Origin of the sequence: Stenotrophomonas sp. CCNWLW57 (genome assembly GCF_037203925.1) — a bacterium.
Lineage (GTDB): Bacteria > Pseudomonadota > Gammaproteobacteria > Xanthomonadales > Xanthomonadaceae > Stenotrophomonas > Stenotrophomonas rhizophila_A.
This window is the reverse complement of record NZ_JBBCBJ010000002.1, coordinates 1-55,323: the sequence shown is the minus strand read 5'-3', so window position 1 is coordinate 55,323 and position 55,323 is coordinate 1. Positions and strand designations below refer to the sequence as shown.

At 67.0% G+C, this 55,323-nt stretch carries 53 protein-coding genes and 3 tRNA genes (1 of these 56 only partly in view); 35 read left to right on the top strand and 21 right to left on the bottom strand.

Annotation, left to right across the window (positions count from 1 at the left end; all coding sequences use genetic code 11):
• Both V9K91_RS04845 and V9K91_RS04840 read left to right on the top strand, forming a co-directional pair.
• Positions 1-455, top strand: partial view of an NAD(P)/FAD-dependent oxidoreductase gene (locus V9K91_RS04845; RefSeq protein WP_249834025.1) — the end only. It extends 916 nt beyond the left edge of the window; only the last 455 of its 1,371 coding nucleotides appear in the window; its start codon lies beyond the left edge, outside the window; it ends in the stop codon at positions 453-455.
• Positions 452-1,213: a hypothetical protein gene (locus V9K91_RS04840; protein WP_249834024.1), complete on the top strand. Its 762-nt coding sequence runs from the start codon at positions 452-454 to the stop codon at positions 1,211-1,213. The genes V9K91_RS04845 and V9K91_RS04840 overlap by 4 nt, the downstream gene beginning before the upstream one ends.
• A 62-nt stretch (positions 1,214-1,275) precedes the next feature.
• Here V9K91_RS04840 and V9K91_RS04835 read toward each other — a convergent pair whose 3' ends face one another.
• Positions 1,276-2,379: a polyamine ABC transporter substrate-binding protein gene (locus V9K91_RS04835; RefSeq protein ID WP_249834023.1), complete on the bottom strand. Its 1,104-nt coding sequence runs from the start codon at positions 2,377-2,379 to the stop codon at positions 1,276-1,278.
• Between the two features lie 133 nt (positions 2,380-2,512).
• A complete protein-coding gene (locus V9K91_RS04830; protein WP_068850634.1) occupies positions 2,513-3,964 on the bottom strand; it encodes a glutamine synthetase family protein in 1,452 nt (483 codons plus the stop codon).
• Between the two features lie 145 nt (positions 3,965-4,109).
• Between V9K91_RS04830 and V9K91_RS04825 the strand changes: the two genes are divergently transcribed.
• Positions 4,110-5,411 (top strand): FAD-binding oxidoreductase, encoded by a 1,302-nt coding sequence (locus V9K91_RS04825; RefSeq protein ID WP_237334329.1) that lies wholly within the window; start codon positions 4,110-4,112, stop codon positions 5,409-5,411.
• Between the two features lie 105 nt (positions 5,412-5,516).
• On the opposite strand, the gene V9K91_RS04820 is transcribed toward V9K91_RS04825, so the two are convergent.
• Complete coding sequence (locus V9K91_RS04820; RefSeq protein ID WP_184124202.1) at positions 5,517-6,179, bottom strand: DUF6338 family protein; 663 nt, start codon at positions 6,177-6,179, stop codon at positions 5,517-5,519.
• 292 nt (positions 6,180-6,471) lie between these two features.
• Here V9K91_RS04820 and V9K91_RS04815 point away from each other — a divergent pair, with 292 nt between their 5' ends.
• Both V9K91_RS04815 and V9K91_RS04810 read left to right on the top strand, forming a co-directional pair.
• On the top strand, positions 6,472-7,812 hold the full coding sequence (locus V9K91_RS04815; protein ID WP_184124209.1) for a diguanylate cyclase: 1,341 nt from the start codon (positions 6,472-6,474) through the stop codon (positions 7,810-7,812).
• A gap of 69 nt (positions 7,813-7,881) precedes the next feature.
• The gene (locus V9K91_RS04810; protein WP_068850625.1) at positions 7,882-8,343 is read left to right on the top strand and encodes a bacteriohemerythrin; all 462 of its coding nucleotides are present in this window, start codon (positions 7,882-7,884) and stop codon (positions 8,341-8,343) included.
• On the opposite strand, the gene V9K91_RS04805 is transcribed toward V9K91_RS04810, so the two are convergent.
• Positions 8,324-9,619: an MFS transporter gene (locus V9K91_RS04805; RefSeq protein ID WP_068850622.1), complete on the bottom strand. Its 1,296-nt coding sequence runs from the start codon at positions 9,617-9,619 to the stop codon at positions 8,324-8,326. The two genes, V9K91_RS04810 and V9K91_RS04805, sit on opposite strands and share 20 nt — an antisense overlap.
• A 233-nt stretch (positions 9,620-9,852) precedes the next feature.
• Here V9K91_RS04805 and V9K91_RS04800 point away from each other — a divergent pair, with 233 nt between their 5' ends.
• From V9K91_RS04800 to V9K91_RS04785, 4 genes are all read left to right on the top strand, one after another.
• A complete protein-coding gene (locus V9K91_RS04800; RefSeq protein WP_336443700.1) occupies positions 9,853-11,205 on the top strand; it encodes an aspartate aminotransferase family protein in 1,353 nt (450 codons plus the stop codon).
• Between the two features lie 52 nt (positions 11,206-11,257).
• Positions 11,258-12,136 carry a plasmid replication/partition related protein gene (locus V9K91_RS04795; protein ID WP_095364000.1) on the top strand — a complete coding sequence of 293 codons (879 nt, stop codon included), beginning with the start codon at positions 11,258-11,260 and terminating at the stop codon, positions 12,134-12,136.
• Positions 12,137-12,266: 130 nt separating this feature from the next.
• Complete coding sequence (locus V9K91_RS04790) at positions 12,267-13,559, top strand: DUF445 family protein (RefSeq protein ID WP_336443699.1); 1,293 nt, start codon at positions 12,267-12,269, stop codon at positions 13,557-13,559.
• Positions 13,560-13,701: 142 nt separating this feature from the next.
• Positions 13,702-14,100, top strand: coding sequence for a hypothetical protein (locus V9K91_RS04785; RefSeq protein WP_336443698.1), 399 nt, complete (start codon positions 13,702-13,704; stop codon positions 14,098-14,100).
• A 24-nt stretch (positions 14,101-14,124) separates the two neighbouring features.
• Here the strand turns inward: V9K91_RS04785 and V9K91_RS04780 are convergent, their stop codons facing one another.
• A complete protein-coding gene (locus V9K91_RS04780) occupies positions 14,125-15,354 on the bottom strand; it encodes an aminotransferase class V-fold PLP-dependent enzyme (protein ID WP_336443697.1) in 1,230 nt (409 codons plus the stop codon).
• Entirely contained in the window at positions 15,351-15,560 is a 210-nt protein-coding gene (locus tag V9K91_RS04775) for a hypothetical protein (RefSeq protein ID WP_157771705.1), read from the bottom strand. The genes V9K91_RS04780 and V9K91_RS04775 overlap by 4 nt, the downstream gene beginning before the upstream one ends.
• 121 nt (positions 15,561-15,681) lie before the next feature.
• On the opposite strand from V9K91_RS04775, the gene V9K91_RS04770 reads away from it, so the two are divergent.
• The 3 genes from V9K91_RS04770 to V9K91_RS04760 are packed head-to-tail and all read left to right on the top strand — an operon-like array spanning position 15,682 to position 17,914.
• Positions 15,682-15,957, top strand: coding sequence for a DUF3649 domain-containing protein (locus V9K91_RS04770; RefSeq protein ID WP_099047442.1), 276 nt, complete (start codon positions 15,682-15,684; stop codon positions 15,955-15,957).
• The gene (locus V9K91_RS04765; RefSeq protein WP_336443696.1) at positions 15,954-17,588 is read left to right on the top strand and encodes a PepSY-associated TM helix domain-containing protein; all 1,635 of its coding nucleotides are present in this window, start codon (positions 15,954-15,956) and stop codon (positions 17,586-17,588) included. The genes V9K91_RS04770 and V9K91_RS04765 overlap by 4 nt, the downstream gene beginning before the upstream one ends.
• Positions 17,585-17,914, top strand: coding sequence for a DUF3325 domain-containing protein (locus V9K91_RS04760; protein WP_068850608.1), 330 nt, complete (start codon positions 17,585-17,587; stop codon positions 17,912-17,914). Before V9K91_RS04765 ends, V9K91_RS04760 begins: the two co-directional genes overlap by 4 nt.
• 75 nt (positions 17,915-17,989) lie before the next feature.
• Here V9K91_RS04760 and rlmKL read toward each other — a convergent pair whose 3' ends face one another.
• A complete protein-coding gene (gene rlmKL / locus V9K91_RS04755; RefSeq protein ID WP_068854612.1) occupies positions 17,990-20,134 on the bottom strand; it encodes a bifunctional 23S rRNA (guanine(2069)-N(7))-methyltransferase RlmK/23S rRNA (guanine(2445)-N(2))-methyltransferase RlmL in 2,145 nt (714 codons plus the stop codon).
• Between the two features lie 178 nt (positions 20,135-20,312).
• On the bottom strand, positions 20,313-20,840 hold the full coding sequence (locus tag V9K91_RS04750) for a hypothetical protein (RefSeq protein WP_093533903.1): 528 nt from the start codon (positions 20,838-20,840) through the stop codon (positions 20,313-20,315).
• Between the two features lie 57 nt (positions 20,841-20,897).
• Between V9K91_RS04750 and V9K91_RS04745 the strand changes: the two genes are divergently transcribed.
• Positions 20,898-21,467: an N-acetylmuramoyl-L-alanine amidase gene (locus V9K91_RS04745; RefSeq protein ID WP_336443695.1), complete on the top strand. Its 570-nt coding sequence runs from the start codon at positions 20,898-20,900 to the stop codon at positions 21,465-21,467.
• Between the two features lie 113 nt (positions 21,468-21,580).
• Here the strand turns inward: V9K91_RS04745 and V9K91_RS04740 are convergent, their stop codons facing one another.
• The 3 genes from V9K91_RS04740 to V9K91_RS04730 form a co-directional block, all read right to left on the bottom strand.
• On the bottom strand, positions 21,581-22,486 hold the full coding sequence (locus V9K91_RS04740) for a sulfurtransferase (protein WP_336443694.1): 906 nt from the start codon (positions 22,484-22,486) through the stop codon (positions 21,581-21,583).
• Complete coding sequence (locus V9K91_RS04735; protein ID WP_093533909.1) at positions 22,486-23,268, bottom strand: CoA pyrophosphatase; 783 nt, start codon at positions 23,266-23,268, stop codon at positions 22,486-22,488. The genes V9K91_RS04740 and V9K91_RS04735 overlap by 1 nt, the downstream gene beginning before the upstream one ends.
• A 161-nt stretch (positions 23,269-23,429) precedes the next feature.
• Entirely contained in the window at positions 23,430-24,131 is a 702-nt protein-coding gene (locus V9K91_RS04730; protein ID WP_068850599.1) for an FKBP-type peptidyl-prolyl cis-trans isomerase N-terminal domain-containing protein, read from the bottom strand.
• 236 nt (positions 24,132-24,367) lie between these two features.
• On the opposite strand from V9K91_RS04730, the gene V9K91_RS04725 reads away from it, so the two are divergent.
• From V9K91_RS04725 to V9K91_RS04715, 3 genes are all read left to right on the top strand, one after another.
• Positions 24,368-24,739, top strand: coding sequence for a hypothetical protein (locus V9K91_RS04725; RefSeq protein ID WP_320459204.1), 372 nt, complete (start codon positions 24,368-24,370; stop codon positions 24,737-24,739).
• A gap of 38 nt (positions 24,740-24,777) precedes the next feature.
• Positions 24,778-25,413, top strand: coding sequence for an endonuclease III (gene nth / locus V9K91_RS04720; protein WP_217537375.1), 636 nt, complete (start codon positions 24,778-24,780; stop codon positions 25,411-25,413).
• Between the two features lie 181 nt (positions 25,414-25,594).
• Positions 25,595-26,806 carry an OprO/OprP family phosphate-selective porin gene (locus tag V9K91_RS04715; RefSeq protein ID WP_176472668.1) on the top strand — a complete coding sequence of 404 codons (1,212 nt, stop codon included), beginning with the start codon at positions 25,595-25,597 and terminating at the stop codon, positions 26,804-26,806.
• 120 nt (positions 26,807-26,926) lie between these two features.
• Here V9K91_RS04715 and V9K91_RS04710 read toward each other — a convergent pair whose 3' ends face one another.
• The 3 genes from V9K91_RS04710 to V9K91_RS04700 are packed head-to-tail and all read right to left on the bottom strand — an operon-like array spanning position 26,927 to position 28,643.
• On the bottom strand, positions 26,927-27,835 hold the full coding sequence (locus tag V9K91_RS04710) for a DMT family transporter (RefSeq protein WP_336443693.1): 909 nt from the start codon (positions 27,833-27,835) through the stop codon (positions 26,927-26,929).
• Positions 27,832-28,503: a hypothetical protein gene (locus tag V9K91_RS04705; protein ID WP_336443692.1), complete on the bottom strand. Its 672-nt coding sequence runs from the start codon at positions 28,501-28,503 to the stop codon at positions 27,832-27,834. Before V9K91_RS04705 ends, V9K91_RS04710 begins: the two co-directional genes overlap by 4 nt.
• Before the next feature lie 41 nt (positions 28,504-28,544).
• The gene (locus V9K91_RS04700) at positions 28,545-28,643 is read right to left on the bottom strand and encodes a pantocin A family RiPP (RefSeq protein ID WP_095363989.1); all 99 of its coding nucleotides are present in this window, start codon (positions 28,641-28,643) and stop codon (positions 28,545-28,547) included.
• A 381-nt stretch (positions 28,644-29,024) separates the two neighbouring features.
• Between V9K91_RS04700 and pstS (V9K91_RS04695) the strand changes: the two genes are divergently transcribed.
• From pstS (V9K91_RS04695) to rnt, 13 genes are all read left to right on the top strand, one after another.
• The gene (gene pstS / locus V9K91_RS04695; protein ID WP_068850591.1) at positions 29,025-30,044 is read left to right on the top strand and encodes a phosphate ABC transporter substrate-binding protein PstS; all 1,020 of its coding nucleotides are present in this window, start codon (positions 29,025-29,027) and stop codon (positions 30,042-30,044) included.
• Positions 30,045-30,596: 552 nt separating this feature from the next.
• Entirely contained in the window at positions 30,597-31,688 is a 1,092-nt protein-coding gene (gene pstS, locus V9K91_RS04690; RefSeq protein ID WP_095363774.1) for a phosphate ABC transporter substrate-binding protein PstS, read from the top strand.
• A gap of 62 nt (positions 31,689-31,750) precedes the next feature.
• On the top strand, positions 31,751-32,719 hold the full coding sequence (pstC, locus tag V9K91_RS04685; RefSeq protein WP_095363775.1) for a phosphate ABC transporter permease subunit PstC: 969 nt from the start codon (positions 31,751-31,753) through the stop codon (positions 32,717-32,719).
• A complete protein-coding gene (gene pstA, locus V9K91_RS04680) occupies positions 32,719-33,594 on the top strand; it encodes a phosphate ABC transporter permease PstA (RefSeq protein WP_095363776.1) in 876 nt (291 codons plus the stop codon). Before pstC ends, pstA begins: the two co-directional genes overlap by 1 nt.
• Before the next feature lie 19 nt (positions 33,595-33,613).
• Positions 33,614-34,444 (top strand): phosphate ABC transporter ATP-binding protein PstB, encoded by an 831-nt coding sequence (gene pstB, locus V9K91_RS04675; RefSeq protein ID WP_068854606.1) that lies wholly within the window; start codon positions 33,614-33,616, stop codon positions 34,442-34,444.
• Between the two features lie 52 nt (positions 34,445-34,496).
• Positions 34,497-35,201 carry a phosphate signaling complex protein PhoU gene (phoU, locus tag V9K91_RS04670; protein WP_068854604.1) on the top strand — a complete coding sequence of 235 codons (705 nt, stop codon included), beginning with the start codon at positions 34,497-34,499 and terminating at the stop codon, positions 35,199-35,201.
• Positions 35,202-35,330: 129 nt separating this feature from the next.
• Positions 35,331-35,672: an RcnB family protein gene (locus tag V9K91_RS04665; RefSeq protein ID WP_093533917.1), complete on the top strand. Its 342-nt coding sequence runs from the start codon at positions 35,331-35,333 to the stop codon at positions 35,670-35,672.
• 222 nt (positions 35,673-35,894) lie between these two features.
• Positions 35,895-36,404 carry a sigma-70 family RNA polymerase sigma factor gene (locus V9K91_RS04660; protein WP_336443691.1) on the top strand — a complete coding sequence of 170 codons (510 nt, stop codon included), beginning with the start codon at positions 35,895-35,897 and terminating at the stop codon, positions 36,402-36,404.
• An 81-nt stretch (positions 36,405-36,485) separates the two neighbouring features.
• Positions 36,486-36,836, top strand: coding sequence for a hypothetical protein (locus V9K91_RS04655; RefSeq protein WP_249834014.1), 351 nt, complete (start codon positions 36,486-36,488; stop codon positions 36,834-36,836).
• Positions 36,837-36,894: 58 nt separating this feature from the next.
• Positions 36,895-37,686, top strand: a complete 792-nt coding sequence (locus tag V9K91_RS04650) for a DUF692 domain-containing protein (RefSeq protein ID WP_249834343.1) — start codon at positions 36,895-36,897, stop codon at positions 37,684-37,686.
• A complete protein-coding gene (locus V9K91_RS04645) occupies positions 37,683-38,438 on the top strand; it encodes a putative DNA-binding domain-containing protein (protein ID WP_095363778.1) in 756 nt (251 codons plus the stop codon). The genes V9K91_RS04650 and V9K91_RS04645 overlap by 4 nt, the downstream gene beginning before the upstream one ends.
• Before the next feature lie 76 nt (positions 38,439-38,514).
• Entirely contained in the window at positions 38,515-39,174 is a 660-nt protein-coding gene (locus V9K91_RS04640; protein WP_095363779.1) for a DoxX family protein, read from the top strand.
• 84 nt (positions 39,175-39,258) lie between these two features.
• Positions 39,259-39,846, top strand: coding sequence for a ribonuclease T (rnt, locus tag V9K91_RS04635; RefSeq protein WP_068854601.1), 588 nt, complete (start codon positions 39,259-39,261; stop codon positions 39,844-39,846).
• On the opposite strand, the gene V9K91_RS04630 is transcribed toward rnt, so the two are convergent.
• The 3 genes from V9K91_RS04630 to V9K91_RS04620 form a co-directional block, all read right to left on the bottom strand.
• Positions 39,847-42,873 carry a ligand-binding sensor domain-containing diguanylate cyclase gene (locus tag V9K91_RS04630; RefSeq protein WP_095363780.1) on the bottom strand — a complete coding sequence of 1,009 codons (3,027 nt, stop codon included), beginning with the start codon at positions 42,871-42,873 and terminating at the stop codon, positions 39,847-39,849. It abuts the gene before it with no gap.
• Between the two features lie 151 nt (positions 42,874-43,024).
• Positions 43,025-44,434, bottom strand: coding sequence for an ATP-binding protein (locus V9K91_RS04625; RefSeq protein ID WP_095363781.1), 1,410 nt, complete (start codon positions 44,432-44,434; stop codon positions 43,025-43,027).
• Positions 44,431-45,141 carry a response regulator transcription factor gene (locus tag V9K91_RS04620; protein ID WP_095363782.1) on the bottom strand — a complete coding sequence of 237 codons (711 nt, stop codon included), beginning with the start codon at positions 45,139-45,141 and terminating at the stop codon, positions 44,431-44,433. Before V9K91_RS04620 ends, V9K91_RS04625 begins: the two co-directional genes overlap by 4 nt.
• A 218-nt stretch (positions 45,142-45,359) precedes the next feature.
• Between V9K91_RS04620 and V9K91_RS04615 the strand changes: the two genes are divergently transcribed.
• From V9K91_RS04615 to V9K91_RS04605, 3 genes are read left to right on the top strand one after another with little or no spacing between them, the layout of a single operon-like run.
• The gene (locus V9K91_RS04615) at positions 45,360-46,598 is read left to right on the top strand and encodes an efflux RND transporter periplasmic adaptor subunit (protein ID WP_249834010.1); all 1,239 of its coding nucleotides are present in this window, start codon (positions 45,360-45,362) and stop codon (positions 46,596-46,598) included.
• On the top strand, positions 46,595-48,565 hold the full coding sequence (locus V9K91_RS04610; protein ID WP_336443690.1) for a MacB family efflux pump subunit: 1,971 nt from the start codon (positions 46,595-46,597) through the stop codon (positions 48,563-48,565). Before V9K91_RS04615 ends, V9K91_RS04610 begins: the two co-directional genes overlap by 4 nt.
• The gene (locus V9K91_RS04605) at positions 48,562-49,968 is read left to right on the top strand and encodes a TolC family protein (protein ID WP_336443689.1); all 1,407 of its coding nucleotides are present in this window, start codon (positions 48,562-48,564) and stop codon (positions 49,966-49,968) included. Before V9K91_RS04610 ends, V9K91_RS04605 begins: the two co-directional genes overlap by 4 nt.
• A gap of 9 nt (positions 49,969-49,977) precedes the next feature.
• Here the strand turns inward: V9K91_RS04605 and rlmB are convergent, their stop codons facing one another.
• The 3 genes from rlmB to rnr form a co-directional block, all read right to left on the bottom strand.
• Positions 49,978-50,721 carry a 23S rRNA (guanosine(2251)-2'-O)-methyltransferase RlmB gene (rlmB, locus tag V9K91_RS04600; protein WP_068850558.1) on the bottom strand — a complete coding sequence of 248 codons (744 nt, stop codon included), beginning with the start codon at positions 50,719-50,721 and terminating at the stop codon, positions 49,978-49,980.
• Between the two features lie 85 nt (positions 50,722-50,806).
• Positions 50,807-51,277, bottom strand: a complete 471-nt coding sequence (locus V9K91_RS04595; RefSeq protein WP_095363786.1) for a GFA family protein — start codon at positions 51,275-51,277, stop codon at positions 50,807-50,809.
• 13 nt (positions 51,278-51,290) lie between these two features.
• Positions 51,291-53,753: a ribonuclease R gene (rnr, locus tag V9K91_RS04590; protein WP_095363787.1), complete on the bottom strand. Its 2,463-nt coding sequence runs from the start codon at positions 53,751-53,753 to the stop codon at positions 51,291-51,293.
• A gap of 128 nt (positions 53,754-53,881) precedes the next feature.
• Here rnr and V9K91_RS04585 point away from each other — a divergent pair.
• Positions 53,882-53,968, top strand: a tRNA-Leu gene (locus tag V9K91_RS04585).
• Between the two features lie 44 nt (positions 53,969-54,012).
• On the opposite strand, the gene V9K91_RS04580 is transcribed toward V9K91_RS04585, so the two are convergent.
• The gene (locus V9K91_RS04580) at positions 54,013-54,696 is read right to left on the bottom strand and encodes a glutathione S-transferase family protein (RefSeq protein WP_336443688.1); all 684 of its coding nucleotides are present in this window, start codon (positions 54,694-54,696) and stop codon (positions 54,013-54,015) included.
• Positions 54,697-54,795: 99 nt separating this feature from the next.
• Between V9K91_RS04580 and V9K91_RS04575 the strand changes: the two genes are divergently transcribed.
• Positions 54,796-54,882, top strand: a tRNA-Leu gene (locus V9K91_RS04575).
• Between the two features lie 129 nt (positions 54,883-55,011).
• Positions 55,012-55,098, top strand: a tRNA-Leu gene (locus V9K91_RS04570).
• Positions 55,099-55,323 lie beyond the last annotated feature (225 nt).

Below are 55,323 nucleotides of genomic sequence, written 5' to 3'. Positions count from 1 at the left end.
CCGAGTACAGGCACCTCAACGACATGGCCGATGCGCACTATGCATCCATCGCAGAGTCACCGACCGACGACGCCCGCTATCTGCCCGAAGAGGTCTACCTGGACTGGGAGCCGGACGCCTCACCACGTTGCATCCGGCTGGACGCCGCCGGCATTGGCTCGATTGTGTCAGCCACCGGCTTCGACGCGCAGTGGCCATGGCTCGAAGTACCGGGCGTACTCGACCCGAACGGCTACCCACTGGGCGATTACGGCGTCTCCCCGCAGCCGGGCCTGTTCTTCATCGGCATGTACAACCTGCAGCGACCGAGCTCGAACTTCCTGTGCAATGGTGGGCGGGATGCGCGCGAACTACTCCAGAGCATCCTGACGCACCTGGACGCCAGCGCCTCACCTCCATGCAATAAAGTGGGTCTGAACTTGTCATTTCGCCCCGCGGAACCAACCACCCGATGAGTAAACCCCACATCGTCGCCGCCTCACTATTGTTGGCACTTTCAATCTGCCCGGCACATGCCAGTGTTGAGGCGACGCTGGACCTCCTTCCCACGGGGAGCAGTGAGATTGCAGTAGCGATCAAGTACACCAACAACGGCGCCCATCCAGCCTCCATTCGTGCGGCCGACATCCCACAGACAATGCCGGACGGCCGCCTTTGGAACAACGCGTTCCACGTGGTCTCTTCGACCGGCGAAGTAGCCAGATACACAGGCGTTATCGTCAACCTGACCATGGAAGCTCGAAGCGAAGTACTGACGTTGCAACCTGGGCAGGTGGAGATCGTCCAGGTAAATATTTCTTCCAACTATCTGCTTGAACCCGATACAGACTATGAGCTGACACCTCGCGGCTTCGAACAGAGACCTCTTCCCGATCCCAGCGCGGGGCAGTCGGCCGGGTCGCCCACCGCCCCACCCGTATTCACTTCATCACCCACGCTACGGGTGAGAACGGGTCCGCGCACCATGGGAATCGATAACTCCGCAGGATTGAAGAACCGATCTCCGGAAGCAGCGTGCTCACCGGACAAAATACTGGCAGTCGCCGCAGCCATGAGTGCATCCGCGAAACTCGCACGAGACGCGAGAGACTACGTCGAAGGGCTATACGGCTTGGATCTCTCGCCGGATCTCGCGAGAACCGCAAGAGACGTGGCGTCCGATCACGCCTACGGCTACGAGTACTTCGCGGACAATCTCGATTCCCAGAACTGATGAAAAAAGGGCCGCCGGTGCGAACCGGCGGCCCTACGGTCTTTCGACGGAAAAGTCTCGCCTCAGCGACCCGTCTTCACCTCTGTCCACAACCGGGTGTACAGCTTGTCCACATCCGGCGGATTGATCGAGTAGGTGAACATCTTCGCGGCCACGTCGGCCGGCGGGTAGATGGTCGGGTCGTTGCGGATCGCTTCGTCCACCAGCGGCGTGGCCGCGCTCACCGGGTTGGCGTAGTGGATGAAGTTGGTGTTGGCCGCGGCGACCTTCGGGTCCAGCAGGTAGTTGATGAAGGCGTAGGCCGCTTCCGGGTGCTTGGCATCCTTCGGAATGGCGAGCATGTCGAACCACTGCGGCGCGCCTTCCTTCGGGATCGAATAGGCCACGGTCACGCCGTTGGCCGCTTCGGCCGCGCGGTCGCGGGCCTGGATGATGTCACCCGACCAGCCCACCACCAGGCAGGTGCCACCGTTGGCCAGCGAACCCACGTACTGCGAGGAGTGGAAGTTCTGCACATACGGGCGGATGGTCTTGAGCAGCTCGGCCGCCTTCTGGATCACCGCCGGGTCATGACTGTGCGGGTCTTCGCCCAGGTAATGCAGCGCGATCGGAATCATGTCGGCCGGGGTATCGAGGATCGTGATCCCGCAGTCCTTCATCTTTGCGATGTTTTCCGGCTTGAAGATCAGGTCCCAGCTGTTGGCGATTTCGGTGCTGCCGCCGAAACGCTCCTTGAGCATCTCAACGTTGTAGCCGATGCCGGTGGTGCCGATCATGTACGGCACACCGTACTTGTTGTCCGGATCCTGCTGCGCGATGCGCTTCATCATCTCCGGGTCGAGATTGGCCAGGTTCGGGATCTTGCTCTTGTCCAGCGGCAGGAACACGCCGGCCTGGATCTGGCGGCCGAAGAAGTTCAGCGTCGGCACCACCACGTCATAGCCGCTGCCACCGGCGAGCAGCTTGGTCTCGACCATCTCGTCGCTGTCGAACACGTCGTAGGTCACCTTGGTGCCGGTGGCTTTTTCGAAGTTCGGGATGGTGTCTTCGGCGATGTAATCGCTGTAGTTGTAGACGTTCAGCACCTTGCTGTCTTCCTGCTTGGCGCCGCCACAGGCGCTGAGCATCGAAACGGCAATGCCGAGGGTGAGGATTCGCAGCTTCATCGGACTCTCCACAGGTCAGGTGCAAGGCGGGGGAACCGGCCGGACCGGCATGACGGTGCCAGCCTAACGGGCAGCCGGGTATTTTCCCAGCACATGGCGCTCACGGCCATGCCTGATCGGGCGGCTGGGCCGCTTACACATTCAGCAGCAGGAACTCCCGCTCCCAGGAGCTGATCACCCGGAAGAAGGTCTCGTACTCCTTGCGCTTGACCGACACATACGCCCGGCAGAACCGCTCGCCGAGCATCTCGCGCAGCTCGGGGCAGCGCTCCAGGCCGTCCAGCGCCTCGCCCAGCGAGCGCGGCAGGTCGTAGCCCAGCTCCTTGGCGCTGCCACTGATCGGCGCGGTCGGCGAGCCCTGCTCGCGGATGCCCAGCAGGCCGGCGGCCAGGGTGGCGGCGATCGCCAGGTAGGGATTGGCATCGGAGCCGGCAAAACGGCTTTCCACGCGCATGTTTTCGGGGGTGTCCATCGGCACCCGCAGCCCGCAGGTGCGGTTGTCGAAGCCCCAGTGCACGTTGCTGGGGGAGACCTCGCCGAATACCAGCCGCCGGTAGGAATTCACGTTCGGGGCAAAGAAGGCCATCGCTGCCGGCACGTACTTCTGCAGGCCGGCCAGGTAGTGGCCGAACAGCGGGCTGAACTCCTCCCCGCCGTTGTCCCCACTGAACACGTTGTGGCCGTCGCTGACCCGCACCAGGCTCTGGTGGATGTGCATGGCACTGCCCGGCTCGGTTTCCATCGGCTTGGCCAGGAAGGTGGCATACACCCCATGGCGCATGGCTGATTCGCGCATGGTGCGCTTGAACAGGAACACCTGGTCGGCCAGGTCCATCGCGTTGGCGTGGGTGAAGTTGACCTCCAGCTGCGCTGCGCCGGATTCGTGGATGAGCGTGTCCACGTCCAGCTTCATCGCGTCGCAGTAGTCGTACATCAGGTCGAGGATCGGATCGAATTCATTCACGGCATCGATCGAGTACGACTGCCGCGCCGTTTCCGGGCGGCCCGAGCGGCCGGCGGGCGGCAGCAGCGGAAAGTCCGGGTCGGTGTTCTTCTGCACCAGAAAGAACTCCAGCTCCGGCGCCACCACCGGGCGCAGGCCCAGTTCGGCATAGGCATCGAGCACCCGGCGCAGCACGTTGCGTGGCGCCAGCTCATGCGGCTCGCCGTGCTTGGTGTAGCAGTCGTGGATGACCTGCGCGGTGGGGTCGGTGGCCCACGGCACCATGCGCACGGTATCAGGGTCCGGGCGCAGGATCATGTCCGAGTCCGACGGCGAAGTCAGTTCGTAGTAATCGTCCGGAAACTCGCCGGTGACGGTGGTGGCGAAGATGCCCTCGGGCAGCCGGGTGCCGTAGTCATGGGAGAACTTGTCGGCCGGGATGATCTTGCCGCGCGCGTTGCCGGTGATGTCCGGCACCAGGCATTCCACTTCGGTGATGTGGCGATCCTTGAGCCAGCGCAGCAGCACACTCTCTTCGGCAGCCGGTTTGGCCGTGGCCTTGCGCGCGGGGGCCTTCCGCGACGGAGCGGCGGCCTTGCGCGATGGAGACGGGGCTTTGCGCGAACGCGTTCGGGTGGTCATGACCGGTCTGCTGTGCTGGAGTAACGACGACAAGCTTCGCCGAAGGGCTGGAACGTATTGTGATAGTGCCACTGTACCCCCGTCGGCAACCGCCGTCACAGCGGGCGCACCTGCCCTCGACACGGGTTGCTGGCATGCTGGGCGCATGAGCGAGCCCCCGATGAGCCTGGCCGGACAGGCGCACGCACCCAGCTGGTATGCCGACAGCGTGCCCGACGCGCCACTGCGCGCGCCGCTGCGGGGCGACCATGCCACCGACGTGTGCGTACTGGGCGCGGGCTATACCGGCCTGTCGGCCGCGCTCTCGTTGGCCGAACGCGGCTACCGGGTGACCGTGCTCGAGGCGCACCGGGTCGGCTGGGGCGCCTCGGGCCGTAATGGCGGCCAGGCCATTGTCGGCTACGGCTGCGAGGTGGATACGCTGGAACGGCTGGTCGGAAATGCCGATGCGCGACGCCTGTTCGACTTCTCCCGCGAGGGCATGGCCCTGCTCCGCAATCGCCTGAGCCACTACGCGATCCAGTGCGACTGGCGCGATGGCCACGCCAGCGTGCCAATCAACGCGCGCCAGGAGCGTGCGCTGCGCGCAGGCATGGACACGCTGGTGGAGCGCTACGACTACCCGCTGCAGTGGTGGGACCGGCAGCAGCTGCGCAGCCAGCTCGACAGCCCGCGCTATCGCAGCGCGATGTTCGATGCGGCCAGCGGCCACCTGCATCCGCTCGCCTATGCGCTGGGGCTCGCCCGCGCGGCCGAGGGCTTGGGCGTGGTGATCCATGAGGCCAGCCCTGTCCTGGAACTGGTGCGCGGGGACCGCCCGCAGCTGCGTACCGCCCACGGCACCGTCACCGCCAACCAGGTGGTCATCGCCGGCAACGCGTGGCTGCAGGGCATCGCACCGGAGCTGGAGAGCCGGATCATGCCGGTGGGTACCTATATCGGCGCCAGCGCCCCGCTGGGCGAGGAACGGGCCCGGGCGCTGATCCGCAATGACATGGCCGTGGCCGACGTCAGCTGGGCGCTGGATTACTTCAAGCTGAGTACTGACCACCGGTTACTGTTCGGCGGCCGCGCCAGCTATTCCGCATTGCCGCCACCGAACCTGCGCGGGGTAATGACCAGACGCATGCACCAGGTGTTCCCGCAGCTGGCCGACGTGGGCATGGAGCAGGTCTGGGGCGGCTACGTGGACATCACCCGCAACCGTGCCCCGCATTGGGGCCGGCTCACACCCAACGTGTACTTCGCGCAGGGTTTCTCCGGCCATGGCGTCGCCGCGACGGGATTGGCCGGCGCAGTGATTGCCGCGGCCATTGCCGGACAGAACGAACGATTGGATGTGTTCGAGCGCATTCCGCATGCACGCTTCCCCGGTGGGAAGCTCCTGCGCACGCCGCTGCTGGTGGCCGCCATGTCCTGGTACAAGCTGCGGGATGTGTTGGGGTAAAGGGTGCGTAGTCGAGCGCAGCGCTCCCCTCAGGGGCGCTTGGGTGCAGGCGGCGGATTCGGCGGAAGCTTGGGCCGGTTGCTGCGAATCGGCTGATCCGCGCCGTCAGAACGCACGCGTCTCCATGGCGGCAGTGGTGGATTGGAACCGTTGCGTAAAACAGCCATCTCGAACTCCTTCGACCATTATTACTTCGACCCACCTGACATCGGTCGCTTGAATGATTATGCCCTCCAGATCAATCAGATCCACAGGATTTCCATCATTATCGATCCACGCAGGATCCAGAATATAGAACTGACCCTGTCCTGGATTCAGAGGCCACTCCTTCGGCCAGCCCGTGAGTCGCCTCCCGTCGACCAGATGCAGCACTACGTCGGAAAGGCTCGAACCCAGGACACCATGCCACTCGCTTGAATGCGAACTGCGAGATGTCAGTCCTTTCTTCCTCAGCCAGGAATGAACGGCATCTTTGTTGACGGCAGCTGCCATCAACGCACCCAGAGCTGTCGCAATCAACACCGAGCAGGTGAGCTGGCTTGTCGATGTCCACTCTCCAGCGGACCAGACGCGGCCGAGTGCTTCCAACACGGCCTCAATCATCCGAGTGACGGCATGAACAACGAACGTAAAGACCAGCGCTTCAACTGTCCTTTCGAACTGACTGGGTTTGGGATGAGACGTGAACCCATAAAAGATCGATGCGGACAGGAAGCCCGGCAGCAGGAACGTGAGTAGCGGGGTCACTTCCTTGTAGAGGTTGTCCATGCGTTGCGGACCAGAGTTTCGAGCACAGAGGAATCGTAAGCGGCGGAAGCATGCCCGTACGTGCATCAGCTCTCATTCCAGTCGGGTAGCGATTGATTCTCCCTACGGGTTGGTCGGCCGGAGTCGGGAGGGCTGCCACGCAGGGCGTGGCACTACGGTCCGGGACGTCCGGATCCGGGCGCTGCAGCCCCGGATCCGGACATTTCGGTCACAGATCAGAAGATTGACCCTAAAGTCCGGCGTGAAGACGCCGATACACCTTCCGACCCTCTCGGATTCGAGCGTACGCAACATGCCGGCACTGTTTCAGGGCGCCTTCCCCAGCGACCCCGGTGATGACCTTCCCCAGCGGATCCTGCTGGTGGAGAACTCGCGCACGTTCACCAGCATGCTCAAGGAAGCCATCGAGCAGCGGCTGGAGCTGCCGGTGTCGGTGGCGACCTCGCTCGCCGAGGCCGGGCGCCTGCTGGATGAGGAACAGGGCTGGTTCCTGGTGCTGACCGGGCTGGTGCTGGCCGATGGCGACCGCGACAAGGTGGTGGAGTACTTCCTGTCGCGCGGGCTGCGTACGGTGGTGGTCAGCGGGGTGTACGACGAGGACCTGCGCAAGCGCGTACTGCAGCAGCAGATCATCGATTACGTGCTCAAGAACACCCCCGGCAGCATCGACTACCTGGTGTGGCTGGTGCAGCGCCTGGACCGCAACCGGCGCATCGCCGCGCTGGTGGTGGATGATTCGATGTCCGCGCGCATGTACGCCGCCTCGCTGCTGCGCATGTATGGCCACGACGTCTACGAGGCTGCCGACGGTGCCGAGGGCCTGAAGGCGATCGAGGCCCACCCGGCGATCCGGCTGGCGGTGGTCGACCAGGAAATGCCCGGCATGGAGGGCGTGGAATTCACCCGCCGGCTGCGTACCCTGCGCTCGCGCGACAAGGTGGCGGTGATCGGCATTTCCGGCAATACCGATCCCTCGCTGATTCCGCGCTTCCTGAAGAACGGCGCCAATGACTTCCTGCGCAAACCCTTCTCGCGCGAGGAGTTCTTCTGCCGCGTCTCGCAGAACGTGGACCAGCTGGAGCTGATCGGTACGCTGCAGGACCTGGCCACCCGCGATTTCCTCACCGGCCTGCCCAACCGCCGCTGCTTCCTGGAACAGAGCACGCGCCAACTGCCGAAGCTGCAGGTGCAGGGTGAGCAGGTGGCGGTGGCGATGATCGATATCGATCACTTCAAGCACATCAACGACACCCATGGCCATGAAGCCGGCGACGACGCATTGCGGGCGGTGGCCGCGGCCGTCGCCGACCACGCACGCGACCAGGACCTGATCGCGCGCTTCGGTGGCGAAGAGTTCTGCCTGCTGGTACCGGGGCTGGAGGAAGACGAAGCCATCGGCTACTTCGAGATCCTGCGCCAGCGTATCGCCGCGCTGGAAGTGGATCTTGGTCACACCACGCTGCGGATGACGGTCAGCATCGGCTTGTGCTGCATCCGCCCGCAGCACGATTCGCTGCACCGGCTGATTTCCGAAGCCGACCGCCAGCTGTATCTGGCCAAGGCCGGCGGCCGCAACCGCGTGTGCAGCACGCGCGAGGCCACCGCCGCCCGGGAACCCGCGCTGGCGCCTTGATCCAGATCAACGCAGGTGCGCCCCGCCCTGCCTAGAGTCGTTCCCAGCGAACATCACAGGGAACGCAGCATGGCACTTCTGGTCTGGCAGGACGACCTGAACATCGGCATCGACGTCATCGACCACCAGCACATGCGGATCGTGGAGATGCTCAACCACCTGCACGTGGCGCAGACCAGCCTGCACAAGGTGGCCGTGGCCGAGGTGATCGACGAACTGGTGGACTACACCATGTCGCACTTCGCGTTCGAGGAAGAGCTGATGGAAGAAGCCGGCTACCCGTTCTGCGCCGCGCACAAGCGCGTGCACGAGATATTCGGCAAGCGCGTGTCCGAATACCGGCTGCGTTTCCAGGCCGGCGAGGACATCACCGACGAACTGCGCACGATGCTGTCGCGCTGGCTGTTCAACCACATCCGGGGCGATGACAAGGCCTACGCCGAATCGGTCAAGCAGCACCTGAACCAGTTCGCCCGCGATCACCAGCAGGGCAGCTGGCTGGGTCGCACCCTCAAGCGGATTTTCCGCTGAGTCGGGTTGGCCGGCCCATGGCCAGCAGCGCCAGGATGGTGATCACCGCAGTCAGGCACAGGTAGTAGCCCACCGCGACCAGACCGAAACGGCCGGCCAACCAGGTAGCCACGTACGGTGCCGGCGCCGCGCCGAGGATGCCGGCCAGGTTGAACGACAGCGAGGCGCCGGTATAGCGCACCTGGACCGGGTAGATTTCGGCCAGGAACGTGCCGCAGGGCCCGTAGGTCAGGCCCATCAGGAACAGGCCAAGGGCCAGGAACCCCACTACCAGCCACGGACTGCCGGCCTGGAACAAAGGCGCGAACAATACGCCGAAACCGAGGATCAGGCCGCTGGCCACGATCATCGTGCGCCGGGTGCCCCAGCGGTCGCCGTACATCGCCGACAGCGGAATACCGGCGGCGAAGAACAGGATGCCCACCATCTGCAGCAGCAGGAACTGCTCGCGGCTGTAGTGCAGCACGGTGGTGCCATAGCCGAGGGTGAACACCGTCATCAGGTAGAACAGCACGAAGGTGGCGAACGCCCCGAGCGTGCCCAGCACCAAGGTGCGCGGGTGGTGGCGCAGCACTGTCCACATCGGCAGGCGCACGCGTTCGTTGCGGTCCAGTGCGGCCTGGAACTGCGGGGTCTCATGGATGTTCAGGCGCACCCACAGGCCTACCGCCACCAGCAGTGAGCTGGCCAGGAACGGCACGCGCCAGCCCCACTGCAGGAAGTCCGCATCGCTCATCGCGCGGCCCAGCAGCAGGAAGATGCCGGCCGAAAGCAGGAACCCGAGTGGCGCGCCCAGCTGCGGGAACATGCCGTACCAGGCCCGCTTGCCCGGTGGCGCGTTCTCCGTGGCCAGCAGTACCGCCCCACCCCACTCGCCGCCCAGGCCCAGGCCCTGGCCGAACCGGCACAGTGCCAGCAGCGCCGGCGCCAGGATGCCGATGCTGGCGTGAGTGGGCAGCAGGCCGATCGCCACGGTCGACACGCCCATGGTCAGCAGCGCAGCCACCAGCGTGGCCTTGCGCCCGATCCGGTCGCCGTAATGGCCGAATACCGCCGAGCCGACCGGCCGGGCGATGAACGCCACCGCGAAGGTCGCCAGCGACTGCAGCAGCGCGGCACCCTCGCTGCTGTCGGGGAAGAACAGGTGCGGGAACACCAGCACCGCCGCCGTGGCGTAAATGTAGAAGTCGAAGAACTCGATGGTGGTGCCGATCAGGCTGGCCAGCAGGATGCGGCGGGGCGAATTGGCGGCGTTGGCAGCGGCAGGAGTCGACATCGTTCACGTGCGGGAAGATCAGCTGCCCGATTCTGCCACGTGACCGCCGCCCACCGTCGCGATGGTTGCACGCGAAACAACGAAACCAGCGGTAGCCCCGGCCGTTGGCCGGACCAGGCTGTGCCGAACGAAACCAGCGGTATTCCCGGCCGTTGGCCGGACCAGGCGGTCCACGACGAAGCAACTATCCAGGCAGTAAAGTCGAGACCATCCACATTCGCGGGTCCAGCACCATGCCCCCCACCAAAACACCGCCATCCCCGCTGTCCCAACACGCACCCACCAGCCTCGACGCCTGGTGGATGCCGTTCACCGCCAACCGCCAGTTCAAGGCCGCACCGCGCCTGCTGGTGCGTGCCGAAGGCATGTACTACCACGACGTGGACGACCGCCCGATCCTTGATGGCGCCGCCGGACTGTGGTGCTGCAACGCCGGGCACGCCCGGCCGCGGATCGTGCAGGCCATCCAGCAGCAGGCGGCTACGCTGGATTTCGCCCCGCCTTTCCAGATGGGCACGCCGCTGCCATTCGTGCTGGCGCAGCGCCTGGCCGCGCTCGCTCCCGGACCGCTGAACCATGCGTTCTTCACCAACTCCGGTTCCGAGGCGGTGGATACGGCGATGAAGATCGTGCTCGGCTACCACTGGCTGCGCGGCGAAGGCAAGCGCACCCGTTTCATCGGACGCGAGAAGGCCTATCACGGGGTCGGTTTCGGTGGGCTCTCGATCGGCGGCCTGCCCAACAACCGCAAAGGCTTCGGCCCTCTGCTGGCAGGCAGCGACTTCCTTCGCCACACCCTGGACCTGTCACGCAACGCCTTCACCCCCGGGCTGCCCCGCCACGGCGCCGAACTGGCCGAGGACCTGGAACGGCTGATCGCGCTGCATGATGCCTCCACCATCGCGGCGGTATTCGTCGAGCCCATTGCCGGTTCAGCCGGGGTGATCCTGCCGGCGCCGGGCTACCTGCAGCGCCTGCGCGAAATCTGCGACCAGCACGGCATCCTGCTGGTGTTCGACGAGGTCATCACCGGTTTCGGCCGGGTCGGCAACCCCTTTGCCGCGCAGCGCTTCGGGGTCACCCCGGACCTGCTGACGATGGCCAAGGGGCTGACCAACGGCGCGGTGCCGATGGGCGCGGTGATGGTGTCCGATGCCATCCACGCCGCGTACATGCAGGGCCCGCCGGGGGCCATCGAGCTGTTCCACGGCTATACCTATTCCGGCCACCCGCTGGCCTGCGCTGCTGCGCTGGCGGCGCTGGACACATACGCCGCCGAGGGCCTGTTCGACCGTGCCATCGAGCTGGGCGAATACTGGCAGACCCGCCTGCACAGCCTGCGCGGGCTGCCGAACGTGGTGGACATCCGCAATTTCGGGCTGATCGGTGCGGTCGAGCTGGCGCCGCGCAAGGGCGCGCCTGGTAGCCGGGGCTTTGAGGTGTTCGAGCGCTGCTTCCGCGACGGGGCGCTGCTGGTGCGCTGTACCGGCGACGTGATCGCGCTGTCGCCGCCGCTGATCATCGACCGGGCGCAGATCGACCGGATCGTGGACGTGCTGGGCGAGATGATCCGCGCCACGGCGTGATGCCGGCGACCGGTACAATGGGCGGTCAACAGCTGCTCGCCAACCGGATTGCATGGACATCGTCGTCAAAGAAGAACTCAAGGCCTACATCGATCCGCTCACCGCCGACGAACACGAGGCGCTGGAGCGCAGCATCCTGGCCGAAGGCTGCCGCGACGCGCTGGTGCTGTGGAACGATGTATTGGTGGATGGGCACAACCGCTACGGCATCTGCCAGAAGCACGGCCTGCCGTTCCAGACGGTGCAGAACACCCGCTTCCAGTCGATGGACGACGTGCACCTGTGGATGATCGAACAGCACCTGGGCCGGCGCAGCGTGTCTGACTTCCAGCGCGGCGTGCTGGCCCTGCGCAAGCGGGACATCCTGGCCGAGCGCCACCGCGCCGACCAGGCCCAGCTGCAGCGCGAAAGCGACGGCGAGATCGCCGATGCCACGCCCGAAGGCGATGAGGACAGCCCGCCGTGGGCGCCGGCGCCGAAGGTAAGCCGCGCTGACATGGCGCGCGAAGCCCGGCTGAGCAGCAGCCAGGTGACGATGATCGAACGCATCCACAAGCAGGCCGCGCCGGAACTGGTGGAAGCGGTCAAGAGCGGGGTGATCTCGATCAGCGCTGCGGCGGCCGTAGCGGCGCTGCCGGAAGAGGAACAGCGCGCGGCCGCGGCCGCCGGCAAGGACGAGCTGAAACAGGCCGCCAAGCGCGTGCGCGAGGCCAAGCGCAAGCCGCGCAAGCCGGTGCAGGAGGTGCTGCACAGCGCCGATGGTGAGCTGGAGGTCGATCCGAGCCGTGAGGCCGAGATTGCCGAGGCGCTGACCTCGCTGGGCGAAGGCCCGGCCGAGCTGCGCCAGCGGGTGATCGCGCTCACCCTCGAAAACGATGCGCTGCGTGCCCAGTTGGCGGCGCTTCGCCGACAGGTCGGAGACGTGGCGTAACCGTTCTGCCGGCCAACGGCCGGCGCTACCGTCGAGCGATGTGGGAGTTCCATGGTAGCGCCGGCCGTTGGCCGGCCCTCCAGAATGCTTGTCGAGGCGGCGTTCGCATCCGGGTCGATACACTTGCCGCATGAACAGCACGCCCTCGGTCGACCCCCGCCGCGCCCAGCTACGCCGCCTCAAAGCCATTGCCCTGGCGATGCTGCTGGCCATGCTGGCCGGCTTCGTCATCAGCCATCTCAACGGCGAACGCGGTATCTGGGCGTGGGTTTCCGCCTTCTGTGAAGCCGCTGCGGTGGGCGCGCTGGCCGACTGGTTCGCGGTGGTGGCCTTGTTCCGCCACCCGCTGGGCCTGCCGATCCCGCACACGGCGATCATCCCGCGCAGCAAGGAGCGCATTGCCGACAGCCTGGCGGTGTTCGTGCGCGACCAGTTCATGGAACCGCAGGCACTGCTGGCCCGGCTGCAGGTATTCGATCCCGCCAGCCGGCTTGGCAGCTGGCTGGCCGATCCCGCACGGTCGCGGCTGCTGGCCGACATGGCGCGGGGCTGGGCCCTGCAGGCGCTGGATTTCCTCGACGAAGCCGCGGTTCGCCGCAGCATCCAGGCGTTCGTGGTCGAGCAGCTGCGGCAGTGGAACGCGGCGGCCACTGCCGGCGAGCTGCTGGGCCTGCTCACTGCCGACAACCGCCACCAGCGGGTGCTGGACGAAGGGCTGACCCGGATCAGCCAGTGGATGGACAACGACGCCGTGCGGCAGCGCGCTTCCGAACTGATCGTGCGCTACATCCAGCGCGAATGGCCGAAGCTCGCCAGCACGGTGAACTGGGTCAAACCCATTGATGAAATCGGCGACAACCTGGCCGAGCGCATGGCGCACGCGGTGCTGGCCGAACTGCAGCAGATCCTGGCCGAGCCGGAACACCCGCTGCGCAAGGATTACGAGGCGTGGCTGGGCGACTACATACAGCGCCTGCGCCACGACCCGGCACTGGCGGAGAAGGTCGACCAGCTCAAGCAGCAGGTGATCGACCACCCGGCGGTGCAGGAGTACGTCCAGGGCCTGTGGGCGCGCATCCATGCCAGCCTGCGCGCCGATCTGTCCAGCGAATCGTCTGCGCTGGCCGGCCACCTGCAGCGCAGCCTGGGCAAGATCGGCCAGGCGCTGCAGGAGGACCCTTCACTGCGCGAGGCGCTCAACCAGCACCTCATGGATGGCGCCGAGCGCCTGACCAGCCGGTTGCGCGAAGGCGTGACCAGCCATATCGCCCAGACCGTGAAGGGCTGGGACGAGCGGCACCTGGTGGAGCAGCTGGAGCTGAGCGTGGGACGCGACCTGCAGTTCATCCGGTTCAACGGCACCTTGGTGGGTGGGTTGATCGGGCTGTTGCTGCATGCCCTGACCGTGTGGATGCATTGGTAGGGACTGCCCAGCGCAGCCACGCAGGGCGTGGCTCTACTTCGGTTTGTGGCAGGCCCGGTTGACAGATTGCCCGGGTGTTTTTGAGACGTGGTTCGCGTATTCTGCCGCGCATTCAGGGCTGGAGTGGCCCACTGGGGGAACCATGCGAAGGACGATCATGACGTTGGCGCTGTGCGCGCTGGCCTGCAATGCCCACGCCGGGCGCGTGTACAAATGCGCGAACGGCGCCCAGACCATCTACCAGACGGTACCCTGCCCGCCCGAGCAGGACACCGGCGTGACCCGCCCGATTGTCAAAGACCCCAACCTCACGTGGGAAGAGCGCACCCGCGCCCAGCGCGACCTGCACCAGGCCCGCCGCCGCATGCAGGCTGACGCTGGCCGTGGAGTGCCCCCGGTGCGCGGCACCGTGATCGACGGCGCGGCCAATCCGGAGCAATGCGAAGAACTGCGTTCCCGCCGCGAGATCAGCGAGATGTTCGGACGCCCCGCACCGGAGCGGATCGACGCCGACATCGCCAAGGCCTGCAGCTCGCGCTGAACATCTACCGGCAGGAAAACCTGCCTAACCAGCAACTGCGCGAACGGCGTCGATCAGCGATTGTATCTGCGCGGGGGCGGTAAAGATGCCCGGTGTCACGCGTACGCAGGCGCCGGACGCCAATCCCTCGCGGGCCACCACGAAGACCCCGGACTGTTGCAGCATGCGCTCGGCCGTGGCGGCGTTGGCCTCCAGGCTGACCTGCCCGCGCAGGCGGAAGGCGGCGATGGCGCTGGACAGACGCGGGTCCGGTGACGCCAGCAGCTGGATCCGGGCGTCTTCGCGCAGCGCGTCCAGCCACTGGTTGCGCAGGCGCAGCAGGCGCGCGCGCTTGTTGGCCACGCCGATCCGCTGGTGCAGCGATACCGCGGCCGGCAAGGCCATGACCGCCGCGAAGTTCACCGTACCAGTGTGGACGCGGCTGTCGATATCGCCGGTGTCGGCCTCGCCCATGCAGGGATCCAGGTCCTGAACGCGTCCGCGACGCACGTAGAGCGCACCCATGCCTACCGGAGCGCCGATCCACTTGTGCAGGTTGATGCCGACGAAATCCGCGCCCAGCGCGTGCAGCGGCGTGTCGACCTGGCCGATGCCATGGGCCGCATCCAGCACCACGTCCGCGCCGGCCGCGCGGGCCAGTGCGCTGATCTCCGCCACCGGCAGCAGCATGCCATTGCGATGGCCGACCTGGGTGAGCAGCAGCAGGCGGGTGCGCGGGTAGCGCGCCAGCGCCTGGCGGTAGGTGTCCACGATGCCGTCATGGTCGAACGGCTCTGGCAGCACGATGCGCTGTACGTCCACGCCCCTGCGTTCGCGCAGCCACTGCACGGCGGCGATCGCGCTTTCGTGGTCGGTGTCCGCATACAGCACGGTATCGCCCGGAGACAGGTGCCGATAGCCGGCAATCAGTACCTGCATCGCTTCCGTCGCGCCCCGTGTCAGCACGATCTCATCGGTGCCCACGCCCAGCGCTTCGGCCAGCGTTGCCCGCGCGTGTTCCAACAACGCCGGGAACTCCCGCCGCCCGAACCAGGCATTCTCACGGTTCACGCGTGCGGTGGCGCGCTGATACGACTGCAACACGGGCCGCGCCATCGCGCCCCAGTAGCCGTTGTCGAGCATGACCACCTCGTCGGTGAGGTCGTACAGCGCCGCTACCTGGGACCACCAGTCCTCATCGGCTGCCAGCCTGTCAGGGTCGCGCCCGGCGGGATCGGGCAAGGCGTCGAGAGCGTGCAGGTCTGCGTCGGTCATGCGGCCAGTATTGCAGCCGCCGCGCGAAGAACGGGTGGCGCGAAATGCCGATCAATCTTGCCGAAGCGAATGATAATGACTATCATTAGCGAACTGGATGCTTGCTCGATGCCGTCCTGCGCGCCGCCGATGGTGGCGCTGCCGTGCGCGACAGAGGCAACACCGTTCTCCAGGGATACCCCCGCCCTGTGCGGCGGCTTGGCCACGGATGGCCACCCTCCCCCTGTCACCGGCCCCGGCCGGTGACGTTCGTTGTTCGACCCGACATTGCAGGTTCCCGTGGACAGCACGCCTGATGCCAGCTGGTTCAACCGTTTCGGCGGTTTCATCGACCGCCCCTGGCTGGGAGTGCTGTCGCGTTCGCTGGCCGCGATCATCGGCGGCTACGCGCTGGCCGCCACCTGCGCGATGTTCTTCGCCGTAGCCCTGCCCATCGCCCGCGCCCAAGCGGTGCTGACCGGCATGCTGGTGGCGATCGTGCTGTGCGCCTGCGCCGCGCTGTGGGCATTCGCCACCCGCACCGCACTGCGCGCCTGGATCGGCATCGCCGCGCCCACCGCGTTGTTCTGGCTGGGCACCCTCGCACTGGGAGCACGTGCATGAAGAATGGATTCCGCCAGTCCATGGCCTGGCTGCACACCTGGACCGGGCTGCTGGTGGGCTGGCTGCTGCTGCTCATCTTCATGGCCGGCACCGCCAGCTACTACCGCGAAGAAATCAGCCGCTGGATGCGCCCGGAGCTGCCGCGCAGCAGCGTCTCCACCGAGGTCGCCGCCGAGCGCGCGGTGACCTTCCTGCAGCACAAGGCGCCGCAGGCCGAAAGCTGGAACGTGACCCTGCCCGATCCGCGCAACCCGGCCATGCGCATGTTCTGGCGCAACCCCGAATCGATGGTGAAGCCACCGGCCGAAGGTGAAAAGCGCCGCCGCGGCGGTGGCCGCTTCGGCGATGCCACGGTGGACCCGGCCAGCGGCGAGGAAGTGGCCGCGCGCGAAACCCGGGGCGGCGATTTCTTCTACCGCCTGCATTTCGACCTGCACTATATCCCGGTGCTGTGGGCGCGCTACCTGGTGGGTTTCTGCGCGATGTTCATGCTGGTGGCGATCATCACCGGCGTGATCACGCACAAGAAGATCTTCAAGGACTTCTTCACCTTCCGGCCGGAGAAGGGCCTGCGTTCGTGGCTGGACTTCCACAACGTCAGCGCGGTGATGGCCCTGCCCTACCATGCGATGATCACCTACACCGGCATAGTCACGCTGATGTTCATGTACCTGCCGCAGGGCGTAAGCGTGGCTTATCCCAAGGATGAAGACGCGTTCTTCAGCGAGGCCTTCGCACGCCTGGCCGATCCGGCCGACGCCGCCGAAGGCCGCGCGGCGCCGCTGCCGATCCAGCAGCTGCTCGACAGCGCGCGTGCCGAATGGAAGGGCGCGCAGGTCAGCGGCTTCACCGTGTTCCACCCGGGCGCGGCCAATGCGGTGATCGACATCTACCAGCGCGATGGCAAGCGGCTGTCGATCGACACACCATCGCTGCGCTACCACGCGGTCAGCGGCGCGCTGATCGAGACCAGCCCGGTGCCCGGCGGCGCCACCCACACCCGCGGCGTGATGTACGGCCTGCACCTGGCCCGCTTCGCGGACTGGGGCCTGCGCGCCCTGTTCTTCCTGTCCGGCCTGGTGGGTTGCCTGATGGTGGCCAGCGGCGTAGTGCTGTGGGCGGTCAAGGAGCGCCCCAAGCACGCCAAGGCCGGCAGGATCGGTTTCGGCCTGCGGCTGGTGGATGCGCTCAACATCGGCGCCGTGGCCGGCCTGCCGATCGCGTTTGCCGCGTACTTCTGGGGTAACCGGTTGCTGCCGCTGGAAATGGCGGAACGCGCCGACGCAGAAGCCAGCGTGTTCTTCTATGCCTGGGGCGCCGCCCTGCTGGCGGCCTTCCTCTGGCCCAAGCGGTTGATGTGGGCCTGGCAGCTGTACCTGGGCGCGGCCTTGTTCGCCCTGATCCCCGTGATCAATGTGCTCACCACCGATGCACATCTGGGCGTAACCCTGCGCACCGGCGACTGGGCGCTGGCCGGGTTCGACCTGGTGATGCTCGCCTTCGGCGCGATGCTGGGGTACTGCGGCCTGCGCATGCAGCGTTGGCAGCCTGCGCTGAGCGCGGCCGGGAAGAAGCGGCGCCAGGCCGCTGCCCTTGCCGCCACCGCGAAGAACGCCGAGGCCAGCGCATGATGCTGCTGGCGCTCACATTGAACTTTTCTGCGTTCACCGCACTGTCGCTGGCGATGGAAAAGCACCAGCTCGACCTGCACGGCAAGGCGCACGCAGGCCCCGCGCGCATGCGGCTGTGGCGATGGCTGGGCTGGGCATTGCTGGCGACCGCGTTCGGCATCTGCGTGGCCGACCACGGCTGGGCCGCCGGCCCGGTGCTGTGGCTGGGCGCGATGACGATCAGCGGCCTGCTGATCGCCTTCGGCCTGTATCCCTGGCGACCGCGCTGGATTGCACCATTGGCGTGGGCGTTGCCGGTGCTGGGCCTGGGCGCCGCCGCGCTGTAGAGCCGACTGTCAGTCGGCTGCTCTTCCAGTGGCAACGGGAACTCAAGTGCAAACCGACTGACAGTCGGCTCTACATCACGCCCCGTAACGCCTCAACTCCCACGCGCGGTGGATGCGCGGGTTGCGCTCGAAATCGTCGCCGATGGTGTCGGCCGAGATCTCGCGGCACTCGGCGAATTCCTTGATCGCTTCCTCGTCCAGCTTGAAGCGGCGGAAGTTGTTCGAGAAGTACAGCACGCCTTCCGGGCTCAACCGCGCCACGGCCGCTCGCAGCAGCCGCACATGCTCGCGCTGCACGTCGAAATCCTCGGCGCGGGCGGAGTTGGAGAAGGTCGGCGGATCGCAGAAGATCACATCGAACCGATGCCGCTCGGCTTCCAGCCAGGCCAGTGCATCGGCCTGGATCAGCTGGTGCTGGCTGCCGCCCTTGCCGTTCAGGGCCAGGTTGTCGGCGCACCACTGCAGGTAGGTACCGGACAGGTCCACGCTGGTGGTGGAGGCCGCACCGGCCACCGCTGCCTGCACGCTGGCCACGCCGGTGTAGCAGAACAGGTTGAGGAAGCGCTTGCCCTGCGCTTCCTTGGCCATGTGCCAGCGCAGCGGGCGGTGGTCCAGGAACAGGCCGGTGTCCAGGTAGTCGAACAGGTTCACGCGCAGCAGCGCATCGTTTTCGCGCACCAGCACGAATTCGCCGCGCTGTTCGAAGCGGCCATACTTGCTGCCGCCCTTTCCGCGCTCGCGCGACTTCAGCGCCACCTGCTCGGCCGGCACCTGGAACACCTCGCGCGCGGCCGATAGCAGCTCATTGCGGCGGCGGCGCACGTCCACGTCGGGAATGGTGGCCGGCGCGGCGTATTCCTGCACGTGCAGGAAGGTGCGGCCAGCGCCACCGTCTTCTTCGTACACGTCGATCGCGGCGGCGTACTCGGGCAGGTCGGCGTCATACACGCGGTAGCAGGTGACCTGCTCGCGCGCCTTCCAGGTCTTGAACCTGCGGATGTTCTTGCGCAGCCGGTTGGCCACCATCTGCGCGCCTTCGCTGAGCTCGCGCGGCTGGCCCGCGTTCTCGCGCTGCGGTACGGCGATGGGATCGCATACGATCAACGCGCACTCGATGGCGCCGTTGAACAGCTGGTACTTCTTGTTCGCGCGCAGCCCGGTGGCGAACGCAAGTTCGGCGCTGCCGCACAACAGGCTGGCCCGCCACTGCGGCACGGCGCGCTTGAGCGCGTCGCCCAGGCGGCGGTACAGCACCGCATCGGCGGCCAGGCGTTCGTCATACGGCGGGTTGCACACCACGCAGCCGGTTTCCTGCGGCGGAACCTGCACGTCGGCCACGTCGCGCACGCCGAACCAGATCGCCTCGGCGACACCGGCGGTCTCCGCGTTTTCCTTGGCCGCGCGGATCGCATGCGGGTCGATGTCGCTGCCGTGGATGACCTGCTTGAGCGCGGCGCGCCCGGCCTGCTCGCGGGTGCGCGCATCGGCCATCAGGGCGTTCCAGGCCTCGCGGTCGAAGCCCAGCCAGCGGCTCGGCGGAATGCTGCCGTGGCGCTGCAGGCCCGGGGCCACGTCGGCAGCCATCAGCGCGCCTTCGATCAGCAGCGTGCCGCTGCCGCACATCGGGTCCAGCAGGCCGCCGCCTTCGGCATGGATCTTCGGCCAGTTGGCGCGCATCAGTACGGCGGCCGCCAGGTTTTCCTTCAGCGGGGCCTCGTTCTGCGCCATGCGCCAGCCGCGCCGGTGCATCGGGCCGCCGCCGAGGTCGATCGAGATCGAGGCGCGGCCCTTGCGCAGCGACAGGTTGATGCGCACGTCCGGGAACTCGGTGTTCACCGACGGCCGCTCCAGGCCCTGCGCGCGCAGGCTGTCTACCACGCCGTCCTTGACCCGCTGCGCGGCAAAACGCGCGTGGGTGATTTCGGTCCCCGACACATGGGCATCCACCGACAGGGTCAGCTCGGGGCTGATGTGCTGCTCCCACGGCATCGACGAGACGCCCTGGTACAGCGATCCCTCGTCCGGGCAGTCGAACTCGGCCAGCGGCCACAGCACCCGGCTGGCCAGGCGCGACCACAACACCACCTTCAGTGCCTGCGGCAGCTCGCCCTCGGCATTGACGCCGGAAATGGTGGCAGTGGCCCTGGGCAGGCCCAGCGCCAGCAGTTCGTCGGCGAGCAGGTACTCCAGGCCCTTGGCGCAGGAAACAAAGAATTTCACGGGTTCGGTATCGCAGGTCAGCAGGAAGGAGGTGCCCACGGGCACCGCGGGCGGCCCGGGCGCAGGCGCCGGACCGTCCATTGTACGTGACCGGGCCGGAATCGCCCCGGGGACGCCCTGCGACCCATGCGAACCGCTTGTGGCCATGCGGTTGGAGGCCGCCTTGGGTGGGTACGCTTCAGAGGCTCCGGAGCAGCGCCTCGAACGCCTGCGCCGAGGCATCCACGTGGTTGTTCAGGCGGTGCCCGTCATCCACCAGCAGCAGCCGCGCCGAGCGCGCCTGGGCCCAGGCGATCACATCGGCGGCCGGGATCAGCTCATCGTGCCAGGCGTGGACCACGCTGGTGGGCACGCGGGCGGCATCCAGCGCCGGCATCGGCCCCATCCGGGTCGGCGGCACCATGAGGAACAGACCCCGGGTCGGGACCTGCAGCGAGGCGATGGCCGAGATGTAGGCACCCAGCGAGGAACCCGCCAGCACGACCGGGCCTTGCGCGGCGGCGGCGCTGGCGCGCTCGACCAGGCGCTGCAGGCGGGCACGGACATCCCCCACGCTGCTGACCTCGCGCAGGGCATCCAGGTCGGTGTAATCGGGCCGTTCGTGGGTCCAGCCCAGCCGCTCGGCAACCTCGGCCAGGGCGGTTACCTTGGTGGCGTCCGGGCCGCTTTCAAAGCCGTGGGAAAGAATGCAGTGGCCGCGGCTCATGCAGCCACCGCGTGGAAATCGATGTAAGCGCTCATGCCCGAATGCTAGCATCGGCGCATGCCCGACCGCGCCCCGCCCCGCATCGATTCGCAGCCGCTGCCCTACGTGGCGCAGCTGGGCGAGCGCGCGCCGGATGACATCAATCTGGTGGTGATCCACTGCACCGAACTGCCCGACCTGGCCATGGCGCGCAGCTACGGCGAGCGCGTGCTGTACGACAGCGGCAGCGGCAACAGCGGGCACTTCTACATCGACCGCGACGGCAGCATCGTCCAATACGTCCCGGTCGAGCGCATCGCCCACCATGTCAGCGGTTACAACCCGCGTTCGATCGGCATCGAACTGGTCAACACCGGCCGCTACCCGCACTGGCTGGATTCCCGCCACCAGGCGATGGACGAACCCTATCCGGAGGCCCAGATCGCGGCCTTGATCGACCTGTTGCAGCACCTGTGCGACACCCTGCCCGGCCTGCACCACATCGCCGGACACGAGGCGCTGGACACCCGGGACGAAGTAGCCAGCGACGACCCGGACCGGCGCGTGCTGCGCAAGCGCGACCCGGGCCCGTTGTTCCCGTGGCCGCGGGTGCTGGCGGCGGTGACGCTGAGTCCGCTGGGGGGGTAGAGCGGACTGTCAGTCCGCTGCCGTTGGCGTGCAGCCTGCGGTCTACGCGAAGAGCAGCGGACTGACAGTCCGCTCTACCCGCGCCATCCGATGACGCCTTGGGTGGCGGCCGATCAGGTGCCGGTCGCGACCGGTCGGCTTGAATCGCTGACCCACCCGCTCCACGAATCGGCATAGACCCGCGCGCCGTGCAGCCCGGCCACTTCCATCGCCAACAGCAGATGGCAGGCGGTCACGCCCGACCCGCACATCAACACCACCTGCTGCGGATCATGCGTGCCAATCAGCGGCCGCAGCGCGGCGTGCAGCTCGGCAGCCGGTCGCAGGCGGCCGTCGGCCACATTCAATCCGAACGGACGGTTCACCGCCCCGGGTACATGCCCCGCCACCGGATCCAGCGGCTCCACCTCACCCCGGAACCGTTCACCGGCACGCGCATCCAGCAGCCAGCCCGGCGCATGCTTCAAGCGCGCGGCGATCTCGTCCACCGATGCCACCTGGCGGGTATCGAAACGCCCCGGATAGGCCGGCAACGGCAGCACCTCGGGCACGTCCGTGGTCAACGGCAGACCGGCCGCCTGCCACGCCGCGAGGCCACCATCGAGCACCGCCACCTGCGTATGTCCGATCAAGCGCAGCAGCCACCACGCGCGCGCCGCCGCCATGCTGCCGTCGCCGCCGTCGTAGACCACGACCTGGGTATGCGGACCGATTCCCCAACGCCCCAGCGTGGCGGCGAACGCATCGCTGTCCGGCAACGGGTGGCGGCCGTGGCCGACCACGCTCATGTCCGCCAGGTCGCGGTTGACGTCTGCGCGCAGGGCGCCCGGCAGATGCCCGGCGGCATAATCGCGCGCGCCGGACTGCGGATCGGCCAGCGAAAAACGCGCATCCAGCACGCGCGGCGCCGCACTGGCGGTGGCGCGCGCATCCAGCAGGCGCGTATCCCCCTGCGAAAGCGCGCTGGACAGCGTCGCCACATCGACAAGGGTGGTCCACGGGGTCGGGTTCGCGGTCATCATTCCAGTTGCTCCAGGCGGCGACGCAGGTTGTAGAGGATGGCGGCGGTGGCGCCCCAGATGCGCTGGCCCGGCCAGCCGTATTCCAGCACGTGGCGAATGCGGCCGCGGTGGTCGATCTCGACCTGGTGCAGGTTGGCCGGGTCCATCAGGTAATCGAACGGCACCTCGAACACTTCGGCCACTTCATCCGGCTGTGGCACCGCCACGAAACCCGGGTCGATCACCGCCACCACCGGCATCACCCGGTACCCGGTAATGGTCACGAACGGATCCAGGTAGCCCAGCACCTGCACCTGGTCGTGCGGCAGCGCGATTTCTTCGTTGCTTTCGCGGATCGCGGCGGCCACCGCATCGCGGTCGTCCGGCTCCTGGCGGCCGCCCGGGAAGCCGACCTGGCCGCCATGCTGGCGCAGCGTATCGGTGCGCCGGGTCAGCAGCACCTGCGCGCCGCTGGCGCGCGGAATGATCCCGGCCAGCACCGCCGCTTCCACCGGCGGGCCGGGCGGCAGCAGGTCGGCCAGTTCACTGCGGTTCCAGCCATCGCCGCCAGGGGGTGCATCGAGCGGGTGCAGCGCGCGCAACAGGCGCTCGTGGTCGGCCAGCGAGCCGCCCAGCGACTGCCGCAGCTGTTCACGCAACGGCAGCACCTGCCGCATCACATGTTCTTGTTCGTGTCGGGTCATCGTCGACCAGCGGGTGATTTCATCCACGTTGCGCAGGCAGCCGCCGCACAGGCCGGCACGATCAAGCGCGCAGGTTCCGATGCAGGGGCTCGGCATGGCATGGGCGGGGGTTTCCGGAAAGTGCACCGGGCAACAGTAACGCGAATGGCGCGGTTCCAACACTGCGGGAGCCGACCAACGGTCGGCGCTACGAGTGTGTTGAAAACAAAAAACGCGCCGATGTTGCCATCGACGCGTTTTGTTGTTTTCAGCCGTTCTTATTTGACGCTGACCAGCTTGATTTCAAACTGCACGGCGACGTTCGGCGGGAACGGGGTACGCGGGTCGGCACCGTAGGCCTGTTCCGGCGGCAGGGTGACTTCCCACTTCGAACCGGCCGGCATCTGCAGCAGTACTTCGCGCATGGCCTTCATTTCGACTTCGCTGACCTTGATCGACGGGATCTGCTGCGCCGGGCGGGCTTCGGTCGGACGGGTGCCGAACGGGTACGGGCCGGCGACTTCCAGCTGCACGGTGCTGGCCTGGGTCGGCTTGGCGCCCTTGCCGGCTTCGATCACGCGGTACTGCACACCGCTCGGCAGCGCCTGCACGCCGGCCTTGGCCTTGTTGGCGGTCAGGAAGGCAGTGCTCTTGGTCTTGTTTTCGGCGGCAGCCTTTTCGTACTCGGCCTTGGCGGCAGCGGCACGACCCTGCTCACGCTTCTGGAAGGCTTCGACGGCCGGCTTCAGCTGATCGGCGGTGATTGCCGGCTGCTTCTTGGCGTAGGCATCCTGCAGGCCCTTCACCACCGAATTGATGTCCAGCTGTTCGCCGCGACCGGTGAGCTCAGCCAGGTTGTTGCCGTAGTCGTAACCGAAGTAATAGCTCAGCTTGCCCTTTTCGGACGAAGTGTCCTGGGCGAAGGCATTGCCCGTCAGGGCCAGGGCCGCGACGGCGACCGCGATAGAACGCAACTTCATCAAACGTTTCTCCAGGGGTGGTAACTCAGGACGCATTGGGCCGCCCTGAGGCGACGGGTTAGGATAGCCGCCGCAACGTTGAACCGCCACTAACGACGAAGGCTATGACCTGCTTTCGTTTCCAGAGTTCAAAATCACTTTTTTTTAACGTTCTACCAGGAGTTTCTGCCGTGGCCGACGCGCCCCTGACCGTTGCCGACGATGGTGCCATCCCAGCGCCCGGGGTCAACCGCCCCATGGTTCAGGGAGGTGACGCCGCCGGGCCGGCGCCGGCGCGCCTGCTGCAGCTGGTGCTGGCGGATGACCTGGATGCCGCGCTGGACGCCGGCCTGATGGACTACGTGCCCGGCCCTGGCGACGACGCCCTGCTGCCCGGCCACCCGGACCTGCCCGCCCGCCTGCTGCAGGCCCAGCAGCAGCTGCAGCGCGCCTGGGCCGCGCGTGACCGTTACCGCCAGCGCGCGCAGCGGCTTGCACGCCGCGCGGCCGAACGCGATGCGCGACGCGCGCCGCCGGCCCCCACTCCCGATCTGAAGCCCGCCCTGCCGCCTGCGGCTGCCGCGATTCTTGCGCGCGCCAAAGCCAGGGCTGCTGGAAAGCCTTCCTGATGACCCCTGTTGCAAAGGCCGCTCCGCGCAGCGCGCGCATGCCCAAGGCCGACGTCGTTGAAATGTTCACCCGCCTGCGCGAACTCAATCCGCATCCGAAGACCGAACTGGAGTACAGCTCACCGTTCGAACTGCTGGTCGCCGTGGCGCTTTCCGCGCAGGCCACCGATGTGGGCGTCAACAAGGCCACGCGCAAACTGTTCCCGGTGGCCAACACGCCGCAGGCGATCCTGGCGCTGGGCGAGGACGGGCTGAAGAAGTACATCGCCACCATCGGCCTGTTCAACGCCAAGGCAAAGAATGTCATCGCCACCTGCCGCCTGTTGATCGACCAGCATGGCGGTGACGTGCCGCGTGACCGCGCCGCGCTGGAAGCCCTGCCCGGGGTCGGGCGCAAGACCGCCAACGTGGTGCTCAACACCGCATTCGGCGAGCCGGTGATGGCGGTGGATACCCACATCTTCCGGGTCGCCAACCGTACCGGGCTGGCACCCGGCAAGGACGTGCGCGCGGTCGAGGACCTGCTGGTCAAGGTGATACCGGCCGAGTTCCTGCTCGACGCCCACCACTGGCTGATCCTGCATGGCCGCTATGTGTGCAAGGCGCGCAAGCCGGACTGCCCGCAGTGTGTGATCCGTGACCTGTGCCGCTTCAAGCAGAAAACCGCCGCCTGAGCGACGGCGGCGACTGCCATCTGGGCGCAACCGGGCAGTCATCTGATTCGGGCAGTTTGAGCAACCCCAGCAGCCGCCGTGCCCGGGCCTGGGGCTGCGTTGTCTGAAACTGTCATATTTACGCAATCTTCACTTATTAGCCTGCGCAGCATCTTCCCACCTGCCTGCAAGGCTCCTTTCCATGAAACTGCATCGCCAACTCCTCACTGCGGCCGTGGCTGCTGCGCTGTTCGTGCCGGCCGCCCACGCTGAAGTGGCCATCGACGTGATCGGCGGCTCGGAGATCACGTTCGAAGGCCTGGTCCAGGCCGACGGCAACTGGTTCGACAACGATGTGACCGATCTCAACGGTGGCGATGCCGCCAACGGCAAGGACAGCGAATTCGAACTGCGTCGCGCCGAGCTGGTGCTGAAGGGCAAGGGCCCGGGCAACGTGGAATGGGTGGTCGGCTACGACGCCAAGGCCGACAAGTTCCTGGACACCAACGTCAAGTACAAGCTGGCCGGCAACGCCAACCACTTCGTGCAGCTGGGCCAGTTCAAGCAGCCCAACAGCCTGGAAGAGCTGTCCAGCACCAAGAACAACGACTTCATCTCCAAGGCTGCGGTCACCAACACCTACGCCGTGGCCCGCCGCCTCGGTGGCGCCTACAGCTTCGGCGACAACAACTGGTCGGTCACCGCCAGCGCCTTCGGCCGTGAGCTGACCCGTAACCTGGCCCACGGCAGCGGCTACGGCGCACGTGGCACCTGGGCGCCGATCAACGACAAAGGCCAGGTCCTGCACTTCGGCCTGAGCTATGTCGACTACGACACCGACGCCGACACCCTGCGCGTGCGCGCCCGTCCGAACGCCGACCTGGCCACCGCACGCCTGGTCGACAGCGGCAACCTGACCGACACCGACCGCGTCAAGACCATCGGTGCCGAAGCCATGTACATCGGCGGCCCGTTCAAGGCCCAGGCCGAGTACTACACCAGCGAAGCCAAGCGCATGACGCGCGACAACTACACCAGCGACGGCTTCTATGTCAGCGGGCTGTGGAACATCACCGGCGAGACCTGGGGCTACAAGAGCGGCGTGCCGACCACCGGCCTGCCGGACGAACCGGGCCGTGGCATGTGGCAGCTGGGCGCGCGCTATGATTCGATGAACCTGGATGATGGCCATCTGAACGCCAACCCGGTTGCCGGTCGTCCGCCGATCGTGGACGGCGTGCTGGGCGGCAAGATGGATATCTGGACCGTCGGCGTGAACTACTACTGGCGCTCCAACACCAAGTTCGCGCTGAACTACGTGATGGTGGACAGCAAGAAGTACAGCTCCGCCACGCGCACTTTCGTGAACGACGACCCGAACATCCTGGAAGCGCGCCTGCAGTTCTTCTGGTAAGCAACAGGCAAGACGCAGCATTGATGGGGCGCAGCTTGGGCTGCGCCCCTTTCTTCGTTTTGGGTCACCGGTTACCCGGCGTTGCAGCGCAGTTGCAGAAGTAACAGGCACTGTCCACCGTCACCGGGTGGCTCCATTGGCAGGCGCCGCCACGCCCCTCAATCGGAGTGCCATCCCCAATACGACCAGACCGATTCCCGCCGCCTGCCACCAGTCGAGGGTCTCGCCAAAGGCGAGCACGGCAGCCAAGGCGCCGACTACCGGAACACCCAACGTAAAGCTCGCCGCGCGTACTGGACCCAGCCCCTGTATCGCGACATACCACAGCCCGAAGACCACCGGCCCGTTGAGCACGCCGACATAGAGAAGGGCCAGGACATTCCCACGCCCCTGCCAAGGTGGCAATGACTCTCCCTGCCCGCCGCCCAGAGCAAGCAGCGGAATGGAACAGAGGAATGCGATGAGCATCTGCACGGTGACCAGCGTCGAGGGCCGGCAAGGCTGCCCCGTACGCGCCGGCAACAGGGTGCCTACTGCCCAAAGGGCTGCATTCAGAACAATCAACAAGGCGCCGCCCGCTGGCGCACCGCCGACATATAGAAGGACTCCGCTCAACGCCGCCCCCGTCGCCAGCACGCCCCCCCAAGACCACCGCCCCAGGCGCACCGCCTCCATCGCGCCGGCAAAGGCGGGCATCGTGTACATCAACGTAAGCACGGTGGTAGCTGGATAGTAGGCGAGCGCGAGGATGTTGAGGCTGGAGACCATGGTTCCATTGATCGTCACTGCCCAGAGCACGCGCTGTCTCGTCGCCGCCTGCAGCTGCAGGACCTCCATCCAGCTCCGTCGGACAAAGGGCAGCACTGTCATGAAGCCCGCCAAGGTACTGTAAAAACGAAACGTCCAAGGGCCCATCTGTTGAACTGCGTCCCTCGCAAAAGAGAAGCTGGTACTCCAGACCAGGACCACGCACACAGCGGCGGTCGCGGCCCGGAGATCCACGCCTGGTGCGTGATCAGACCACTTCATGCGCGGTACCTGGCCACCGCAGTGATTCGTCTACGACGCGCAGGAGCGGTAACCGCGGAGACGAAATGCGGGATGCGGCGTGCGCCGGTATCAAATACCAACAACGTGAAGAGTGCCGGCACCAGACAGGCAGCAGGTTCCTTCTCCCCGTCAGGAAGCACTACGGTCAGCCCTCCGTGGTTGGGGTCCCACTCCTTCGTCAGACTGAGCGCGACGCCGAAGCTCTGGCCCGGATCGCAGTGAGTGCCAAGGAAATGGCCATGCTCGAACCAACTCAGGTAGAACTGGGATACGGTCAGAGGTACGCGGCCAGTGACCTTTCCCAGCAACTCGAGCACCGGCCTTGAGGCCATCAACTGTTTCATCGCCTGTAGCGCTTCCACATCGGCGTTCTCACGCGAGTCCGGCATCCATCGGAACGAAAACGCGAATCTGCCAAGCTCACGGTCGCGATCAGCGATGGCGTGCTGCCTGCTCGCTTCGACTTTGTCCGACGAACACAGATCGTGCTCACCATCACGATTCTTCACGATAAATGACCACCGATCCTCCCCGATGCTGGCAACGCGCTCAACCACATCAGCGATGGATGGCACAAAGGCGCGCAGATCGAAATGAACGTATCCATCGAGCTGGAAGCGCTCGCGAAGTACCTCATATCCGATCAAACACCACCTCCTCCCGGGACCTGCGCCCTGCCCTTCCGGTGTCACGAGAGCTGGATGCTCTCGCCGGACTTGTACATCGCGTCTTCCTCGCTGATGGCCGAGATGCGCTCTTCCAGATCGACGAACGTGATCTCCAACATTTGCAGCTCCTTTTCACATGCACCGGAAGTGGTGCCGCCCGAAGGTGGAGGGCCTGACCACTTCGACTCAAGGACCGACGTCACTTATTGCAATGGAATGTCAGAACATGTGAAGGCGAATGCACTTTCAAAGTGACTGCCGTCATGCTGCAAGGTTGCGCTGGCGCAGGAATCGGTGAGTTGCACCGATTGCGCCGAAGACCGCTGTCTGTCGCGGACGACGCGATCGTGACGGTGTCCGCGCTCCGCGCCAGTGGAATCTCCGAGATTGGAGGGTGTCACGATGCCGTCATATGACAGACGTCGCGCTGTCATTGAACCGTTATGCAATAGGCACCGGGCGGGAAACCCCGCACCACCATCCATCCCAGGAGCCACCCCGTGATCCACGCCTTCAAGTCGCGCGCCGCTGTTGCCGTCCTCGCCGCGTCCTCCGTGTTCGCCGCCAATGCCGCCGATGTGACCGGCGCGGGCGCATCGTTCATCTATCCGGTCATGTCCAAGTGGTCGGCCGACTACAGCACCGCGACTGGCAAGAAGGTCAACTACCAGTCCATCGGCTCGGGTGGTGGTATCGCCCAGATCAAGGCGGCCACGGTGGACTTCGGTTCGTCCGATGCCCCGTTGAAGCCGGAAGATCTGGCCGCGGCCGGCCTGGCCCAGTTCCCGTCGGTGATTGGCGGCGTGGTGCCGGTGATCAACGTGGCCGGCATCGCCCCGGGTGCGCTGAAGCTCGATGGCGTGACCCTGGCCAACATCTTCCTGGGCAAGGTCAAGACCTGGAACGACCCGGCCATCGCCGCCCTCAACCCGGGCGTGAAGCTGCCCGACGGCAAGATCACCGTCGTGCATCGCTCGGACGGCTCGGGCACCACCTTCAACTTCGTCAACTACCTCTCCAAGGTCAACCCGGAGTGGAAGTCCAAGGTCGGCGAAGGCACCTCGGTCCAGTGGCCGGTCGGCATCGGCGGCAAGGGCAATGAAGGCGTTGCCGCGTACGTGAAGCAGATCAAGGGTGGCATCGGCTACGTCGAACTGTCCTACGCGCTGCAGAACAAGATGTCCTACGCCGCGATGAAGAACGCGTCGGGCAAGGTCGTGCTGCCGAGCGACGAGTCGTTCGCCGCCGCTGCCGCCAGCGCCGACTGGGCCAACGCCAAGGACTTCTACCTGGTCATGACCAACGCCCCGGGCGCCGAAGCGTGGCCGATCACCGCCACCAACTTCATCCTGGTCCGCAAGCAGCCCAAGAACGTCAACAGCGCCAAGGCGACCCAGGAGTTCTTCCGCTGGATCTACAAGAGTGGCGATGCCCAGGCCAAGCAGCTGGACTACGTGCCGCTGCCGGACGCCCTGGTCAAGCAGATCGAGACCTACTGGTCGCAGAACCTGAAATATTGATTTTAGGGGGTCACGGCCAAAGGTCGTGACCTACCAGGCAACGGTGTCGCCAGGCTCTCTCTCCCCCTGGCGGCACCACCGGCGCGGATCGCAAGATCCGCGCTTTTTTTCATCTGCCGCGAGCGTTGAGGGCCCCGCCGCGACCGGCAGGCCCCTGTGCAAATGTCCCCCGGCGTCGGCCTGCGGCCGCCCCCTCCTCCTTTAATTTGCCAGGGACCTACCGGCCGCAACGGGGCAAGGCTTCCGGCACGCGCAGGCAAAGCCGGAGCCAGGTGCAACGCCGGTGGATCGAGTGCCGGGGCGGCATACCCTTGGAGGCGAATTAAAGGAGGAGGTGTCGGCCGCAGGCCGACGCCGGGGGACATTCGCCGGAAAGGGTATGCCGCCCCGGCGCTCGATTCACCGGCAGCCGGTGTAGATCCCCCGCCAGCCCTTGCCCCACGGGCCTCCAGCATGCCCCCGGTCACGACGTCATCAAGCTGTAACAAAAACATCATTTCATAGCAGCGTCAGCCGGCGAGACCGGCCCCCTATCCCGCTACGGAGTGACGCATGAAACTGCATACGGCCGGCTTCGCCGCCCTTTCCCTGGCCATCGCGCTGGGCCTGTCCGCCTGCAAGCCGGCCGCCGAAGGCCAGGCAAACGCCCCGGCAGAAGGCGCCCCCGCCGCTGCTCCGGCCGCCGGCGACAAGCTGACCGCCGAAATTTCCGGCGCCGGCGCCTCCTTCATCTTCCCGCTGGTCTCCAAGTGGTCGGCCGACTACAACGCCGCCACCGGCGCCAAGGTCAACTACCAGTCGATCGGTTCGGGCGGCGGTATCGCCCAGATCAAGGCCGGCACGGTCGACTTCGGTTCTTCCGACAAGCCGCTGTCCAGCGAAGAGCTGGCCCAGGCCGGCCTGGGCCAGTTCCCGTCCGCCATCGGCGGCGTGGTCCCGGTGGTCAACATCGACGGCCTGGAAGCCGGCAAGCTGCGCCTGAGCGGCCCGCTGCTGGCCGATATCTTCCTGGGCAAGGTCAAGACCTGGAACGACCCGGCCATCGTGGCCGCCAACCCGGGCGTGAAGCTGCCGGACGGCAAGATCACCCTGGTCCACCGTTCGGATGGCTCGGGCACCACCTTCAACTTCTCCAACTACCTGTCCAAGGTCAGCCCGGACTGGAAGAGCAAGGTCGGCGAAGGCACCTCGGTGCAGTGGCCGGACGGCGTGGGTGGCAAGGGCAATGAAGGCGTGGCCTCGTACGTGAAGCAGATCAAGGGCTCGATCGGCTACGTCGAACTGGCCTACGCGCTGCAGAACGGCATGCCGTACGCCTCGATGCAGAACGCAGCCGGCAACTGGGTGCAGCCGACCGCGGAAACCTTTGGTGCCGCCGCAGCCAGCGCCGACTGGGCCAGCGCCAAGGACTTCAACCTGGTCATCACCAACGCCCCGGGCGACCAGGCGTGGCCGATCACCGCCACCAATTTCATGCTGATGCACAAGCAGCCCAAGGATGCCAAGCGCAGCAAGGACACCCTGGCGTTCTTCAAGTGGGCCTTCGAGAACGGCCAGGCCCAGGCCAATGAACTGCACTACGTGCCGCTCCCGGCGGAACTGGTGAAGCAGATCGAAGGTTACTGGACCGCTGAATTCAAATGATGCAACCCAGGCCCGCGCGCTGCGCGGGCCTGCCCCCTACCTAACGGGCCCCAGCCTTACCCATGAATGCCATCGCCCAGCCTGTTCCCGCACCGTCCAACCGCGACCTGCGTGACGCCCGCAATGACAAACTGTTCCGGTGGGTGCTGATCGCCACCGTCGTCCTGGTCCTGGTCGCCCTGGCCTGCGCCGCGCTCTCGATGCTGTGGGGCGGCCGCCATGCCCTGCAGGAGCAGGGCCTGAGCTTCTTCTATTCCTCCGACTGGAATCCGGTGGAGAACAAGTTCGGTGCGCTGGCACCGATCTACGGCACCCTGGTCACCGCCCTGATCGCAATGCTGATCGCGGTGCCGGTGAGCTTCGGCATCGCCTTCTTCCTCACCGAAGTGGCCCCGCGCTGGATGCGCGGCCCGGTCGGTACCGCCATCGAACTGCTGGCCGGCATCCCCTCGATCATCTACGGCATGTGGGGCCTGTTCGTGCTGGTCCCGGTGATGACCGAGTACGTTACCCCTACCCTCAATGAAACCCTCGGCGAATGGCCGATCATCGGCCCGCTGTTCCAGGGCCCGCCGCTGGGCATCGGCGTGCTGACCGCCGGCTTCGTGCTGGCGATCATGGTCATTCCGTTCATCTCCTCGGTGATGCGCGAAGTGTTCCTGACCGTGCCGACCCGCCTCAAGGAATCGGCCTACGCGCTGGGCTCCACCAAGTGGGAAGTAAGCTGGGACATCGTGCTGCCCTACACCCGCTCGGCCGTGATCGGCGGCATCTTCCTCGGCCTGGGCCGTGCGCTGGGTGAAACCATGGCCGTGGCCTTCGTGATCGGCAACAGCGTGCGCCTGTCGCCGTCGCTGCTGGAACCGGGCACCACCATCGCCGCGCTGATCGCCAACGACTTCGGCGAGGCCACCGAAACCTACCGCTCGGCGCTGCTGCTGCTTGGCTTCGTGCTGTTCATCGTGACGTTCGTGGTGCTGGCAATCGCCCGCCTGATGCTGATGCGCCTGTCCCGCAAGGAGGGCAACTGATGAGCACCGCCGTCGCCAACAACCCGCAGCCGCTGTACCTGCGCCGCCGCATCGTCAACATCGTCGCGCTGCTGCTGTCCTGCCTGACCGCGCTGTTCGGCCTGTTCTTCCTGGGCTGGATCCTGTTCACCCTGGCCTCCAAGGGCCTGCCCGGGATCAACCTGGACCTGTTCACCAAGATGACGCCGCCGCCCATGCAGGAAGGCGGCCTGGCCAATGCCTTCTTCGGCAGCGCGGTGATGTGCGCGCTGGCGATCGCCATCGGCACGCCGTTGGGCGTGCTGGCCGGCACCTGGCTGGCCGAGTACGGCAACTTCCGCAAGGCCGGCACGGTGGTGCGTTTCGTCAACGACATCCTGCTGTCGGCACCGTCCATCGTGCTGGGCCTGTTCGTCTACACCCTGTACGTGATGCAGACCGGTGGCCAGTTCTCGGCCTTCGCCGGCGCGCTGTCGCTGTCCTTCATCGTGCTGCCGGTGGTGGTACGCACCACCGATGAAATGCTGCGCCTGGTGCCCTCGCAGATGCGCGAAGCGGCCCTCTCGCTGGGCATCCCGCAGTGGAAGGTCACCGTGCAGGTGCTGTACCGCAGCGCCGCCGCTGGCATCGTCACGGGCATCCTGCTCGCCCTGGCACGCATCTCCGGCGAAACCGCGCCGCTGCTGTTCACCGCCTTCGGCAACCAGTACTGGAACAGCAACGTGTTCCAGCCGATGGCGAGCGTGCCGGTGGTGATGAACCAGTTCGCCGGCAGCCCGTACGAATCCTGGCAGACGCTGGCCTGGGCAGGCGCCCTGGTGCTGACCCTGTTCGTGCTGCTGGTAAGCCTTTCGGCGCGCGGCATCCTGCTGCGCAACCGTATCTCCCATGACTGACCTTTCCGCGGACACCGCCATGAACGACCTCACCAATGCCGTGCCGATGCAGCGCATCGCGGTGCCGGCCTCGCATGAATCGCTGGGCAACCCGGCGCCGATCAAGCTGGCCGCCCGTGGCCTGGATTTCTACTACGACAAGTTCCATGCACTGAAGAACATCAGCCTGGAAGTGCCCGAGAAGCGCGTCACTGCGCTGATCGGTCCATCCGGCTGCGGCAAGTCCACCCTGCTGCGCATCTTCAACCGCATCTACGCGTTGTACCCGAAGCTGGAAGCGCGCGGCGAAGTGCTGCTGGATGGTGAGAACATCCTCTCGCCCAAGTACCCGATGAACCGCCTGCGCAGCAAGGTCGGCATGGTGTTCCAGAAGCCGGTGCCGTTCCCGATGACCATCTTCGAGAACGTTGCCTACGGCATCCGCCACCACGAAAAGCTGTCCAAGGCGGACATGAACGACCGCGTCGAACATGCGCTGCGCCAAGGTGCACTGTGGGACGAAGTGAAGGACAAGCTCGGCCAGAGCGCGCTGGGCCTGTCCGGTGGCCAGCAGCAGCGCCTGTGCATCGCCCGCGCCGTGGCCCTGCGCCCGGACGTGCTGCTGCTCGACGAGCCGACCTCGGCGCTGGACCCGATCTCCACCAGCCGCATCGAGCAGCTGGTGGAAGAGCTCAAGCACGACTACACCATCGTGATCGTGACCCACAACATGCAGCAGGCCGCGCGCGTGTCCGACTACACCGCCTTCATGTACCTGGGCGACCTGATCGAACACGACCGCACCGAAGTGATCTTCTCGCAGCCGAACAAGCAGCAGACCGAGGATTACATCACCGGGCGGTTCGGCTGAGCCAGGCCGTTTGCGCGACGTTGCCACCAACCAGACAATCGAGCACATCACAATGAACATTCCGAACGACCACATCGTCAAGAGCTACGACGAAGAACAGCAGCGGCTGGTGGCCGAAATCGTGCGCATGGGCGAAATGTCCGTGGCGCAGCTGGAGGCGGCGCTGGACGTGATCGAGCGCCGCGACGACAACGCCGCCCAGCGCATCATCGCCAACGATGAGGCGATCGACAGCCTGGAGCAGCAGATCAGCCATGACGTGATGCGCCTGGCGCTGCGCGGCCCGATGGCGCGCGACCTGCGCGAGATCCTGGCTGGCCTGCGCATCCCGGCCGACATCGAGCGAATCGGCGACTATGCGGCCAACGTCGCCAAGCGCTCGATCGCGTTGAGCAAAGTGCCGCCGCTGCCGCAGATCCAGGGCCTGCGGTCGCTGGGCCGGCTGGCCGCACAGCAGGTGCGGCGTGCCATCGAGGCCTACCGCGACAACGACGCCGCCGCCGCGCTGGCGCTGCGGGAGGACGATGCCCGGCTGGACGCGCAGTACACGGCGCTGTTCCGCGAGCTGCTGACCTACATGATGGAAGACCCGCGCAACATCACCCCCTGCACCCACCTGCTGTTCATGGCCAAGAACCTGGAACGCGTGGGCGACCACGCCACCAACATCGCCGAGAACGTGTGGTTCCTGGTGCACGGCGAGCAGGCGCTGCCGCCGCGCGAGAAGCGCGACGAGACCAGTACCGAGCGCCTGTAAGCAGGCGCCGGGGCGTGTTACACGCCGATACAGGCCGATACTGCGTATCGGCCTTTTTTAATTGCCTATTCAGCTAAAAAATCCCACTCTGGACCTGCGTTCCACCCCACCACTCCAGAGGGCTGCACCATGAAACGTTTCCTCGCCGCTACGCTGTCGCTGACCCTGCTTGCCGCGACCGGTTCCGCCTTCGCCGCCCCGCCCCACCATGACGACCGCGACAACCGCGACCGCCATGACCAGCGCGATGACCGCAACCATGGCCCGTCGCGCGGGCACGACCGCCACGATCCGCCGCGCCGTGGCGGCCACCTGGACAAGGATCATCGTGGCGCGTACGTGAGCGACTACAAGCGCCACGGCCTGCATGCGCCCAAGCGCGGCCAGCAGTGGCGCAAGGTAGATGACCGCTACGTGCTGATCGCGGTCGCCACCGGCCTGATCGCCGACGTGGTGCTCAACGGCCGTTGATTCACTGGCGACAGCCCAGTCCACGCGACGCGCCGGGGCCTCCCGGCGCGTCTGCGTTTGCGGCCGGGTCATCGCCGTCCCGGAGTGTCGCGAACATCCGGTAATGTCGCGAACGCACCATTGGTACTGAATCGCCCCTGTCTCAGACCGGCGACCCGCGCATCCTTGCGGCTCCGCGCACGCTCTTATCCTGTGCCACGTTGAACAGGATCCGCCGACCGCATGCACCGCCTCTGCCCGCACGAACTTGCCGCCGCCCATCGCGGCGACCGCGCCGCGCTGGACCGCGTCCTGCGCCATTCGCGCCAGCACCTGCGCCGCTATGCCGAGTACCACTGCGTCATCAACGATGTCGAGGACGCGGTGCAGGAAAGCCTGATCACCGTTTCACGACGGTTGTGCGACCTGCGCCTGGTCGAGTGTTTCACCTCGTGGGCGTTCCGCATCGTCAAGCGCGAGTGCAACCGGCTCAAGCGTGCGCGCTGCCAGTGGCGGCACGAAGAACTGCGCGAGGAGATCCTGCCGCCGGCCCAGCGCGACAACCTGGACCTGCGCCGCGATTGCGCCGCTGCGCTCGAATCGCTGCCCGCCCATTACCGCGAAGTGATCCTGCTGCGCGACCTGGAGGGGTTGTCGATCACCGAACTGGCCGCACGGTTGGCCACTACCCCCGAAACCATCAAGGCCCGGCTGCACCGCGCCCGCGTCATGGCCCGCGAGTACCTGGCCTGATGTTCCCCGCGTGCCGGCAATCCGGCATGCTTCCCCGGCAACACCCCTGCCCATGAAAGGGCATTACAAGGAGCTTTGCGCATGACCCTCTCCACCAAACACGCTTCCCTGCTGGCCTGTGCCGCGCTTGCCGGCGGCCTCGGCCTGGCCGGGACCGCCTCGGCCCTGTCGATGACCGACCTGGCCCAGGGCTACGCGCTGGCTGCCCAGGCCGCGCCCAAAGCCGATTCCAAGACGGCCGAAGGCAAATGCGGCGAAGGCAAGTGCGGTGCCGACAAGGCCACCTCGCATGCTGCCGACAAGAAGCCCGCGGAGGGCAAGTGTGGCGAAGGCAAGTGTGGCGCCGACAAGACCAAGGCCAAGCCTGCGCCTGCCGCCAAGAAGGCCGCCGAAGGCAAGTGCGGCGAAGGCAAGTGCGGTGCCGGGCACTGATCCGCGTACCCGCGTGAGCCCTGCACACCCACTGCCGTTGCCTGCAACGGCGGTGGGACTGGGGCTGCGCCGCGCCCTGCTCGATGACCTGGAACAGGCACCGCCGGGCGATTTCGACTTCCTCGAGTGCGCGCCGGAGAACTGGATCGGGCTGGGCGGCGTGATGGGCGAGCGCCTGCGCGGGCTCAGCGCGCGCCATCCCCTGACCTGCCATGGACTGTCACTGTCGCTGGGCGGCAGCGCGCCGCTGGACGTGGCGTTCATCGACCAGGTCGGGCGTTTCCTGGACGCACACGGTGTGCGCCTCTACAGCGAACACCTGAGCTACTGCAGCGACGACGGCCACCTGTACGACCTGCTGCCGCTGCCATTCACCGACGAAGCCATCCGCCACACCGCGGCCCGCATCGCGCAGGTGCAGGACCGGCTGGGCCGGCGCATCGCAGTGGAGAATGTATCCACCTACCTCACCCCGCATGCGGCGATGAGCGAACTGGCATTCACCACGGCGGTGCTGCAGGAAGCGGACTGCGACCTGCTGCTGGACGTCAACAATGTCTACGTCAACGCCATCAACCATGGCTTCGACCCCGTCGCGTACATCGACGGCCTGCCTGCCGAACGCATCGTCTGCCTGCATGTGGCCGGGCACTTCGATGAAGCCGATGACCTGAAGATCGACACCCATGGCAGCCCCGTGGTGGGGCCGGTGTGGGCGCTGCTGGAACATGCCTGCGCCCGGTTCGGCCCGCGCCCTGGCCTGCTCGAACGCGACTTCAACCTGCCGCCGTATGCCGAACTGCAGGCGGAGCTGCGGCAGATGCGCCGCATCCTGGATGCGGCGGCATGAGCGACCTGTTGCGTGACCAGCAGTTCGCCCTGACCCGCCACCTGCGCGATCCGGCGCATGAACCGTCGCCTCCCGACCTGGAGCCGCGGCGGCTGCAGATCTACCGCGATCTGCTGTTCAACAACCTGCAGGCGCTGCTGGGCAGCAGTTTCCCGGTACTGCTGCAGATGCTGGACGGCGCGGAATGGCAGGCGCTGTGCCGGCGCTACTTCATCGAGCACCGCTGCGCCTCGCCGTTGTTCACCGAGGTCGCTGCCGAGTTCGTGCAGTGGCTGCAGCGGCAGGACACGCTGCCGCGTCCGTTCCTGGCCGAGCTGGCGCATTACGAATGGGTGGAACTGGCCTTGCAGTCGCAGGATGCGCTGCCGCTCGAACCGCCTCGTCCGGATATCGATGCCTGGCGCTGCCTGCTGCAGCGTTCCCCGTTGGCATGGCCTTTGGCGTACCAGTGGCCGGTGCAGCAGATCGGGGCAGCCTTCCAGCCGGTGGACCCGCCGCCCGAACCGACCTTCCTGCTGGCACGCCGGCTGGCCGATGGCCGCATCGTGTTTTCGCAGCTCAGCCCGTTGGCGTGGCAGCTGCTGATCCAGATGGAGGCCCCCGGACACCGCAGCGGCGCCGCGCACCTTGCGCAGCTGGCCGAGGCGAATGGACTGGACCCGGCCGGGCTGGAACCGGCCGGACGTGCCCTGTTGGCGCAGTTGCTCGCGACCAGTGTGATCGGTCCTGCCCGGTCCCCAACCCACGGCTGAACGATGCCGCCGGCGCCCGCATCGTTCATCGCGCGCCGGCCCTCTTCAAGGGACCTCCACTTACCGGGCTGTCCCCATGCATTTCCCCCGCTGCCTTGCTTCCACCCTGCGCCCCCGTCTCGATGGACTCGGCGCCTGGCTTGCGCCACTGGGACTGCGCGTGCTGCTGGCCTGGGAATATCTGGAATCCGGGCTGGAGAAATGGCGCGGGGTGAACTGGTTCGACAACGTGCAATCGCACTTTCCGTTGCCACTGCGCTGGTTGCCGGCCGAGTTCAATTGGCAGGCGGCGACGTGGATCGAACTCATCGGCGGCATCTGCCTGCTGCTGGGCGTGGCCACCCGGGCCACCGCCGCGCTGCTGATCGGGCTCACGGTCGTGGCAACCGCCGCCGTCCATTGGCCTGCGCAGTGGGACTCGCTGGCCACGCTGGCGCAGGGCTATGCGATCAGCGACCAGGGCCAGGGCAACTTCAAGCTGCCGCTGTTGTTCATCGCCATGCTGCTGCCGCTGCTGTTGCAGGGCGCCGGGCGGCTGAGCGTGGATGGCTGGCTGCTCCGGGATCCGCGCGGCCGGGCCGACGCGCTGGCCTGGGGCGGATTGGCGCTGGCCGCCGCCTGGCCGCTGGGGTGGCTGCTGCCGGGTCCGGCCCTGGTGTTGGCCACAGTTGGCACCGCCTTGCTTGGCGTGGCGGTCTGGCACCGCCGCCATGGGACGGTCAGGCCGCTCTGCTAAACTCGCTGCATGACTCAAGACCCCACCCAGACCACCGGCGCGCCGGTGGCCGCTGAAGACATGCCCTCTGCCGCCCAGCGCATGATGGCGACCCGCTTCCGTGGCTTCCTGCCGGTGGTGGTGGATGTGGAAACCGGCGGCTTCGACAGCCAGCGCCATGCGCTGCTGGAGATCGCCGCGGTGCCGATCGAAATGGACGACAACGGCCTGCTCTTTCCCGGGCAGACCGCCAGCGCCCACGTGGTGCCGGCCGAAGGGCTGGACATCGACCCGAAGTCGCTGGAGATCACCGGCATCATCCTCGACCATCCGTTCCGGCTGGCCAAGGCGGAAAAGGACGCGCTGGACCACATCTTCGCGCCGGTGCGCGCGGCGGTGAAGAAGTACGGCTGCCAGCGCGCCATCCTGGTCGGCCACAACGCGCACTTCGACCTGGGCTTCATCAATGCGGCGGTGAACCGGGTCGGGCACAAGCGCAACCCGTTCCACCCCTTCAGCGTGTTCGACACGGTGACCATGGCCGGCATCGCCTATGGCCAGACCGTGCTGGCGCGGGCGGCCACGGCTGCCGGTCTTGGGTGGGATGCGGAAGAAGCGCATAGCGCGGTGTATGACACCGAGCAGACCGCGAAGCTGTTCTGCAAGATCGCCAACGCCTGGCCGCGCCCCTGATCAGCCGATCGCGGTGCGGTCGCGGCCTTCGCTCTTGGCACGGTACAGCGCGCGGTCGGCGCGCTGGTAGAGCAGCATCGGGGTGCGGTCCCCGGCCTCCAGTTCGACCAGCCCGGCGCTGAAGGTCACCTGCAGGCCCGGTACGCCGGCCCAGTCCGGATGGTCATGGAACAGCCCGCGCAGGCGCGCGCAGACCTGTGCCGCTTCGGCCAGGCGGGTGTCGTTGAGCAGCACCGTGAATTCCTCACCGCCGGTGCGCGCGGGCATGTCCGAATCACGGCAGGCCGACGCGATCACCCGCGCCACCTCGGTCAGCACCACGTCGCCCACGCTGTGGCTGTGCTGGTCGTTCACTTCCTTGAAGTGGTCGATGTCCAGCACCACCAGGCACAGCGGGTGGCCGCTGCGTTGCGAGCGGGCGAAATCGCGCGCGAGCGCTTCGTCGAACGCGCGGCGGTTGGGCAGCCCGGTCAGCGCATCCTCGCGCGCCTGCCGCTCGAACTGTTCGGCCTGCACTGCCAAACGCGCGGCCAGCTGGGTCTTCTCTTCGTTCAACGCCTGCAGGCTGGCGGTCTGCGCCTTGAGGTCGCGGGTGGCGGCATCGACCTTGCGTGCCAGGCGTACGTTGCTGGCCTTGTAGCGCTTGATCAGGTAGCGGTACAACGCCACCAGCCCGGCCAGCAGCAGCAGGCCACAGATGAACTGCACGCTGCGCCGCTGCCACAGGAACGGTTCCACCGTGAACGACCACACCGCCTCGCTGTCGCCCCAGGTACCGCCCGGGTGCGCGGCGGACACGTGCAGGGTGTAATCGCCCGGCGGCAAGCCGATGAATTCCACGCTGCGCTGCTGGCCGCGTTCGATCCACGCGCTGTCCAGGCCTTCCAGCCGGGTGCGGTAGCGGATGCGTTCGGACATGAGATAGCTCAGGCCCACGTAGCTGATGCTGAGCCGGCGCCCGCCGGGCAGCGTGTTGTGGTTGGCGCCCTGCCAGTGCAGCGGCACGCCATCGACCAGTACCGTCTCGATCGCCGCCGGCGGCGCCAGCCGTTCGCGGAAGCGCTGCAGGCGCAGCGGGTCCACCGTGCTCAGGCCGCCGGCGGTAACCACCCAGAACGTGCCGTCCTGGCGCAGGATCGCCGAGGGGCCGGAGCTGCCGTTGGCCTGCGAATTGGCCATGCCGTCGATTTCGTTGTAATGCTCGACCTCGATCCGCCGCGTGCGCCCGTCGGCCACGTCGTTGAGCATGGCCATGTCGGTGCGCAGCACGCCACGGTTGCTGCTGATCCAGACGTTGCCGACCCGGTCCGGTACCAGCTGGAACACGGTATCGACCGGCATGCCCTGCTCCAGCCCCACCCGTGACAGGGTGCCGTCCTGGTAGCGGTACAGGCCGCGGTCGCTGCTGATCCACATCGCATCGCCGATCTGCTGGAAACCGAACACACTGCGACCGCCGCCCAGCGGAGCCAGGTCGATGCGTTGCACGTGGTCGCCGCGCAGCACGCTGATGCCTTCGATGGTGCCCACCCACAGGTCGCCTTCGGCATCGTGGGCCAGCGCGGTGACCAGGCCGGTGGGCATGCCCGGCACCGTCGGCACGGTTACCCCGTTGGCATCGAGCCGGGCGACGCCCTTCTGGGTACCGGCCCATACAGCGCCTTCGCGATCCACGCTCATCGCACGGATGTTGCCGCCGAGCAGGCCGTCGTCGGCACCGTAGCTGCGCAGCATGCGGCCCTGCCCGTCCAGGTGCAGGATGCCGTCTCCAAACGTCCCCACCCACAACCCGCCTGCATGGTCCTGGGCCAGGCTCAGCACCGACGGCGTCTTGCCGCCGCGGTTGCGCAGCGGCACCGGATGGAACACGCCCTGAGCGTCGCGCCGGTCCAGGCCACTGGCACTGCCCACCCACAGCTGGCGGTCACGGTCTTCCAGCACGGTGCGCACGTAATCGCCGCTGAGCCCGTCACGCTCGGTGAAGCTGCTGAACAGCGTTTCGCGCAACCGGTACAGGCCGCCGTTGGCACCGACCCAGATGCTGCCTTCGGCGTCTTCGCGCAGGCTCACCACCCTGCCCCCGGGCAGTGAAAGCCCGGCCGGCAGGCGCTCCACTCCGTGCCGCGACAGGCGCAGCAGCCCCTGGTTTTCGGTCCCCAGCCACAGGTCGCCGTGGCGGTCCTGCAGCATCGAGGTGATGTGCATGCCCGGGGCCAGGCGGTGCTGCAATTGCGGCATGCCATCGAGCATGCGGTAGATGCGCTCGCCAGCCACGATCCACAGCACGCCGTCGGGTGCGCGGTAGGGCCACACCAGGCCGTGGCCGAGGCCGTAGCTCTCCGGTGCGCGGCGCAGCACGCCGTCGGTGCCGCGCACCACCAGGCCGTCCAGCGTGCCCACCCAGACCCGGTCCTGCGCATCCACCACCAGCTTGGTGAAGCTCATGGCCATCGGCACGTCGGCCGGCGGCTTCTGGTAGTCGAAGTGGCCGTCGCGGGTCAGGCTGCCGATGCCATTGCCCTCATACAGCAGCCAGAGCCGGCCATGGCTGTCCATCTGCATGGCCTGGATCAGCACCTGCGGGGCCGGCGGCTGGTGCGCGAACACCTGCCAGCGGCCGTCGGCGCTGCGCCGGGTGACGTTGCCGCGCGAATCGCTGATCCACAGCCCGCCCTCGCGGTCGACGAACAGCGCGCCCACCCCGTTGTCGCGCAGGCCCGGCCGGGTGCTGCGGTCGAACACGGTGAAGTCCAGCCCGTTGTAGCGCACCAGCCCTTCCCAGGTGGCGAACCACAGGTGGCCCTCCGGCGTCTGCGCGATGTCACGCAGCGAGTTGTGCGGCAGGCCGTTGCGCGAGGTCCAGACATCGATGGCGTAGTCGCGCAGCGGCGGGGGGCCATCCTGCGCGGCCGATGTGGCCGGTACCCCGAACAACAGGCACAGCAACACCAGCGCCAGGCACAGGCGCTGCACGGTCACTACTGCATGTACCGGCCGCCACCGGTTCCCGCCTCCCCCTTGGCTCATCCGTCAGGATCCGCCAGGGGCGCGGGAAGGGCACGGCGCGGACAGCGCGGCGCCGGGGTGGAAACCAGCCAGATCGGGCGCACTCATGCGGCGAATACGGGCGGGGGTTGCCCATAGTAGGCAAAACCGCGCCCGTTTGCCTCCTGTGCGGTCAGCCGGCGCGGGGTGCCGGCGGGCGCGGTGGCGCCGGCCAGTGCACGACGGCCTCCAGCCCGCCCTGCGGATGGTTGCGCAGGTGCAGGGTGGCGCCGTCCTTCTCGGCCAGCGCGCGGGCGATGGTCAGCCCCAGCCCGGCCCCGCCCGTCGCCCGCGAGCGCGAGGTTTCCAGGCGCACGAACGGGTCGAACACGGTTTCCAGGTCGTCCTCGGCCAGGCCCGGACCGCTGTCGCGCACCCGTACCCGCACCCCGTCCGCGCCCTGCTCGACCCGCACCTGGGCCGTGCCGCCGTAGCCCAGCGCGTTGTCCATCAGGTTGGAGAACAACCGGTGCATGGCCAGCGGGCGCAGCATCAGCACCGCGCCACTGCCCTGCTCGAAACGGGCGTCGGCGCCGGCCTCGACCGCGTCCTCGACAAGGCTTTCCAACAGCGAATCCAGGTCCAGCGCGGCGCGTGGCTCGGCGCTCTCGGCGCTGCGGGCCAGTTCCAGGCCCTCGCGGATCAGCGCCTGCATCGCGCCCAGGTCGCCGATCAGGCGCTCGCGCAGGGCTTCGTCGGTTACGTTTTCCAGCCGCAGCCGCAGGCGGGTCACCGGGGTCTGCAGGTCATGGGTGATCGCCGCCAGCATCTGGGTGCGCTCGCCCAGCGTGCGCTGCAGGCGTTTCTGCATCGCGTTGAAGGCTTCGGCGGCGCGGCGGACTTCCAGCGGCCCGGTCACCGGCAGTGGCGCACGCTGCAGGTCGTCGCCCAGCTCCGCCGCGGCCGAGGCCAGCCGCTGCAGCGGCGCGCTGGCGATGCGCGCAACCACGTAGGCCAGCACGCCGATCGCCAGCACCAGCAGGGTCAGGAACAGCGGGTCCACCGCGAGGATGCCGTTGTGGGCGATGGCCGGCGATTCCAGCGCCAGCGACAGCACCGTGCCGTCGCTGAGCGGGACCTGCACCGCGCGGCACTTGGGCGGGATGAAGGCCGGGTCGCGTTCGTGCGGCGGCCGGCGCCGCTGCTGCTGCGGAGGGGGCGGCAACAGTTCCTGCGCCTTGGGCAGGCACGAACGGAACGAGGTGAAATGCACGGTGGCATGCGCCACCGGGCCCGGGCGGTCGTCGAGGATGCCCATCAACGCCGCATCCTCGCGCCCCAGCCGCGCCCCTTCGGGCAGGCTGCGCACCGCCGGCCCGCCCACCGTCAGCAGCCGGTCGCGCAGTTCCGGGTCGCCGTCGAGCATGTTGACGAAGCCCTGCAGCCGATCGGCGATGCGGTTGAGGTTCTGCCGCTCGAATTCCTGCTGCCGCTTGGCACTGGCCAGCATGGTGGCACCGACGGCCGCCACGCTCATGCCCAGCAGCAGGATCACGAACAGCCGACCGACCATCGAGGCGAAGAAGCGGCGCAGGCGCATCATTCCAGCGTGACCGCCGTGGCCAGCACATAGCCTTCATTGCGCACGGTCTTGATCAGGCCGTCGCTGCCGCCGTCATCGGCCAGCTTGTTGCGCAGCCGGCTGACCTGCAGGTCGATCGCACGGTCCTGCGATTCGTAGCTGCGCCCGCTGCTCAGCGATACCAGCTGCTCACGCGAGAGCACCTTGTTGGCATGCCCGACGAACACCCGCAGCAGCCGGAACTCGGCACCGGACAGCACCACCACGCGCCCGTCCGGGTCGACCAGATGGCGGTGCTCCAGGTCGAAGATCCAATGCGAGAAGCGCGCGCGGCGGATCGCCAACGGCTCCAGGTTGGCCGGCAGCGCCTCGGTTCGGCGCAGCACGTTGCGGATGCGCGCGAGCAGTTCGCGCGGTTCGAACGGCTTGCCGAGGTAATCGTCTGCGCCCATTTCCAGGCCGAGCACGCGGTCGATCGGCTCGCTGCGTGCGGTGAGCATGATCACCGGCGTGGTCGAGCGCGCGCGCAGGTCGCGGCACAGGGTCAGGCCATCCTCGCGCGGCAGGTTGAGGTCGAGCACGATCAGGTCCACGTGCTCGCGTTCCAGCACCTGGCGCATGCCCTGGCCATCGCTGGCGGTGCTGACCTGGTAGCCGGCACGACCGAGCTGTTCGGCCAGCAGCTGGCGGATGTCGTTGTCGTCATCGACGATCAGCAGGCGTTGCATCGTAGTGGTGTTCTCCATGCGGCGATGATCCCCTGTCGGGAGCTGAACCGCATCCTCTGGTTTGCGTACGCATGTTTCAAGGCATGCACACGATACAGAAGGACACGTCGGACCGGGGCGTGGTTACGTCCTGTTACATGCCGTGCGTTGAGCCCTCCACAGGCGCTCTTCACAATGCTGACAACGCCGCACGCCGGCCTGTCGAGTTGACGATCATCGTGAAGTCCCGCCTGCCTACCACCCGTCGCGGCCGCGTGCTGCTGTTGATCGCCCTGGCCCTGCTGGTGTGCGGCATTGTCGCATGGACCCTGCGCAAGCCGGGCGCCCCCACCCTGGCCACCAGCCCGGTGACCCGCGGCGACCTGGAACAGACCGTGGAAGCCACCGGCGTGATCGATGCCTACAAGCTGGTCAGCGTGGGTGCGCAGGCCTCGGGCCAGATCAAATCGCTGAAGGTGCAGCTGGGCGATACCGTCAGGCAGGGCGACCTGATCGCCGAGATCGACGCCACCACCCAGCGCAACGCCGTGCTCAATGCACAGGCATCGCTGGACCAGGTCACCGCCCAGCGCGCGGTGCAGCAGGCCACCCTGCGCCAGGCCGAACTGGAATTCGCGCGCCAGCAGGAGATGCTGGCGGCCGAAGCCACCTCGCGTGCGGAGTTCGACAGCGCCGAGGCCGCGCTCAAGACCGCCCGTGCGCAGGTCAAGGCCTATGACGCGCAGATCCAGGGCCGCCAGACCGAGCTGGGCACGGCCAATGCCAACCTCGCCTACACCCGCATCACCGCGCCGATGGACGGCACCGTGGTCGCCGTGGTGGCCGAAGAAGGCCGCACCGTGAATGCCAACCAGACCGCACCGACCATCGTGATGCTGGCGCGGCTGGACCTGGTGACGGTCAATGCCGAGGTCTCCGAAGCGGACGTGGTCAAGATCAAGGCCGGCATGCCGGTGTACTTCACCACGCTGGGCGACCCGGACCGCAAGTACCACGCCACCCTGCGCCAGATCAATCCGGCGCCGTCGTCGATCGCCAGCGACAGTTCCAGCAGTTCCAGTTCGTCCAGTTCCAGCTCCAGTACGGCGGTGTATTACAACGCCCTGTTCGACGTGGAGAACCCGGACGGCACGCTGCGCATCGACATGACCGCGCAGGTGTCGGTGCTGCTCAAGCAGGCCAGGGGCGTGCTGATCATTCCGTCGGTGGCGCTGGGGCCGAAATCGCGCGATGGCCAATACGTGGTGCGCGTGGCCGATGCCGATGGCATGCCGCAGCCGCGCAAGGTCAGGATCGGCATCAACACCGGTTCCAGCGTGGAGGTGCTGTCTGGGCTGAAGGAAGGCGAGAAGGTCGTGGTCGGCGAAGGCAGTGCCACCCCGGCCGCGTCCGGCAGCGGCAACCGCGGTGGCGCGCAGATGCGCATGGGTGGCCCGGGCATGGGGCCGCGTCGATGAAGACCGCTCCCACGGGCGCGCCGCTGCTGCGGCTGCGCGACCTGCGTCGCGAATTCCCGGCCGGCGACGAGACCATCGCCGTACTGCGCGACGTCAACCTGGACATCGCCGCCGGCGAAATGGTGGCCATCGTCGGCCAGTCCGGCTCGGGCAAGTCGACGCTGATGAACATCCTCGGCTGCCTGGACCGCCCCACCCGCGGCAGCTACCAGGTGGCCGGCCGTGAGACCGGCAGCATGCTGCCGGACGAGCTGGCCGAATTGCGCCGCGAACATTTCGGCTTCATCTTCCAGCGCTACCACCTGCTCGGCGACCTCGACGCGCGCGGCAACGTGGAAGTGCCGTCGGTGTATGCCGGCAGCCCGGCGCCGGTGCGCAGCGCGCGCGCCGAACAGCTGCTGCAGCGGCTGGGCCTGGGCGACCGCATGCGGCACAAGCCGGGCCAGCTGTCCGGTGGCCAGCAGCAGCGCGTGTCGATCGCACGGGCGCTGATGAACGGTGGCGAGGTGATCCTGGCCGACGAGCCGACCGGCGCGCTCGACACGAAATCCGGTGAGGAAGTGATGGGCATCCTTGGCGAGCTGCATGCCGAAGGCCACACCATCATCATCGTCACCCACGACATGTCGGTGGCCGAGCACGCCCAGCGCATCATCGAGATCCGCGACGGCGAGATCATCGCCGACCGCGTCAACCCCAAGGCACCCAGCTACCGTGCACAGCGCACGCCGACCGTGGCCGCCACCAAGGGCCACAGCTGGCGCGCCGCGCGCGATCGCTTCACCGAAGCGTTCCGGATGGCGCTGCTGGCAATGAACGCGCACCGCCTGCGCACCTTCCTGACCATGCTCGGCATCATCATCGGCATCGCCTCGGTGGTATCGGTGGTGGCGATGGGCAACGGCTCGCAGCAGCAGATCCTGCAGAACATCAGCGCGCTGGGCACCAACACCATCGACGTCTACCCCGGGCGCGGCTTCGGCGACATGCGCTCGGCAAGAGTGCAGACACTAAAGGCCAGCGATGCCGATGCGCTGTCGCGGCAGAGCTACATCGACAGCGTCACCCCCAGCGTGTCCTCTTCGGTCACCGCGCGCTACCGGAACCAGTCGGCCACCGCACAGGTCAGCGGCGTGGGGGAGCAGTTCTTCCGGGTCAAGGGCGTGACCCTGAGCGCAGGCAGCTTCTTCGACGCCGATGCGGTGAAGGGGCTGGCGCAGGTGGCCGTGATCGATGAGAACACCCGCACCCAGTTCTTCCCCAATGGCGCCGACCCGGTCGGCCAGGTGATCCTGCTGGGCAACGTGCCGGTGCGCGTGATCGGCGTGGCCCAGCGCCAGAGCATGGGCTTTGGCAGCAGCACCAGCCTGTCGATCTGGGTGCCCTACACCACGGTGATGTCGCGCATGCTCGGCCAGAGCCATGTCTCCAGCATCACCGTGCGGGTGGACGATGCCACCCCGATGGATGCGGCGCAGGCCGCCATTTCCAGGCTGCTGGTCATGCGCCATGGCACGGAGGACTTCTTCCTCAGCAACAGCGCCGAGATCCGCGACACCATCGAGCAGACCACCCGCACGATGACCCTGCTGATCAGTGCGATCGCGGCCATCGCGCTGCTGGTCGGCGGCATCGGGGTGATGAACATCATGCTGGTGTCGGTCACCGAGCGCACCCGCGAGATCGGCGTACGCATGGCGGTGGGCGCGCGACAGAGCGACATCCGCCAGCAGTTCCTGATCGAAGCAGTGCTGGTCTGCCTGCTCGGCGGCCTGCTGGGCGTGGGCCTGTCGCTGGTGGTGGGCTGGGTGTTCGACACCTTCGCCCCTGATTTCAAGATGCTGTTCTCCACTGCCTCGATCGTGGCCGCGTTTGCGTGCTCCAGTCTGATCGGCGTGGCGTTCGGCTTCCTTCCGGCACGCAATGCGGCCCAACTCGATCCCGTGGAGGCGCTGGCGCGCGAATGAAGACGTCCATCCTGTTATCCACCACCCTGCTGCTGTCGGCCTGCGTCAGCACCGGCCAGTACCAGGTCGACCCGCCCGGCGTGCCGGCCGTGTACGGCCGTGGCGATGCGCAGCGCAACGCGCCTGTGGAAACCTCCAATGCACCCTCCCCGCTGCGGACCGACGTGCGCGACGACGCCTGGTGGACCGGCTTCGGCGACCCGCGGCTGGACCGCGTGATCGCGCGTGCGCTGCAGGCCAACACCGACCTGGCCTCGGCCGGGCTGGCGGTGCAGCGCGCACGCCTGCAGGCCGGGCTGAGCGACAACGCGCTGTGGCCGCAGCCGTCGGGCAGCGTCGGCAGCAGCGGCAATCGCCCGATCGACCAGGGCGCCGACTGGAACCGCAGCAGTTCGGCCGGGGTCTCGCTGCAGTGGGAAATCGACCTGTGGGGCCGCCTGCGCACCCAGCGCGACATCGCGCAGTGGGAAGCCCAGGCCAGCGAGGAAGACCTGCAGAACACGGCACTGCTGGTGATCGGCGACGTGGCCACGCAGTACTGGACCCTGGCCTACCTCAACCAGTCCATCGCGGCCGGCGAAGCGAACCTGGTACGCCTGCAGCGTACCCGGGAACTGGTGCAGGCCCGCTTCACCGCCGGCGCGGTATCGCGGCTGGAAGTGCGCCAGGCCACCCAGCAGCTGGAAGCGCAGCGTGCCGCGCAGAGCGCGCTGGAGCAGCAGCGCGTGGCCAGCCGCAATGCGCTGACCGTGCTGCTGGATGGCCAGCCATGGCCGCAGGCGGACGAACCGCAGGCGCTGGACGGCGCCGGCAGCCCGGCCATCGCCGAAGGCCTGCCGGCCGACCTGCTGGGCCGGCGCCCGGACCTGCGCGCAGCCGAGCTGCGCCTGCGCAACAGCCTGAAGAACATCAAGGTGACCGCCACCAGCTACTACCCGGCCTTGAGCCTGACCGGAGGGGTGAGCAGCGGCGCGACCACGCTGTCGGATGTGCTGAAGAACCCGGTGGCCTCCCTGGGTGCGGGGCTGTCGCTGCCGTTCCTCAACCTCCGCCAGGCGCAGCTGGATACGAAGATCGCCGGTACCGATTACCAGATCGCGGCCAACACCTTCCGGCGCACGCTGTACACGGCGCTGTCGGAGGTGGACAACGCGCTGTCCGCGCGCAGCCAGCTCGCCACCCAGGTGGCGGCGTCGCAGGCGTCGTATGACGAAGCGGTGCAGATCGAGCGCATGTACGAAGTGCGTTACCGGGTCGGCGCCACCGACCTGCGCACCTGGCTGGAAGCGCAGCAGACCCGGCGCGACGCCGAACTGTCGCTGGCGTCGGTGAAGCAGAAACAGCTGGTCAACGACGTGACGCTGTTCAAGGCGTTGGGGGGCAGCGCCAACGGGCCTGTTTGAAGCGACGCGTCAGCTGCGCTGACGTACCGCTTCAAACAGGCTGACACCCGCAGCCACCGAGACGTTCAGGCTCTCGATGTCGCCCGGCATCGGGATCTTGACCAGGCCATCGCAGTTTTCGCGGGTCAGGCGGCGCATGCCATCGGCTTCGCCGCCCAGCACCAGCGCCACGTTGCCCTTCAGGTCGATCGAATACAGCGAGGTGGTGGCTTCGCCGGCCAAGCCGTAGATCCACACGCCCTGCTTCTGCAGGTCCTTCAGGCAGCGCGACAGGTTGGTCACCGCCACCACCGGGATGCGGTCGGCGGCGCCGGCCGAGGTCTTGCGCACGGTGGCATTGACCGTGGCCGACTTGTCCTTGGGAATGATCACCGCGGTGGCACCGGCGGCCGCCGCGCTGCGCAGGCAGGCGCCCAGGTTGTGCGGGTCCTGCACCTCGTCCAGGATCAGCAGCAGGGCCTTGCCCTCGGCCGCCTCGACCAGGCCTTCCAGCTCGTTCTCACCGTAGGTGCGGGCTGCCTGGTAGCGCGCAGCCACGCCCTGGTGGCGCACCGAACCGCCCACGCCATCCAGCGCCTGGGTGTTCACCTTGCGCACGTCGATGCCCTTGCGGCGTGCGTTTTCCTCGATTTCGGTCAGCCGCGGATTCTTCGCGCTCGCCTCGATGAGCACTTCGCGGACGTTCTCGGCATCGTTCTCGATCGAGGAGGCGACGGCGTTGACGCCGACAATCCACTGGCTTTGCTTGCTCATTGCGGGGGCGGGACCGGTACAGGGGGTGGTAATGGTAGAGCATTGCCGGTCCGGCTGCCGCAGCGCCCGGCCCCTGCCCGGCCGCTCAACGGGGCCAGCGGGGGGTGTCGTGGTCCGGGTGCTGGTGGGAAACCAGCGTGCGCAGGCGCTCGGCGTCGGGGTCGTCTTCCTGCAGGATCACCTCGAGCGCGCCCAGCTCGTCCACGAATGGCAGCTTGGACTCGGTGCCGTACTGCACGGTCGGCGGCAGCCGTTCAGGCTGATCGAACGCACCGGCGGCCACGGCCATGCCGTCCTCGCCTTCGTAGGTCAGCGGCGTGCCGCAGTCGGCGCAGAAGCCCCGGCGGAAGTGGTTGGAGGACTGGAACCGGCGCGGCTCGCCCCGGGTCCACTGGAAATCGGCCCCGCGTACCGAGACCAGCGGCGCGTAGTACGCCCCGAAGGCCTTCTGGCACATCCGGCAGTGGCAGATGGAACGATCCGGCAGGGCGCCGCGGACATGGAAGCGGACCGCGCCGCATTGGCAACCGCCGGAGAATTCGGGAACCGGGTTCATGGGGCGCCTCCCCTCAGTATTTCTGCTTCTTCCGCTTGGCCGGCTGCCCGCGTGGCGGCAGCTGGGGTTCTTCGTCGCCCTTCTCTTCCACCAGCCGGAAGTCGATCTTGCGCTCTTCCATGCTGGCCTTGAGCACCAGGATCCGCACACGGTCACCCAGGCGGTAGCTGGTGCCACGGCGTTCGCCGCTGAGCGTCTTGCGGGTCGCGTCGAACTGGTAATAGTCGTGCGGCAGCTGGGTGACATGGACCAGGCCGTTGACCTTGGAATCGTCCAGTTCCACGAACAGGCCGAAGCTGGTCACGCCGCTGATCACGCCGTCGAACTGGCCGCCCACGTGCTTTTCCATCCACGCCGCGCGGTAGCGCTCGTCGACCTCGCGCTCGGCCTCGTCGGCCCGGCGCTCGCGTTCGGAGCACTGCAGCGCCAGCGCGGCCATTTCGCGCTGGGTATAGGTGAACTTGTCCAGCGGCTTGCCGCTCAGCGCATGCTTGATCGCACGGTGTACCAGCAGGTCCGGGTAACGGCGGATCGGCGAGGTGAAGTGCGCATACGCATCCAGCGCCAGGCCGAAGTGGCCCTGGTTGTCCGGCGAGTACACCGCCAGGCTCTGGCTGCGCAGCAGCACCGATTCGATCAGCGCCGAATCGGGGCGCTCGCGCACCTTCTTGAGCAGCTTGGTGTAATCGCCCGGCTGCACCTTGGACCACGGCGGCAGGCTCAGCTTGAATTCCTTGAGGAACTCCAGCAGGTCCTCGAACTTGGCTTCCGGCGGCTTGGCGTGGTCACGGAACGGGGCCGGCACCTGCTTGTACAGCAGGTAGCGTGCGGCCTGCACGTTGGCCGCGATCATGCATTCCTCGATCAGCTTGTGCGCATCGTTGCGCACCAGCATGCCGGCCTGCGTGACTTCGCCGGTGTTGTCGAGCACGAAGCGCACTTCGGAAGATTCGAACTCGATGGCGCCACGGCGGGTGCGGGCCTTGGCCAGTACCTTGTAAAGCTGGTGCAGGCGCTCCACCTGCGGCAGCAGCGCACCGATGGCGTTGCGGGCGGCTGGATCGTTTTCGCCCACCGCCTGCCAGACCTGGGTGTAGGTCAGGCGCGCATGCGAGTTCATCACCGCTTCGTAGAAGCGCGAGTGGATGACTTCGCCGTCGCGGTTCACCTGCATGTCGCAGACGAAGCACATGCGGTCGACCTTGGGCATCAGCGAGCAGATGCCGTTGGACAGCGTCTCCGGCAGCATCGGCACCACGAAGCCCGGGAAGTACACCGAGGTGGCGCGCTTCTGTGCTTCGTCGTCCAGCGGCGTGCCGGGACGGACGTAGTTGGAGACGTCGGCAATGGCCACCACCAGGCGGAAGCCTTCGGCGTTGGGTTCGCAGTAGACCGCGTCGTCGAAGTCCTTGGCGTCTTCGCCGTCGATGGTGACCAGCGGCGTGCTGCGCAGGTCGACGCGGTCACCGATCATCGCCGGCTCCACCTGCATCGGCACGGAGGCGGCTTCGTCCAGCACCTGCTGCGGGAACTCGAACGGCAGCTCATGGCCGTGGATCGCGGTTTCCACGATCAGCGAGGCAGTGAGCTTGTCGCCGAGCACGGCAATGATGCGGCCAATGGGCGGGCGACGGGTGTCCGGGGCCTGGGTCAGTTCGCACACCACCAGCTGGCCATCGCGGGCATCGCCGGTCTGGTCGGGCGGGATCTGCACGTTGCGCTGGATGCGCTTGTCATCGGGCACTACGTAATTGATGCCGAACTCGACGCTGAAGCGGCCGATCAGGCGGGTCATGCCGCGCTCGAGCACGCGGGCGATGCTGCCTTCGCGGCGGCCGCGGCGGTCGATGCCGGTCACGTTGGCCAGCACGCGGTCGCCGTGCATGACCTTGCGCATTTCATACGGCGCCAGGAACAGGTCGTCGCCGCCGTCGACCGGGCGCAGGAAGCCGAACCCCTCGGGGTTGGCGATCACCACGCCGGTGATCAGGTTGGTGGCCTGCACCGGGGCAAAGCCGCCGCGGCGGTTCTGCACGAGCTGGCCGTCGCGCACCATCGCGCCCAGGCGCTTGCCCAGCGCGTCGGCGCGGTCGGGCTCGGTCAGGCCAAGCTGGATGCCGATTTCCTCGGCGGTCTGCGGGCCATCACAGCGGTCCAGCAGCTGCAGGATCGCTTCGCGGCTGGCGATGGGCTGGGCGTAGCGTTCGGCTTCGCGGGCGGCGAAGGGATCGTCCACGCTGCCCACCGGCGCGCTGGGGCGCGGGTTGCGACGGGTCGGAATCGGCGGGCCATCCGGGCGCGGGCCGGAGCGCTTGCCGCCACGGGGCGGTGCGGGGGTACTCATGGACTCGGGCATCCAGGGCGGCAGCTTGCCGGACTTGGCAGCAGCGCGGGACTTGCCCGACGGACCGGCAGCCTGCTTGGGCGCCGGGGACTTGGGGGCTTTTGCGCCCCGGGTCGGTTTCTTTGATTTCATCGACCCCCATGGTACCGCGTGGCGGTGTGCAGAATGGGTCATTGCCGCTGCCCATGCAGGATTGTGAAGAAATTTAACAAAACCGTTGACAACCCCTGCGGACTTGCCCAGAATTCGCCCCCTGAGTCGCCCAGGTGGCGGAATTGGTAGACGCACTAGCTTCAGGTGCTAGCGGGGGCAACTTCGTGGAGGTTCGAGTCCTCTCCTGGGCACCATGACTCAGAAAATGATCAAACCCGCGCAAGCGGGTTTTTTCGTTTCAGGCCTCGGGTGTGTAGTACCGGGCCGACAGCCCTGCCCGCCCCGGGAAGTACTTGAACCAGGGCCGCGCCGCGTCGACCACTGCGGCCACCGCCGGATGCGCCATCACGCGTTCGATATAGGCGAGCAGGTGAACCTCGGTGCCGGGAACCGGCACATAGGCCACGGCATAGAACAGCGCGGGCGCCGCCGCACAATCGGCCATGCTGAATCCTTCGCCGGCCAGCCACGTGCGGTCTTCGAGCTGGCGGTTCATGGCGGCGTAGCTTTCGAGCAGCCGTGACCGGGCAGTCTGCGCTGGATCTTCGCTGCGCCCGCTTTCAGGCTTGAGCTGTTCGGCGGTCAGCGCCTGCATCGGGGTCATCACATAAAAGTCGGAGAAGCGGTCCCAGAAGCGCACGGCCAGGGCAGCATCGGCATCGGCAGGAATCAGGCGTGCGCCGGTGGCCAGGTGCTGCTGCAGGTATTCGATGATGATGCTGGTCTCGGCGACGGCCCGGCCCCGGTCGACCAGCGCGGGCATCTTCGCGGCCGGGGAGATGGCGTGGAGCATCGCCCGATCGGCCGGGTCGCCCAGGTTCACCATGCGCTCGTCCAGGGCCACGCCGAGCACGCGGGCGGCAATCAGTACCTTCTGGCAACAGGACGACAGCGGGTGGGCGTGCAGGATCGGCAGTGCCATGGAAACTCCAGGGAGTTGGTGTGGGCCGAGTATGCCAATCGGCGTTCGCGCATGCATTGACAGCCTCCTGCTGCTTCCGCATAATTCGCCCCCTGAGTCGCCCAGATGGCGGAATTGGTAGACGCACTAGCTTCAGGTGCTAGCGGGGGCAACTTCGTGGAGGTTCGAGTCCTCTTCTGGGCACCACGACTCGGTAAATGATCAAACCCGCGCAAGCGGGTTTTTTCGTTTCTGCGGCAGGGATCGCGCGGGAAATTTTCTTCGACATCCTGTTGACACATTCGCGGTTCTCCCGCAAAATTCTCCTCCTGAGTCGCCCAGGTGGCGGAATTGGTAGACGCACTAGCTTCAGGTGCTAGCGGGGGCAACTTCGTGGAGGTTCGAGTCCTCTCCTGGGCACCATGACTCAGTAAATGATCAAACCCGCGAAAGCGGGTTTTTTCGTTTCCGGGGTTTGGTGGTGGGGATTGCACGCGATTCCGTTGCGCCGGGCTGCTCCCGGCTTCATGCATCCTGGCGGACAGCCGGTGGCCATCGCTTGGTCTGAGCTGGGCCGGCGGGTGCGGGGGTACGGGGGGCGCCGTGAACCCATCCATGGGGGCTCTTGCGAAACATCCATGTTTCGCA

What these genes read in the sequence shown, in the direction of transcription:
- V9K91_RS04805 (WP_068850622.1), bottom strand. Translation starts at nt 9,619, where the DNA reads ATGTCGACTCCTGCCGCTGCCAACGCCGCCAATTCGCCCCGCCGCATC.
- V9K91_RS04645 (WP_095363778.1), top strand. Translation starts at nt 37,683, where the DNA reads ATGAGCGACCTGTTGCGTGACCAGCAGTTCGCCCTGACCCGCCACCTG.
- V9K91_RS04580 (WP_336443688.1), bottom strand. Translation starts at nt 54,696, where the DNA reads ATGGCACTGCCGATCCTGCACGCCCACCCGCTGTCGTCCTGTTGCCAG.
- V9K91_RS04610 (WP_336443690.1), top strand. Translation starts at nt 46,595, where the DNA reads ATGAAGACCGCTCCCACGGGCGCGCCGCTGCTGCGGCTGCGCGACCTG.
- V9K91_RS04625 (WP_095363781.1), bottom strand. Translation starts at nt 44,434, where the DNA reads ATGATGCGCCTGCGCCGCTTCTTCGCCTCGATGGTCGGTCGGCTGTTC.
- rnt (WP_068854601.1), top strand. Translation starts at nt 39,259, where the DNA reads ATGGCGACCCGCTTCCGTGGCTTCCTGCCGGTGGTGGTGGATGTGGAA.
- nth (WP_217537375.1), top strand. Translation starts at nt 24,778, where the DNA reads ATGCCCAAGGCCGACGTCGTTGAAATGTTCACCCGCCTGCGCGAACTC.
- pstA (WP_095363776.1), top strand. Translation starts at nt 32,719, where the DNA reads ATGAGCACCGCCGTCGCCAACAACCCGCAGCCGCTGTACCTGCGCCGC.
- V9K91_RS04595 (WP_095363786.1), bottom strand. Translation starts at nt 51,277, where the DNA reads ATGAACCCGGTTCCCGAATTCTCCGGCGGTTGCCAATGCGGCGCGGTC.
- V9K91_RS04660 (WP_336443691.1), top strand. Translation starts at nt 35,895, where the DNA reads ATGCACCGCCTCTGCCCGCACGAACTTGCCGCCGCCCATCGCGGCGAC.
- V9K91_RS04640 (WP_095363779.1), top strand. Translation starts at nt 38,515, where the DNA reads ATGCATTTCCCCCGCTGCCTTGCTTCCACCCTGCGCCCCCGTCTCGAT.
- rnr (WP_095363787.1), bottom strand. Translation starts at nt 53,753, where the DNA reads ATGAAATCAAAGAAACCGACCCGGGGCGCAAAAGCCCCCAAGTCCCCG.
- V9K91_RS04810 (WP_068850625.1), top strand. Translation starts at nt 7,882, where the DNA reads ATGGCACTTCTGGTCTGGCAGGACGACCTGAACATCGGCATCGACGTC.
- V9K91_RS04605 (WP_336443689.1), top strand. Translation starts at nt 48,562, where the DNA reads ATGAAGACGTCCATCCTGTTATCCACCACCCTGCTGCTGTCGGCCTGC.
- V9K91_RS04655 (WP_249834014.1), top strand. Translation starts at nt 36,486, where the DNA reads ATGACCCTCTCCACCAAACACGCTTCCCTGCTGGCCTGTGCCGCGCTT.
- pstC (WP_095363775.1), top strand. Translation starts at nt 31,751, where the DNA reads ATGAATGCCATCGCCCAGCCTGTTCCCGCACCGTCCAACCGCGACCTG.
- V9K91_RS04735 (WP_093533909.1), bottom strand. Translation starts at nt 23,268, where the DNA reads ATGCCGAGCCCCTGCATCGGAACCTGCGCGCTTGATCGTGCCGGCCTG.
- V9K91_RS04665 (WP_093533917.1), top strand. Translation starts at nt 35,331, where the DNA reads ATGAAACGTTTCCTCGCCGCTACGCTGTCGCTGACCCTGCTTGCCGCG.
- V9K91_RS04730 (WP_068850599.1), bottom strand. Translation starts at nt 24,131, where the DNA reads ATGAAGTTGCGTTCTATCGCGGTCGCCGTCGCGGCCCTGGCCCTGACG.
- pstB (WP_068854606.1), top strand. Translation starts at nt 33,614, where the DNA reads ATGAACGACCTCACCAATGCCGTGCCGATGCAGCGCATCGCGGTGCCG.
- V9K91_RS04700 (WP_095363989.1), bottom strand. Translation starts at nt 28,643, where the DNA reads ATGTTGGAGATCACGTTCGTCGATCTGGAAGAGCGCATCTCGGCCATC.
- V9K91_RS04800 (WP_336443700.1), top strand. Translation starts at nt 9,853, where the DNA reads ATGCCCCCCACCAAAACACCGCCATCCCCGCTGTCCCAACACGCACCC.
- V9K91_RS04825 (WP_237334329.1), top strand. Translation starts at nt 4,110, where the DNA reads ATGAGCGAGCCCCCGATGAGCCTGGCCGGACAGGCGCACGCACCCAGC.
- V9K91_RS04725 (WP_320459204.1), top strand. Translation starts at nt 24,368, where the DNA reads ATGGTTCAGGGAGGTGACGCCGCCGGGCCGGCGCCGGCGCGCCTGCTG.
- V9K91_RS04795 (WP_095364000.1), top strand. Translation starts at nt 11,258, where the DNA reads ATGGACATCGTCGTCAAAGAAGAACTCAAGGCCTACATCGATCCGCTC.
- V9K91_RS04620 (WP_095363782.1), bottom strand. Translation starts at nt 45,141, where the DNA reads ATGCAACGCCTGCTGATCGTCGATGACGACAACGACATCCGCCAGCTG.
- V9K91_RS04785 (WP_336443698.1), top strand. Translation starts at nt 13,702, where the DNA reads ATGCGAAGGACGATCATGACGTTGGCGCTGTGCGCGCTGGCCTGCAAT.
- phoU (WP_068854604.1), top strand. Translation starts at nt 34,497, where the DNA reads ATGAACATTCCGAACGACCACATCGTCAAGAGCTACGACGAAGAACAG.
- V9K91_RS04835 (WP_249834023.1), bottom strand. Translation starts at nt 2,379, where the DNA reads ATGAAGCTGCGAATCCTCACCCTCGGCATTGCCGTTTCGATGCTCAGC.
- V9K91_RS04715 (WP_176472668.1), top strand. Translation starts at nt 25,595, where the DNA reads ATGAAACTGCATCGCCAACTCCTCACTGCGGCCGTGGCTGCTGCGCTG.
- pstS (WP_095363774.1), top strand. Translation starts at nt 30,597, where the DNA reads ATGAAACTGCATACGGCCGGCTTCGCCGCCCTTTCCCTGGCCATCGCG.
- V9K91_RS04760 (WP_068850608.1), top strand. Translation starts at nt 17,585, where the DNA reads ATGATGCTGCTGGCGCTCACATTGAACTTTTCTGCGTTCACCGCACTG.
- V9K91_RS04820 (WP_184124202.1), bottom strand. Translation starts at nt 6,179, where the DNA reads ATGGACAACCTCTACAAGGAAGTGACCCCGCTACTCACGTTCCTGCTG.
- V9K91_RS04840 (WP_249834024.1), top strand. Translation starts at nt 452, where the DNA reads ATGAGTAAACCCCACATCGTCGCCGCCTCACTATTGTTGGCACTTTCA.
- V9K91_RS04740 (WP_336443694.1), bottom strand. Translation starts at nt 22,486, where the DNA reads ATGACCGCGAACCCGACCCCGTGGACCACCCTTGTCGATGTGGCGACG.
- V9K91_RS04790 (WP_336443699.1), top strand. Translation starts at nt 12,267, where the DNA reads ATGAACAGCACGCCCTCGGTCGACCCCCGCCGCGCCCAGCTACGCCGC.
- V9K91_RS04830 (WP_068850634.1), bottom strand. Translation starts at nt 3,964, where the DNA reads ATGACCACCCGAACGCGTTCGCGCAAAGCCCCGTCTCCATCGCGCAAG.
- V9K91_RS04815 (WP_184124209.1), top strand. Translation starts at nt 6,472, where the DNA reads ATGCCGGCACTGTTTCAGGGCGCCTTCCCCAGCGACCCCGGTGATGAC.
- V9K91_RS04780 (WP_336443697.1), bottom strand. Translation starts at nt 15,354, where the DNA reads ATGACCGACGCAGACCTGCACGCTCTCGACGCCTTGCCCGATCCCGCC.
- V9K91_RS04710 (WP_336443693.1), bottom strand. Translation starts at nt 27,835, where the DNA reads ATGAAGTGGTCTGATCACGCACCAGGCGTGGATCTCCGGGCCGCGACC.
- V9K91_RS04765 (WP_336443696.1), top strand. Translation starts at nt 15,954, where the DNA reads ATGAAGAATGGATTCCGCCAGTCCATGGCCTGGCTGCACACCTGGACC.
- V9K91_RS04745 (WP_336443695.1), top strand. Translation starts at nt 20,898, where the DNA reads ATGCCCGACCGCGCCCCGCCCCGCATCGATTCGCAGCCGCTGCCCTAC.
- V9K91_RS04750 (WP_093533903.1), bottom strand. Translation starts at nt 20,840, where the DNA reads ATGAGCCGCGGCCACTGCATTCTTTCCCACGGCTTTGAAAGCGGCCCG.
- rlmB (WP_068850558.1), bottom strand. Translation starts at nt 50,721, where the DNA reads ATGAGCAAGCAAAGCCAGTGGATTGTCGGCGTCAACGCCGTCGCCTCC.
- V9K91_RS04630 (WP_095363780.1), bottom strand. Translation starts at nt 42,873, where the DNA reads ATGAGCCAAGGGGGAGGCGGGAACCGGTGGCGGCCGGTACATGCAGTA.